The sequence below is a fragment of the uncultured Endozoicomonas sp. genome (assembly GCF_947495845.1).
GTDB lineage: Bacteria > Pseudomonadota > Gammaproteobacteria > Pseudomonadales > Endozoicomonadaceae > Endozoicomonas.
Window position 1 is genome coordinate 1 of sequence record NZ_CANMAO010000010.1, and the last position, 57,671, is coordinate 57,671.

47 protein-coding genes, 2 tRNA genes and 1 riboswitch (1 of these 50 running past the window's edge) are annotated in these 57,671 nt (G+C 47.6%); of the genes, 12 read left to right on the forward strand and 37 right to left on the reverse strand.

Annotated elements, in window-relative coordinates; translation table 11 throughout:
• The 4 genes from Q1B11_RS08905 to Q1B11_RS08920 all read left to right on the forward strand — a co-directional run bounded on the left by Q1B11_RS08905 (position 1) and on the right by Q1B11_RS08920 (position 2,570).
• Positions 1–77, forward strand: a tRNA-Met gene (locus Q1B11_RS08905).
• Between the two features lie 41 nt (positions 78–118).
• Positions 119–1,018 (forward strand): patatin family protein, encoded by a 900-nt coding sequence (locus tag Q1B11_RS08910; RefSeq protein ID WP_299730885.1) that lies wholly within the window; start codon positions 119–121, stop codon positions 1,016–1,018.
• A 234-nt stretch (positions 1,019–1,252) separates the two neighbouring features.
• Positions 1,253–1,843: a DJ-1 family glyoxalase III gene (locus Q1B11_RS08915; protein ID WP_299730888.1), complete on the forward strand. Its 591-nt coding sequence runs from the start codon at positions 1,253–1,255 to the stop codon at positions 1,841–1,843.
• Between the two features lie 328 nt (positions 1,844–2,171).
• Positions 2,172–2,570: a hypothetical protein gene (locus tag Q1B11_RS08920; protein WP_067518336.1), complete on the forward strand. Its 399-nt coding sequence runs from the start codon at positions 2,172–2,174 to the stop codon at positions 2,568–2,570.
• A gap of 65 nt (positions 2,571–2,635) precedes the next feature.
• Here the strand turns inward: Q1B11_RS08920 and Q1B11_RS08925 are convergent, their stop codons facing one another.
• Positions 2,636–4,336 (reverse strand): AMP-binding protein, encoded by a 1,701-nt coding sequence (locus tag Q1B11_RS08925; RefSeq protein WP_299730897.1) that lies wholly within the window; start codon positions 4,334–4,336, stop codon positions 2,636–2,638.
• Between the two features lie 313 nt (positions 4,337–4,649).
• On the opposite strand from Q1B11_RS08925, the gene sctD reads away from it, so the two are divergent.
• From sctD to Q1B11_RS08945, 4 genes are read left to right on the forward strand one after another with little or no spacing between them, the layout of a single operon-like run.
• The gene (sctD, locus tag Q1B11_RS08930; RefSeq protein ID WP_299730900.1) at positions 4,650–6,095 is read left to right on the forward strand and encodes a type III secretion system inner membrane ring subunit SctD; all 1,446 of its coding nucleotides are present in this window, start codon (positions 4,650–4,652) and stop codon (positions 6,093–6,095) included.
• Positions 6,073–6,324 (forward strand): hypothetical protein, encoded by a 252-nt coding sequence (locus Q1B11_RS08935; protein WP_299730903.1) that lies wholly within the window; start codon positions 6,073–6,075, stop codon positions 6,322–6,324. Before sctD ends, Q1B11_RS08935 begins: the two co-directional genes overlap by 23 nt.
• A gap of 20 nt (positions 6,325–6,344) precedes the next feature.
• Positions 6,345–6,605, forward strand: a complete 261-nt coding sequence (gene sctF / locus Q1B11_RS08940) for a type III secretion system needle filament subunit SctF (RefSeq protein ID WP_067518344.1) — start codon at positions 6,345–6,347, stop codon at positions 6,603–6,605.
• Between the two features lie 28 nt (positions 6,606–6,633).
• Entirely contained in the window at positions 6,634–7,008 is a 375-nt protein-coding gene (locus Q1B11_RS08945) for a hypothetical protein (protein ID WP_299730911.1), read from the forward strand.
• A 31-nt stretch (positions 7,009–7,039) separates the two neighbouring features.
• On the opposite strand, the gene Q1B11_RS08950 is transcribed toward Q1B11_RS08945, so the two are convergent.
• The 7 genes from Q1B11_RS08950 to guaB form a co-directional block, all read right to left on the reverse strand.
• A complete protein-coding gene (locus Q1B11_RS08950; RefSeq protein WP_299730914.1) occupies positions 7,040–10,438 on the reverse strand; it encodes a DUF4135 domain-containing protein in 3,399 nt (1,132 codons plus the stop codon).
• Between the two features lie 58 nt (positions 10,439–10,496).
• On the reverse strand, positions 10,497–10,925 hold the full coding sequence (locus Q1B11_RS08955; RefSeq protein WP_067585590.1) for a CesT family type III secretion system chaperone: 429 nt from the start codon (positions 10,923–10,925) through the stop codon (positions 10,497–10,499).
• 109 nt (positions 10,926–11,034) lie between these two features.
• Complete coding sequence (locus Q1B11_RS08960; RefSeq protein WP_299730920.1) at positions 11,035–12,627, reverse strand: Na+/H+ antiporter NhaC family protein; 1,593 nt, start codon at positions 12,625–12,627, stop codon at positions 11,035–11,037.
• Between the two features lie 132 nt (positions 12,628–12,759).
• Positions 12,760–12,930, reverse strand: a riboswitch (Lysine riboswitch).
• A gap of 305 nt (positions 12,931–13,235) precedes the next feature.
• Positions 13,236–14,045 carry a formyltransferase family protein gene (locus Q1B11_RS08965; protein WP_299730923.1) on the reverse strand — a complete coding sequence of 270 codons (810 nt, stop codon included), beginning with the start codon at positions 14,043–14,045 and terminating at the stop codon, positions 13,236–13,238.
• Entirely contained in the window at positions 14,042–14,821 is a 780-nt protein-coding gene (locus Q1B11_RS08970; RefSeq protein WP_299730926.1) for a polysaccharide deacetylase family protein, read from the reverse strand. Before Q1B11_RS08970 ends, Q1B11_RS08965 begins: the two co-directional genes overlap by 4 nt.
• A gap of 558 nt (positions 14,822–15,379) precedes the next feature.
• The gene (guaA, locus tag Q1B11_RS08975; protein WP_299730929.1) at positions 15,380–16,957 is read right to left on the reverse strand and encodes a glutamine-hydrolyzing GMP synthase; all 1,578 of its coding nucleotides are present in this window, start codon (positions 16,955–16,957) and stop codon (positions 15,380–15,382) included.
• 118 nt (positions 16,958–17,075) lie between these two features.
• Positions 17,076–18,545 (reverse strand): IMP dehydrogenase, encoded by a 1,470-nt coding sequence (gene guaB, locus Q1B11_RS08980; protein ID WP_299730932.1) that lies wholly within the window; start codon positions 18,543–18,545, stop codon positions 17,076–17,078.
• Between the two features lie 131 nt (positions 18,546–18,676).
• Here guaB and xseA point away from each other — a divergent pair, with 131 nt between their 5' ends.
• The gene (gene xseA, locus Q1B11_RS08985; protein WP_299730935.1) at positions 18,677–20,038 is read left to right on the forward strand and encodes an exodeoxyribonuclease VII large subunit; all 1,362 of its coding nucleotides are present in this window, start codon (positions 18,677–18,679) and stop codon (positions 20,036–20,038) included.
• Between the two features lie 285 nt (positions 20,039–20,323).
• Here the strand turns inward: xseA and der are convergent, their stop codons facing one another.
• From der to trmJ, 18 genes are all read right to left on the reverse strand, one after another.
• A complete protein-coding gene (gene der, locus Q1B11_RS08990) occupies positions 20,324–21,748 on the reverse strand; it encodes a ribosome biogenesis GTPase Der (protein ID WP_299730938.1) in 1,425 nt (474 codons plus the stop codon).
• A gap of 83 nt (positions 21,749–21,831) precedes the next feature.
• A complete protein-coding gene (gene bamB, locus Q1B11_RS08995; protein WP_299730940.1) occupies positions 21,832–23,001 on the reverse strand; it encodes an outer membrane protein assembly factor BamB in 1,170 nt (389 codons plus the stop codon).
• A gap of 4 nt (positions 23,002–23,005) precedes the next feature.
• Positions 23,006–23,737 (reverse strand): tetratricopeptide repeat protein, encoded by a 732-nt coding sequence (locus tag Q1B11_RS09000; protein WP_299730943.1) that lies wholly within the window; start codon positions 23,735–23,737, stop codon positions 23,006–23,008.
• Between the two features lie 49 nt (positions 23,738–23,786).
• Positions 23,787–25,067, reverse strand: coding sequence for a histidine--tRNA ligase (hisS, locus tag Q1B11_RS09005; protein WP_299730946.1), 1,281 nt, complete (start codon positions 25,065–25,067; stop codon positions 23,787–23,789).
• Positions 25,068–25,256: 189 nt separating this feature from the next.
• Complete coding sequence (locus tag Q1B11_RS09010) at positions 25,257–26,156, reverse strand: RodZ domain-containing protein (protein ID WP_299730948.1); 900 nt, start codon at positions 26,154–26,156, stop codon at positions 25,257–25,259.
• Complete coding sequence (gene pilW / locus Q1B11_RS09015) at positions 26,149–26,922, reverse strand: type IV pilus biogenesis/stability protein PilW (RefSeq protein WP_299730951.1); 774 nt, start codon at positions 26,920–26,922, stop codon at positions 26,149–26,151. The genes Q1B11_RS09010 and pilW overlap by 8 nt, the downstream gene beginning before the upstream one ends.
• 25 nt (positions 26,923–26,947) lie before the next feature.
• Positions 26,948–28,108: a 23S rRNA (adenine(2503)-C(2))-methyltransferase RlmN gene (gene rlmN / locus Q1B11_RS09020; protein WP_299730954.1), complete on the reverse strand. Its 1,161-nt coding sequence runs from the start codon at positions 28,106–28,108 to the stop codon at positions 26,948–26,950.
• Between the two features lie 92 nt (positions 28,109–28,200).
• Complete coding sequence (ndk, locus tag Q1B11_RS09025) at positions 28,201–28,632, reverse strand: nucleoside-diphosphate kinase (protein WP_299730957.1); 432 nt, start codon at positions 28,630–28,632, stop codon at positions 28,201–28,203.
• Positions 28,633–28,816: 184 nt separating this feature from the next.
• Positions 28,817–29,020, reverse strand: coding sequence for a Fe-S cluster assembly protein IscX (gene iscX, locus Q1B11_RS09030; protein ID WP_299730960.1), 204 nt, complete (start codon positions 29,018–29,020; stop codon positions 28,817–28,819).
• Positions 29,021–29,088: 68 nt separating this feature from the next.
• Positions 29,089–29,427 (reverse strand): ISC system 2Fe-2S type ferredoxin, encoded by a 339-nt coding sequence (gene fdx / locus Q1B11_RS09035; protein WP_067517785.1) that lies wholly within the window; start codon positions 29,425–29,427, stop codon positions 29,089–29,091.
• Positions 29,428–29,429: 2 nt separating this feature from the next.
• A complete protein-coding gene (hscA, locus tag Q1B11_RS09040) occupies positions 29,430–31,292 on the reverse strand; it encodes a Fe-S protein assembly chaperone HscA (protein ID WP_299730967.1) in 1,863 nt (620 codons plus the stop codon).
• 29 nt (positions 31,293–31,321) lie between these two features.
• Positions 31,322–31,897, reverse strand: a complete 576-nt coding sequence (hscB, locus tag Q1B11_RS09045; protein WP_299730970.1) for a Fe-S protein assembly co-chaperone HscB — start codon at positions 31,895–31,897, stop codon at positions 31,322–31,324.
• A 77-nt stretch (positions 31,898–31,974) separates the two neighbouring features.
• The gene (iscA, locus tag Q1B11_RS09050; protein WP_067517789.1) at positions 31,975–32,307 is read right to left on the reverse strand and encodes an iron-sulfur cluster assembly protein IscA; all 333 of its coding nucleotides are present in this window, start codon (positions 32,305–32,307) and stop codon (positions 31,975–31,977) included.
• 57 nt (positions 32,308–32,364) lie between these two features.
• Positions 32,365–32,805: a Fe-S cluster assembly scaffold IscU gene (gene iscU / locus Q1B11_RS09055; RefSeq protein WP_299730980.1), complete on the reverse strand. Its 441-nt coding sequence runs from the start codon at positions 32,803–32,805 to the stop codon at positions 32,365–32,367.
• 46 nt (positions 32,806–32,851) lie between these two features.
• On the reverse strand, positions 32,852–34,066 hold the full coding sequence (locus Q1B11_RS09060; RefSeq protein ID WP_299730983.1) for an IscS subfamily cysteine desulfurase: 1,215 nt from the start codon (positions 34,064–34,066) through the stop codon (positions 32,852–32,854).
• Between the two features lie 116 nt (positions 34,067–34,182).
• Entirely contained in the window at positions 34,183–34,653 is a 471-nt protein-coding gene (gene iscR / locus Q1B11_RS09065; RefSeq protein ID WP_067517794.1) for a Fe-S cluster assembly transcriptional regulator IscR, read from the reverse strand.
• A 445-nt stretch (positions 34,654–35,098) separates the two neighbouring features.
• Entirely contained in the window at positions 35,099–35,923 is an 825-nt protein-coding gene (cysE, locus tag Q1B11_RS09070; protein WP_299730994.1) for a serine O-acetyltransferase, read from the reverse strand.
• A 30-nt stretch (positions 35,924–35,953) separates the two neighbouring features.
• Entirely contained in the window at positions 35,954–36,709 is a 756-nt protein-coding gene (gene trmJ / locus Q1B11_RS09075) for a tRNA (cytosine(32)/uridine(32)-2'-O)-methyltransferase TrmJ (protein WP_299730997.1), read from the reverse strand.
• A 277-nt stretch (positions 36,710–36,986) separates the two neighbouring features.
• On the opposite strand from trmJ, the gene Q1B11_RS09080 reads away from it, so the two are divergent.
• Positions 36,987–37,805, forward strand: coding sequence for an inositol monophosphatase family protein (locus Q1B11_RS09080; protein WP_299731000.1), 819 nt, complete (start codon positions 36,987–36,989; stop codon positions 37,803–37,805).
• A gap of 25 nt (positions 37,806–37,830) precedes the next feature.
• Here the strand turns inward: Q1B11_RS09080 and Q1B11_RS09085 are convergent, their stop codons facing one another.
• From Q1B11_RS09085 to queA, 6 genes are all read right to left on the reverse strand, one after another.
• Positions 37,831–38,208 (reverse strand): VanZ family protein, encoded by a 378-nt coding sequence (locus Q1B11_RS09085; RefSeq protein WP_299731002.1) that lies wholly within the window; start codon positions 38,206–38,208, stop codon positions 37,831–37,833.
• 58 nt (positions 38,209–38,266) lie between these two features.
• On the reverse strand, positions 38,267–39,229 hold the full coding sequence (gene secF, locus Q1B11_RS09090) for a protein translocase subunit SecF (protein ID WP_366139448.1): 963 nt from the start codon (positions 39,227–39,229) through the stop codon (positions 38,267–38,269).
• Positions 39,195–41,063, reverse strand: a complete 1,869-nt coding sequence (gene secD, locus Q1B11_RS09095) for a protein translocase subunit SecD (RefSeq protein WP_299731008.1) — start codon at positions 41,061–41,063, stop codon at positions 39,195–39,197. Before secD ends, secF begins: the two co-directional genes overlap by 35 nt.
• A 289-nt stretch (positions 41,064–41,352) precedes the next feature.
• A complete protein-coding gene (yajC, locus tag Q1B11_RS09100) occupies positions 41,353–41,697 on the reverse strand; it encodes a preprotein translocase subunit YajC (protein WP_067521946.1) in 345 nt (114 codons plus the stop codon).
• A gap of 147 nt (positions 41,698–41,844) precedes the next feature.
• A complete protein-coding gene (gene tgt, locus Q1B11_RS09105; RefSeq protein WP_299731019.1) occupies positions 41,845–42,960 on the reverse strand; it encodes a tRNA guanosine(34) transglycosylase Tgt in 1,116 nt (371 codons plus the stop codon).
• Between the two features lie 168 nt (positions 42,961–43,128).
• On the reverse strand, positions 43,129–44,157 hold the full coding sequence (gene queA / locus Q1B11_RS09110) for a tRNA preQ1(34) S-adenosylmethionine ribosyltransferase-isomerase QueA (protein ID WP_299731022.1): 1,029 nt from the start codon (positions 44,155–44,157) through the stop codon (positions 43,129–43,131).
• Between the two features lie 422 nt (positions 44,158–44,579).
• Here queA and Q1B11_RS09115 point away from each other — a divergent pair.
• Positions 44,580–44,666, forward strand: a tRNA-Leu gene (locus tag Q1B11_RS09115).
• A gap of 429 nt (positions 44,667–45,095) precedes the next feature.
• Here Q1B11_RS09115 and fruA read toward each other — a convergent pair.
• Genes fruA through fruB form a run of 3 tightly spaced genes read right to left on the reverse strand, consistent with a single transcriptional unit; the run spans position 45,096 to position 48,934 of the window.
• Positions 45,096–46,838: a PTS fructose transporter subunit IIBC gene (gene fruA / locus Q1B11_RS09120; protein WP_299731025.1), complete on the reverse strand. Its 1,743-nt coding sequence runs from the start codon at positions 46,836–46,838 to the stop codon at positions 45,096–45,098.
• 18 nt (positions 46,839–46,856) lie between these two features.
• Positions 46,857–47,807: a 1-phosphofructokinase gene (gene pfkB, locus Q1B11_RS09125; RefSeq protein ID WP_299731028.1), complete on the reverse strand. Its 951-nt coding sequence runs from the start codon at positions 47,805–47,807 to the stop codon at positions 46,857–46,859.
• Positions 47,804–48,934 carry a fused PTS fructose transporter subunit IIA/HPr protein gene (gene fruB / locus Q1B11_RS09130; RefSeq protein ID WP_299731031.1) on the reverse strand — a complete coding sequence of 377 codons (1,131 nt, stop codon included), beginning with the start codon at positions 48,932–48,934 and terminating at the stop codon, positions 47,804–47,806. Before fruB ends, pfkB begins: the two co-directional genes overlap by 4 nt.
• 181 nt (positions 48,935–49,115) lie before the next feature.
• On the opposite strand from fruB, the gene cra reads away from it, so the two are divergent.
• Positions 49,116–50,102: a catabolite repressor/activator gene (gene cra / locus Q1B11_RS09135; RefSeq protein WP_299731034.1), complete on the forward strand. Its 987-nt coding sequence runs from the start codon at positions 49,116–49,118 to the stop codon at positions 50,100–50,102.
• A 317-nt stretch (positions 50,103–50,419) separates the two neighbouring features.
• Here the strand turns inward: cra and Q1B11_RS09140 are convergent, their stop codons facing one another.
• Positions 50,420–50,656, reverse strand: a complete 237-nt coding sequence (locus Q1B11_RS09140; protein ID WP_299731037.1) for a hypothetical protein — start codon at positions 50,654–50,656, stop codon at positions 50,420–50,422.
• A gap of 73 nt (positions 50,657–50,729) precedes the next feature.
• Positions 50,730–57,671, reverse strand: the 3' portion of a protein-coding gene (locus tag Q1B11_RS09145; protein WP_299731040.1) for an Ig-like domain-containing protein. Its footprint extends 6,558 nt past the window's final position; the window shows 6,942 of its 13,500 coding nt (coding positions 6,559–13,500); the start codon falls outside the window, past its right edge — the gene reads right to left on this strand; the stop codon is at positions 50,730–50,732.

Consider the following 57,671-nt stretch of genomic DNA (forward strand, 5'->3'; position numbering starts at 1 on the left):
CGCGGGATGGAGCAGTCTGGTAGCTCGTCGGGCTCATAACCCGAAGGTCGTTGGTTCGAATCCAGCTCCCGCAACCACTTTCAAACCCTAACTCATCATTATTTCCCCAATGCATTTGTTGAACAACACTTCTCCTGCCAAGCGGGCATTAATAGTTGAAGGTGGTGGCATGCGGGGTGTCTTTACTGCCGGCATTCTCGACGCCTTTATCGATAAACGAGTTCCCTTATTCGATGGCTACTTTGGTGTTTCTTCTGGAGCATTGAACCTAAGCGCTTACCTGTCAGGTCAAAAAGGATTAAGCCTGGACCTGTATACGGCACTTTGCAACGACCCTGATTTCATTAGTGTACGACGACACCTTAAGGGTGGTCACTTAATGGATCTTGATCTGTTTTTTCAGCGTCTTGCAAAGTCCAGCCGCTTTAATATTCCTGCTATTTTCAAAAAACTTCAAACCAGTCACTTTTGCGTTGTAACCACCGATGTAGAAACCGGAAAACCGGTCTATCACGGGATCAACCAAAACCATACAGCGGATGAATTTCTGGACATACTAAAAGCCAGTAGCGCACTACCGGTTCTGTATAACTCATCCGTTACAATCAATGATCTTGAAATGACAGACGGTAGCCTATCGGATCCTATCCCTTACCGGAAAGCGATTGCCGATGGGTTTGATCAGATTGTCATCCTACGGACTCGCCCTTTGAATTTCAGGAAAAGCAACTCCCTGAAGTCTCGTTTCTACGCGTGGAAAAGCCGTGAGAAACCGTCAATTGGCCAGCTAATAAAAGACCAGGATCAAATATATAACCTTTCCGCCGAGTGTATAGAACAACTAACCATTGAAGACAACGTAGAAATACTGCAAATCGCACCACCGAGCCCTCTACAGACTTCAAGAAAGACGACAGTACGCAACCATTTGGTTGCGGATTATCATCAAGGCTATTCCATGGGATTCGCATTGTCGGAACAACTGCGTACCGAACAATCACTCTCTTCAATTTTCTAATCAAACCTGCATCCTGTCTGCTAGATTCATAGGGTTCTTTTCTTAAAACCCTTTATACCAATGGCGTTTTTAAATTTTGGAGCGAGCAAGTTATTTTGAGCGACTGGGCAAGGCGAAGAGACGAGTCATAGCCAAAGCTATGGCGAGGAATTTCAACGCAGAGCCAGTCGGTCAAAATAGCTGCGCAGGCCATAATTTAAAAACAGAATTGGTATTAGTCAATGCGAGCACATCATGCCAAGACAGGTTCTCGTCCCCGTCGCCAATGGTTCAGAAGAAATTGAAGCAGTGACGGTCATTAATACACTGAGAAGATCCGGTGCTCAGGTGACAGTAGCCAGCTGCAATATAGACGGCAACCTTGAGATAGTTGCATCACAAAAAACCCGACTCACCAGTGATATTCATATCAAAGAATGCTTTGATGCCCACTACCATTTGATCGCTGTACCGGGGGGCATGCCTGGTGCAGACAACCTGAAAAACAACCCCGAACTGATAGAACTCCTCCAAAACCAACAACGTGCAGGCAAGTGGTATGCTGCTATCTGCGCCGCGCCTGCTGTTGTTCTGGCCAGCCATGGCTTGCTGGATAATACCCATGCGACATGCTATCCAACATTTATGGAGCAAATGGAAGGTGCTCTGGCTCATCCGGAAAAACCGATTGTCATTGATGAGAAAAAGCGCGTTATCACCGCTCAAGGTCCAGGCAATGCAATGGCCTTTTCTTTCAAATTAATTGATGCCCTCTACGGAAAAGATGCCTTTCGGCCGATAGCTAAACAGATGCTGGCTCACTGGGCGTTAAGAAGCTGTTCATGATCTTTTGCGAATAGCGAAAACGAGGAGAAAATGTTCCTGTTTTTCAGTTTTTTGAGGCGCATAGTGGCGCTACGTAACGAAGAAAACTGAAAAACAGGGGCGTTTTATCGTCGTTTTCAGCTCGCAGAAAGATTGTGAACAGCTTCTAAGTACCTGAGCATATGAAATCCTATTTTCGTTTCCATATGCCCGGATAGTTATAACCGCTTTAGCCTTCATATCCTTCGAAGTAATTTGGAACACATACCTAGAAATGCGTATAAAATAGACATAAGGGTTTTCCGAATACACAGGAACCCCCTTAGCGATCACCCGCGAGGTAAACAAAATGGAAAGTTTCATCCTGATTGTGGCTGGTACTGTCATTCTCTACTATCTGAGTCAGAAACAGGATCAAATGGCCGACTGGATGCTTGGTGTGGAGTTTAACCGGTTTGAGCGCATCTACCAGAACGTGACTTACTCTTGTCAGGATTCAACGGTAGTGCGTAAGCAGGTAACCAGCGCCATGCCTATTCCTTTTATCCCGTCTACCGGGTATTCGGTAAAGGCCCTTTGCCTGACAGAGGACAAGCACTGGTTCTGGTTTGACGCAGCAATCCGCCGCATGAAGCTGGACAAGATCAGCATTACTCCATCAAACTCGAAAGAAGCCTTCGATGCTCTGAAAGATGATCCTGAAATACTGCACCGCTACTTTTCTAATCATGATCAACAGTCTGCTTAACCAGCAGATCAGAAGCGTTTTTAGTAGCATTTAATAATTGCCCACTTCACAGTGGGCAATTTGCATCAGGCCGTTTCTACCATCCCACGCAGGTCTTTGCGTAAAATTTTACCTACAGGCGTCATGGGCAGATCTTCACGGAACTCGCAGGATTTCGGCACCTTATAAGCAGTAAGGTACCGTCTGGACCAACCGATCAACTCTTCTTCCGTTAAGCTCTCATCCGATTTCACAACGAACAACTTAACCTTCTCACCGGATACGTCATCAGGCACACCAATCGCCGCACAGTTTGCCACTTTCGGATGACCCGATACGACATCTTCAATTTCATTTGGATATACATTGAAGCCTGAAACGATGATCATATCCTTGATTCGATCGACAATCCGAATAAAGCCATCTTCCTGAATCAGCGCAACATCGCCAGTTTTGAACCAGCCTTCAGAATCAATAACTTCTCGGGTCGCCTCTTCCCGCTGCCAGTACCCAGGCATGACCTGAGGCCCTCTAACGCAGAGTTCCCCAGACTCACCAATGGACAGTTCTTTACCATCATCATTAATAACTTTGAGTTCGGTAGAAGGCACCGGCAGTCCTGATGTTCCCTGCTGAGCCAATTCGCCAGCAGGATTCATGGTCACGGCCGGTGAACATTCAGTCAAACCATAGGCTTCAGAAATAATACAGCCCGCCTCCTGATGCCAGCGCTTAGCTGTCGCCTCCTGAAGTGCCGTTCCTCCCGACAATGTCATTTTCAACCCAGTGAGATCACACTCTTTGAACTTAGGGTGATTCAACAAACTCACAAAGAGTGTATTTAAACCAATAAACATGGTGAAACGCCATGGTTTAATCGCCTTAATAAAAGTGGCCGTATCTCTTGGATTCGCAATCAGGATATTGTGATTACCATTGAGTGGCATGCACAGCAAATGCACAGTAAACGCATAAATATGATAGAGCGGCAAAGGCGCTATCACGATTTCATGGCCATCTTGAGCAATTTTTTGTCCGTCAGGCCCCTTCTGAGACAGAGCTGCTTTCGACTGAAGCATATTCGCAATCAAATTGCGGTGAGTCAGCATTGCACCTTTAGCGACACCTGTCGTTCCACCGGTATACTGCAAAACAATAGGATCGGACAGTTTTGCACCTGTTGGCGCCTGATACGTTCCCAAATCGCCCAAAGCCAAGGCACTACGAAATGGTGTTGCTGACGGTAAATCAAAGTCAGGCACCATTTTCTTCACACGTTTAACCAGGAAATTCAAAATCTGCTTTTTAGGTGAAGGCAACATATCCGCAAGCTGTGTCGAAATAAGGTGTTTTATTTCAGTCTGCCCTACGACCTCTTCAACTAAATGACCAAAGTTCTCAAGAAATACCAGCGCCTTGGCTCCAGAGTCCTTAAACTGGTGAAGCATTTCTCTAGCGGTATAAAGTGGATTCGTATTAACCACTACCAACCCTGCCCTCAAAGCACCATACACGGCAATGGGATATTGCAGAACATTAGGCATCTGAATCGCAATGCGATCACCTGGCTGTAGATCTGTGTGGGTTTGAAGATAAGTGGCAAACTGTCGACTGTATCGATCAAGGTCCGCAAAGGTCAGAGTCAGACCTAAACCAGTAAATGCGGGACGTGCTGCATTGTCAGTTAGAAAACCATTAATGACAGAAAGGACACTGGAGTATTGGTCTGGATCAATGGTGTTATCAACACCGGCAGGTCTCTTACCATTCCAGAAGGATGCATCCATAAGACTACGCCTCTTTTTCTTTTTATTGTTGTTTTTGATTTTTTATCAGGGCATTCCTGTATTTGACTGATGATACCGAACAATTTGCCGATCATCATCAATTAATTGAGGCCATTACAACACGAATATAAATCAACCTCTGGCAATGTTGATCTATTTTATTTACTCTATTTTTAAGCCATGGCCTTTCTGTGCGTCAGGCAGACAAAGGCTTAAGCGACAGCAATGGATATTACCGACAGGAAGTTGGGCATAGTGGAAATATATTCCTCAATCGCATTGCTTTCTGCCAACTTACGGCAGGAGATGCTAAATGACTGAATTTTATTTAAAAATTCTGTCGGGCAACCATATTGGAGCAGAAATTCCTCTTGAGCCCGGTCGCTATGCACTGGGTAAAGGCGAGACCTGCGATCTGGTACTCACCGATGACCAGCTGGATGACATACAACTGACTATCGAAATCTCAGACAGTGGTGAGGTAAAGTTACAGTCAAATAACAGCGGCATGCCACTGATAGTCAATGGTCAGCCCGCTGGCAACAGTATTCAATACAGCACTTTTGATGTCATTCAATGCAACAGTCTTTATATCGCCCTGGGTCCATCGAATACCGAGTGGCCCCAACTAAACCTACCCAGCACGAACACTACACCGCAAGCTCCAGCACAAGAAACAGTTTCTAATGAGACGTCAGGACAAGAGGACGATGTTCATCACGAGGAAGTTGAGCTATCCGCTAATGATTTTGCAGATAACTCTTTCAGTAAAGATGCTCTGGACAGTTTTTATGACGAGAGCACAGATGGAGATCACGAAAGCAGTTTCAATAAAAAATGGTTGCTTGCCATTCCCGCAGTTTTGTTTATCGGCATTATATCGTTGATGGTATTGGTAGCCAGTACTGGCAATGATACAAAGCAGACTGTTGAGCTACCAGATCCATTGGCGACCGTTAAGAGAGTAAAACAGTCACTTGGGCTTAAAGACATCACCTTCAAACTATTGCCTGATCAAACCATAATGATCATAGGGTACACCCAGACTCGGCAAGACAAAAATAAGCTGCAAAAAACGCTTAGAGAGCAGGATATCGCGTTTCGGTCACAAATTGCTGTAATGAATGAAATGCGCGATAACGCCGAATCTTTACTAAAAATCCGGGGATATAATAATCTGGAGTTAGAACTGGATATTACGCCTGGATCCCTGGTTCTTTCGGGTTATGTAGCCACCTCTGATGAGCTTGATAAGATTATTAATATTCTTAAACAAGAAGTACACGGACTTACTTCTGTCGTGGATCAGGTAGAAAATCAAGCAGGTAGAGTAAATACCTTAAAATCTATGCTCAGGGAAAAGGCCTTAATCCCGAGGCTCCAAGTCCTTGTTCGGGGTAAAACTGTTTTGCTAAAAGGACACCTTTTGGATGAAGGACAAGTTTATGACCTTCAAACCATCGTCACCAAGTTTCAGCAGCGGTACGACAATAAACCAGCAATACAGTTGGCGACCAAGTTCTCTAGCGGCTTAATCAATGACAATGCATCACCATTGGTCCTGAATATACGTGGAATCAGTATGGGCCGGGTGCCATATGTCATACTGATAGACGGAACCAAATATCTGATCGGGGCAAAACTCGCTAATGGGTTTACAATTGAAGATATAAACCTCGACTACCTTTTATTAACCAACGGTACTAGCAGATTTAAATATCGCCTTGGAGGGAACCGTGGCGGAAACAATGAAAAGTGATGACTACACAGGTCTATCGAATACCGAAGAACTCTTGATCAATGATCCTCAGGGTCACTATCGGGATCAATTATTAGCCAACCTTTTTAGCGAGGCATCGAGGCTAAAGCAGTTAAGAGATAGGGGAACCGACCCTGATAACTTTGTCAGAATCGACTCTCTACTCACCTCTATCGTCGCCGCCATGGAAGTGGTGGATAAAAACTGGAAGCAACATCATAAATCCTAAGTCTGAAAAGGAATTCAGCCATGGACACGTATAATTCAAATTACAATCAGCCCACCAGCAGCGATTTTAGCTTTGACCGGGTAACAGAGACATTTGGTAATCAAGCCGAAGCTCTGGACAAGGCACTTAAAGATCGCGTTGCGAATATGGACCCGAACAATACCAAGGACATGGTATCGTTTCAGGTTGAATTTAATAAATACATGATCGTTGAAGGCTTACGATCCAGTATTGTTAAATCCATTAAAGACACACTGCAAAGCATTATTCAAAAGCTTTGAGCATTTTCCAGGATGGAGATAACCGGTCATGATCGACGATAAACTCTTAAAGACTCTGGCAGATATCGGCTTCATGGCCAGCGCCACCGGCCTGCCAAAACACGCATTTGGTATTTTCAACGGTATTGAGGCCGCTCGCCCAGACAGCCCTTTGAGCACCATTGGTATCGCGATGGAGTTTATGAACCGCAAGCGTCATCAAGAAGCCATTGACCTGCTTCACAAAGAAGGTTTAAAAAAGTTCCCGGATGACCCTTCAGTACAAGCATTTCTAGGAATGGCTCTCATGTTTGAAGGCAGGAATAAAGAAAGCGAAGGCTTTCTGACCCCCCTGCTGAATTCTAGCGAGCTCGAACCAAACGTGATGGCTAAAGAACTTTTAAGCCATATTCATGGCAGATAAAGCTTAATCTCATTAAAACCAGAGCTGCCTGTTAATCAGGCAGCTGATTCTTCACTGCTTCAGGCATATTTCTTCCAGGAACCACTTCTTCCATCAACCATTGTTTTAAGACGACAGAGAGTAGATTCCTGTATTTCCTTGCCTCATCCGATCCCGATGTTATTTTCTTTGAGACCTCTAGCGCCAACTTGATTGAATCTTGGCTGAAATAATTGTCTGCAATCAATTTGTTATTTTTTCTACGCGACATGGGTGACAACACAGATGACTCACCAAGAATCCTGATAAACTGATTATGCTCTCCTGACACCACATTTCTGGCCATATGCTCAGCAAGCACCGTCACCGGCTCTCTTTGCTCGCTATCTAACCACCGCTGAACCGCTTCTCCTCCACGGCAAATCCGACCACACAGATGATAAAAATAATCATATACCTGTACGCTGCTTAATTTCTGGAAGCCCACAAATGTATGCAGTGAGTAGTGCTGCATCGCCAACATATCTCGATCCATTCTGGGCAAATAAACCGTTCTCACCCCATCAAAATATTTAATCAGCTTTGACCATTCCTTGCTTCGATCTTCAATCGCATGAAACAGCGTTAATAGACCTTTTTCAAAAGAGTCAGCATATTCTCCACAAAGAAACGGTTTATCCATACTCAGGGAATGACGATTTCCAACCTTTATATAATTATTTATGACCAGCTCATGCTCCATCAGATCAGCCTGCCGGATCTCACCGTTGTCAAGCTTGAAAGAGCAATGACGGTATCGGGCATTGTGAAACTGCTCTAACACACACATTAACTGAGTCTTACCCAGCGCATAATTACCAATCCCACGGGCGCTCCCACTTAATGGCCGGTCAATTTCAGCAAGAACGGCGTTCAATACTTCAGCACTGAAAGCCGCTTTGGCATCCACAATATAAGGCACACCTTCACTGGTGATGACATTACGATGATGCAGATCACCCAAACCAAGAAGCAACGATAAACCAGAGATCACGCCCAACTGTCGATAATATTTTTGAGTCTGAGTTTTATTGAGAATATTACCAACACCAGCCTGAACAAATTCGCAATAGCCATAATGAAAAGCATCGTGACAAGGCAACATTTTTAAAGTAGCAATCGCGGCATCACCCAGCAGCGGGTTCAGAAGAGCAGCGACATTAGTCCCCTGCTTTACCTTTCCCACAATCATCTGATCCATCGAAATATCTCGATTCTTATAGACCAACTTTAATCCACAACTAAAATGAAGAATTGCGATCAGTTCGGCGCCATCACGCTCCGGAATCACAATACGTTCTATGCGACCCATCTCACCACCATCAGAAACAAAACATTTTTTAATGGCAGGTACATCCTTTCCCAGCCGTTCAAAGAGTGTTTTCACCTCTCTTAAATAATGAATAATCTTAAGGCGATTTAATCGATACCATAGAGGAAATTCAGAACTGAGATAGCGAATGCCTCCACGTTCATCGATGTGATCCAGCACTTCCGCATATTGATAATTACCTTGAGCCTCCGCTGCCCAGCCAATCGCCTGCAGTAGATGTTTATCAAGATGGTGAAAAATGGGCTCCAGCAGTTCAGCTCGAAGCTTCCCATTCTCAGTCTCCCCATGATAGGCCGTCATTATGCCATCCAGCCAACAAAGCAATGGTTCAAGAAGGTGAAACCTATGGAGCTCAGCAACCTCTAAGTGACCAGCAACCCCAGAAAACAACTTGGACTCTTCCGGCCACCATCGATGCTGATTTAATGAAATTGTTACTGCCCTTTTATCCACCACCTCCAAAAGCTGGTATTTCAACATCCACGACAACACTAACGAAACATCTTTCTCGCCATTTGACTGATGTTGTAATTCAGCCAGCGTTTGTCCTTCAAGACAGGTTTGTGCGGCCCATTTCACGCTCTCTTTATTTAGATAAGCGCTTAGATCTTCATAGAAAAATAGCGATTCAGCACCCAGCAATACTCTGATTCCCCGCTCTGTGGTTTTGAGCAGGCTGTCATTAGAAAGCAGCTGATTTGGATAATGCTCAAAGACCCCGTGATAGGAAAACCCTACATTTCGGCGAGAAAGGTTTGAAACCGAAACGGCCTGTTTGCCTAATAGCTCAATCTGTACATGATATTGTTGAACAATGGACTCCCATGCGAATAATGCATTCACCCGTTGTCGTCCAGCCTCACCAATGTCGGACAGAATGCCTGGGTGTTCTATCAATTGATGAATAATGCTGGCGCACTGAACAGTATCAACGGCTGTGCTTTGTGCTTGAATCAAATGCGCCTGATCCATCGAAAAAACACCTGCCGGTCGTGATATATGATCCAGATTGGCCGACCGAGCATCCACCAGAAAACCACTTACGCCATCTTCCACTAGCTCGCTGTACCCGTTCCAGTTTGACAGTACAGTTACACGTCCATAGGCCATGGCTTCCAACGGAGCCAGACCAAAACTCTCTTGAACATTGTCTGATAGGGAAAGAAACACGTCACAAGCCAAAAACAGTTTTTGCTTTCTCTGGTCATCGATAGAGAGTTCGAATTGTAAACAATCCTCGATATTTAATTCATAGGCTTTACTGAGAATGCTTTGAATGGCGACACTGGCCGCATCCCCTGAACCCGCAACCACCCAACGAACATTCCTATGGCCATAGGACTCAACCAGTTCGCTAATCACCAATAACATGGGGTGTAAATCCATCTTATCCGATGGCGATATTCTTCCCAGACTCAGGATAACAAACTGATCTTCCTGATAACCCAACTCTTCTCTGACATCATCTCGCCCTTCCAGGCTGCAGCCATTGTTTTCAACACCTAACGGCAGATCCAACAATGTGCCTTTATAAGGCAATGCCACACCAAGACTGTCAGAAATTCTCGAACTGGCTGAAGAGAGCAATCGTCGCATCACCGTTTTCTGCGACTTGCTGCTGCAGAGAATTGCATCGGATGGCTTAAGAGGTGACAGTATTAAATCCCTGCTTTTCGACAGATCTGAATCCGTGCTTAGGGTGTGAGCACGACCCGTAATAGGAAAAGGCTCAATACAATAGGCATCACGCAAGGCACAAAGCTGACCTATCCAAGGGTCCCCATGGTGGAACACCTGATACTTAACCTTGGAGAAGTAATTATGAAGATCATGAACCGGAAGAAAACGAACCGTTTTGTCACTGCCATAACGACTCAGGTAATCAGCCCAACTGGCCTTAACCGTTTGCACTTGCTGCAAATGGGTGAATAGATGAATTTCCGTAAAGCGACTGTAGCGAATGATCGCCTTCAGAAACTCATCATTTGCTCGACACAGCCCATTAAAATATGCATTTTCTGCACTACCAACCATACTGCCGAAAATAGCAGAGCGAGCTGGCGTTTTTTTTGAAGGCATATCACTGGAACCTGCAAGGATAGATATACCTTCTTTATCGAACTTCAGGGAAGTTCTATTAGGGCATAAGCATCATTGCTGTGGACGGTGGAGGTTGACGGTTACCACCAATAACGTTTTTGTATAGCTCAAAATTATTTGTAAATTCAGAGAATTGATCCTCGAGCAAACCAAGACTCAATCCATTGACAGGTGCCGAGCTATATAGAGCCAGGACATTTATTTCGTCATCAATACAAAGAGAAACACGCTCAGACGCCATCAGCATTAAGTTGCGTTCTAACAACTTTTTTATGAGTTCTTCACGCTTTTGAGTGTCCAGAGGAAGTTCCTGCAGAGCGCCATAAAGATAAACCCGACCATTCGCCTGAAAGCAAGAAACTTCCATATTCTTGTCAATGGTCAGAGTGTAACGATTATTCTGCGGCTCCAACTCTTCTAACTGCTGCCGGGCAGCAAAGTCTTTCATTAATTGATCAAAACCCATAGCGTCCCTGCTCCTGTGGTTTGATGATCCGGAAGGCTGGATTGCCTGCTGTCCGGATCATTTTTTACGGTTTGAATGACCATCCTTAAATAAGAATAGTTGACCAATATCACTCCACCAGCTGCCTTGGCTGTGCTTTCACCTCACAGGATTTCAGCGCCATGCGCTTAAAAACAGCAATAAGCACCAGAAAAGCAATCAGCGCCGCAAAAAAACCAACGGTTAAGGACTCAGTCATCCCCATGGCCAGATAGCCAATCATGGCGACCACGGCGATGCTCAGCGCGTACGGCAACTGAGTGTTTACATGATCCATATGGTGACATGATGCGCCGGTGGATGACAGAATCGTGGTATCCGAAATCGGCGAACAATGGTCACCAAAGACTGCGCCAGCGAGAACAGATGCCAGCATTGGCAACATCATGGCGATATCTGCAGCAGCAGCCATATCTCCGGCAATGGGCAGCATAATGCCAAAGGTTCCCCAGCTTGTGCCTGTTGCAAATGCCATAATCCCAGACACAATGAACAAAATCACTGGCAGATAACTGGGTGAAATATTGCCACTGACGAGGCTGGCTAAATACTTTCCGGTTTCCAGCTGCCCGATAATCCCCGTCAACACCCAGGCAAAGATCAGAATATAAATGGCAGGCAACATCGACTTACTGCCTTCAACGATGGCTTTCTGCCAAATAGCCCCGTCAATCTTCCGTCTTAGTAACCGTACTACCGCATACACAAGGCCAATCAGACCGCCAGAAATCAACGATAGAGTCACATCGGTGTTTTCAAAAGCACCTAACACAGAGAAAGCCAGCTTGTTTTCAGTAAGCGCAGATGCTCCCGTCCAGATCATAGCTGTCAGTGTTGAAATAACCAGTACAACGATAGGAGAAACCAGATCCGAAACCCGGCCATGCTCATCTTCCTCAAGCTGGGGCGCACCAGGCGGGTTTCCTTTACTGGTATCGAAAAGCTTACCAGCCAGAGCCGCGTTCTCATGCTTAGCCATTGGCCCTACATTCAAGTCCATCGCCGCTGTGCACATAACCATGGCCAGAGCGAAAACCGCATACAGGTTCATTGGCACCATACTGAGGAAGGAAAACACCGGACTACCATCAGAAAGCCCATGCGTGGCCATAATGGTACCAATCAAAGCAATGATATAGGCTCCCCAGCTGGAGATCGGCATAATCACACAGATGGGTGCCGCCGTAGAATCAATGAGATATGCCAGCTTGGCTCTGGACACGCGATGACGATCCGTCAGAGGCTTACTAATGCTACCTACCGCCAGACTGTTAAAATAATCATCAATAAAGATAATAATGCCCAGAAAGACGGTCAGTACCTGCGAGCCCTGACGGGTTTTCACACGCTTTCTAGCCCACTCACCAAACGCTCTGGCACCACCGGAAATACTGATTAAACTGGTAATGACGCCCAGCACCACCAGAAACAACAGAATATAAATATTGCTTAGGTTTAGGCCACCATCCCAGAACACATCCACAAAGCCATCAAAGATACGATGAAGGGTGATGAGAGGGTTCAACCCGGTCAACAGCAATGCGCCGGTGACAATACCCGCTCCCAGTGACAAGAGCACTTTTCGGGTAATAACCGCAAGAATAATCGCAACAGCAGGCGCTAATAACGATAACGACGAATCACTGAAACTGGTCAATTCCATACAACTGATCTCGTTTTCTGATCCCATCAGCCAGTGTATTCCATTATTGGAAAAAATGACGGGACAATTATCATTTGATCAGGAGGCAAGTGTACATCAAGGACGTGCAGACTAACGCTGCACTCTTCGACAGTACCCGTTAGCTCTCCACAGTAAAAACTGTGACAGTAATACACTTATTCAATGCACTACCAGCAAGCCGGCGCGACACACCGACTCACTTCGGCACTGTTCCCTTTCGATTGGGCTAAGGATGTCGTCCTGACCCAATGTACTGATAAACAGCGCGCCTCTAAACAGGAAGAAGAGGATCACAGGTTCAAGCGCAGTAAAGAATATCTGCGTAAACCCTGAAAGATGCATTATGCACCAGAGACAAAAAATCACAAACCGAAAGCCTGACTGACGGTATAAAGATACTCATGAGCTTTAGTCATACCGACATCACTTACATTCAACAACAGCAGTAATAATAACTTTTCTTATTTATTATCAGGAAATTATCGATGCCTAAAAGGCGGGGCTGCACAAGTGACGTACGCTGAAGTAATACAATAAGTGCAAATGGAATCGACCACTTCATTGTTAGTTCTACTACAGCCCCACGTTTATTTCACTTTACTCTGCTTAAGCCAGTAGCGAATTTGTTGACTTAAGGTTGGAACAAAATACTCGCTATTTTCAGGAATGAATTTGTGCGCCGTCGAATTTATTTTTCCTTTGACAGCAAACATTCTTATTGCATTAACTTGACTTAATGCAATTTCTTTTACGCCTCTCCAACTCAAAGAAAAATAGGTTTCTTCATGATTCGGTATAAGAAGCCCCTGCTCCAAGACTGGCCCAGTATCCACACCTTGATCAAGTAAAAAACACGTCCAACCAACTTTCATTTCATCGCCATTAAATATTGCCCAAAAAGGAGAATGGGCGCCTCGGTAAAATGGCGTTATACCAGGATGACCTCCGATAACATATTTAACGGTATTGATTCCTCTTACATCTCTACCCACCCAAGAACCTGTATGTACAACTAAAATCTCTGGTTCAAGCCTTGAGATAAATTCTTTCTGCAACGAAAAACTTTTATCAATGACTATCAATGGGCTGAAGTCTGTTATGATTTTACAATTTTCTTTGTCATTAAAAATTTCAGCTTCCAGCTTTCTATCAAGCCTTTGATTAACCGCTAAATATACAATTCGCGCAAGCATTTGAGATACGGTCGTCAAAAAGCCACGTCGTGAAAATGACCTAATGATATAATCCAGTGGCAACCCTCTTTTTTTTGATTCTGCAATGCAAACACCAACCACATTTACATCATTTTTAATTAAAGTTGCCAGTGTGTTTCTATGTTGTGAGTCATTACCCAAAAGGGCGACAACACGAACATCTCTGATTTCACGTAAACTCATAACGTGCTCTTACCTTTTTTCACAAAAACACTGTACAAAGGCTTTAGACTAATTCGCATGAAGTTCTTTGCTTTTCTGATTAGCAGAGACTTCAAAAACCCCTTCCCCTGTGCCCATTGGTTTATTTGACTAGCGGCTGTCGTATTTTTTGGACAAACACGCCCAAATACCAGAACACCAAACTTCTCGTACGGTCTATAACTTGGTTCTGATGTAAAAAGGAATTCAATGCCAACATCTCCGGCAGCACGTATCGTATCGTCATCCATATCACCGCCTGGAATTGACGCTGTTGATATTTTCTCACCTAGTATATCTTCGAGTATTTTTTTACTTTTTCCCCACTCATCAATCTTCTGATCGTAGGATAAATCTCTGAATATGGATGGGTGCGTATGACTGTGGGTACCAATTACATGCCCCATTTTTCGAATATTTTTGATTTGATCTGTATTGAGAAAGGTATCTGCCCCGATCATTGAAGTGGTGATAAAAAAGTGTCCTACCAACCCCTTATCACTGAGAATTTTTGCAATGCTAACTGCAGAAGATCCGCCATCATCAAAGGTTAAAATCAAGTTCAACATATCCTTTAATGAGGATAAATTTATTACAGATTCAGACTTCTTAAAATGTTTCAATATTAAATCTAAATCACTTAGAAAATGCGAAACCTTGTGTATATATGGGAGCGCACCAACGACCTGAAAACCACTTATTTTGGGGTTATCAGTTACCTCATGATACAAAAATGATATAACATGACGCGTCATCATCCATTTCTCCCCGCCACAAGCCAACCTTCCATCGTATTTGTTCTTTTATTATTTATAGCTTTAATAATTTTCTATTGAGTCATTTCCAATTCAGCTTGCCATAAGTACCCAACCATATGAAATCATATTTTCTGACTCATTGATTAGCCACTCTGCGGCGTTACATCTACGATCACATAGCTACGGCTATGCTCACTCCGATGTGCCTTGCATAGTAACCAATCACTAAGCCAGAAATATTCGATTTCATATGATCGGGTACTTATAGTTTTTATTCCATCAAAAATACTGATTTAAGCAACATCAATTTTATACTACATATTTGTCAAAGGGATGAATAGCACGTTTTGAACTCATGATCGTCGCACAATCAGGGATATAAGCCTGCCTGAGTAACAGATAGGGCTTAAGAATAAGCGGTAGAAGTAAGATCTTATGATCGGGAGATTATCCACGCCTTCCTTCAGTGTGAAGTTACAGCATGGGTAACCCATCACGGCAGTCCGAACCAATCATTAATGCCCACGCCCATAAGGGCGTGGGTTTATAAGCTAAAAACTACTCCCACTCAATGGTCGCAGGCGGCTTACTGGAAACATCGTAGGTCACTCGGGAGACACGATCGATCTCATTAATGATCCGGTTGGACACTTTCTCCAACAGCTCATAAGGCAGATGAGCCCAGCGAGCAGTCATAAAATCAATGGTTTCAACAGCACGCAGTGCAATCACATACTCATAACGACGACCATCGCCCACAACACCAACAGACTTCACTGGCAGAAATACTGCAAACGCCTGACTGGTTTTGTGGTACCAACCCGCTTCACGAAGCTCATGAATGAAAATGGCATCCGCACGACGCAGGATTTCCGCGTATTCTTTTTTCACTTCGCCAAGAATGCGCACACCAAGACCCGGACCCGGGAATGGATGGCGATAGACCATATCGTAAGGCAGACCAAGCTCAAGACCGATCTTCCGAACTTCGTCCTTAAACAGTTCGCGAAGCGGCTCCACCAGCTCCATCTTCATATCTTCTGGCAAACCACCCACATTGTGGTGAGATTTGATCACATGGGCCTTACCCGTTTTCGATCCAGCAGACTCAATGACGTCCGGATAAATCGTTCCCTGGGCCAGAAACGCAATGTTATCCAGCTGACTGGAGTGCTCATCAAACACTTCGATAAATGAATTACCAATGATCTTGCGCTTTTCTTCCGGATCCTGAACACCTTTCAGGCGACCAAGAAACAGCTCTTCGGAATCCGCACGAATCACGCGCACACCCATGTTTTCTGCAAACATGGACATCACCTGATCACCTTCGTTCAGACGCAGCAGGCCGTTATCGACAAACACGCAGACCAGCTGATCACCAATAGCCTTATGCAGCAGTGCGGCAACTACGCTGGAATCAACACCACCAGAAAGACCAAGCAGCACTTTCTGATCGCCCACCTGTTCACGGACTCGTGCAATCGCGTCATCAATAATCTGACCCGGCGTCCACAGCTTTTGACAGCCCGCAATGTCCACCACAAAACGCTCGAGGATTCGTAAACCCTGGGCAGTGTGGGTCACTTCCGGGTGGAACTGAACACCGTAAAACTGCTTCTCTTCGCAAGCCATCGCTGCAATAGGACATGAAGGCGTCGAGGCCGCTACCACAAACCCTTCAGGAAGCGCACTGACTTTATCGCCATGGCTCATCCAAACATCCAGGCTTAGTTTTCCGCCTTCACCGACATGGTCTTCAATGCCATTAAACAGGCTGGTTTTGCCTTCCAGATCCACCCGGGCATAACCAAATTCGCGCAAATCAGAAGTGCTAACCTTTCCACCCAGCTGCTCAGCCATGGTTTGCATGCCGTAACAGATGCCCAGCACCGGAATCCCAAGATTCAATACCAGTTCAGAAGCTCTCGGAGAATCCTCGCCAGTCACAGATTCCGGGCCACCGGAGAGAATCACCGCCTTTGGTGCAAAAGCCTGAATATCCTCATCGGACATATCCCAAGGGTGCAATTCACAGTAAACCCCGATTTCACGAACCCGACGGGCAATCAACTGAGTATATTGGGAACCAAAATCAAGAATAAGAATACGGTCGGAATGGATGTCCTGGGACATGATAAATCGTCATCCTTTGTTCAGAGGCTCACATGAGCATTCTGAATATGAGCTTTTTAGATACAAACAACCGGGTCAACTGCCCGGCTGAAAGTATCAACAATAATTACGGTGCGACTCAGCGAACGCGATAGTTCGGTGCTTCTTTAGTAATTGTCACATCGTGCACATGGGATTCCGCCATGCCCGCATTGGTTACGCGGACAAACTCAGGCTTGGTTCGCATGGCATCCATATCCGCAGAACCGGTGTAACCCATAGCAGCACGCAAGCCACCCACCATCTGATGGATAATGGCGTGCAGAGGCCCTTTGTAAGGTACACGACCTTCAATACCCTCAGGAACCAGCTTCTCAGTGCCCTCTTCTGCGCTCTGAAAATAACGATCACTGGAACCGGACGCCTGAGACATGGCGCCTAAAGAACCCATTCCGCGATAAGCCTTGTAACTACGACCCTGATAAAGCTCCACTTCACCCGGCGCTTCTTCAGTACCGGCCAGCATGCTGCCCAACATCACTGTGCTGGCACCGGCCACAATGGCTTTCGCCAAATCACCGGAGAAACGAATGCCACCGTCCGCAATGACAGGCACGCCGGTTCCCTTCAGCGCTTCAACCACATTGGCCACCGCACTGATTTGCGGCACACCAATACCGGTCACGATACGGGTAGTACAAATCGAACCCGGGCCGATGCCCACTTTAACCCCGTCAGCACCGGCTTCCACCAGTGCTTTACCAGCAGCACCAGTGGCAATATTGCCGCCAATAACCTGAACTTGCGGATAGGTTTCTTTCACCCACTTAACCCGCTCAATTACGCCGCGGGAATGACCATGAGCCGTATCGACAATAATCACATCAACGCCCGCAGCCACCAACGCTGCAACACGCTCCGGTGTTTCAGGGCCGGTACCAACCGCTGCACCGACAAGAAGCTGCCCCTGGGCATCTTTTGCTGCATCAGGGTACTTCTGGGCTTTTTTGATGTCTTTAACCGTCATCATGCCCGTCAGGCTGAACTGATCATCCACCACCAGCACCTTTTCAATACGGTGCTTGTGCAACAGCTTTCTCACTTCTTCCGCATCAGTGCCTTCTTTCACCGTCACCAGACGATCTTTCTGGGTCATGATGTCAGAAACGGGCTTATCCAGATTTAAAACAAACCGAACATCCCTGCTCGTTACGATACCGACCAGATCAGTACCTGAAAGCACCGGAACACCGGAAATATTATGATGGGTCGTCAGCTCTAACAGTTCGCGAACCGTCGCGCTGGCATCAATCGTGATTGGGTCTTTCACCACACCACTTTCATGCTTTTTAACTTTACGGACTTCCACGGCCTGCTGTTCAGCCGTCATGTTTTTATGGATAATGCCAATACCGCCTTCCTGCGCCATGGCGATTGCCAGTGACGCCTCGGTTACCGTATCCATCGCCGCAGAGATCAGCGGAATATTCAGCTCAATATCTCGAGTCAGTTTTGTTTTCAGCTGGACATCTTTCGGGAGGACTTCGGAGTAGCCGGGCAGAAGGAGGACATCGTCGAAGGTGAGTGCATCTTGTGCAATTCTCAGCATTGCCTGTTTCCAAGAGTTGGTGGTAAAAGCGGGTAAAAAATTCGGACAAGTATATCTCACAACTTCCCTTCAGCTAAACCACTATTTCAGGCAAAATGGTAAAAATCTGATCCGCTTGCCGAGCATTATTCATGCATCACTTTACCGACGCCCCATCCTCTCACGTTGAAACACCCGCCAAACCGTTATCCGTTTCGGAATTGAACGGTAAAGCCCGGCGACTGCTGGAAATGAGTTTCAACAATGTGCGGGTAGAAGGGGAAATATCGGGTTTGGCTCGCCCGAGCTCCGGGCACTGGTATTTCACCTTAAAAGACAAACAGTCCCAAATTCGCTGCGCCATGTTCAAAAACCGGAACCAGGCTCTGAAATTCACCCCCACCGAAGGCATGCGGCTTCTGATCAGAGGTCGGGTTAGCCTGTACGAAGGCCGTGGTGATTATCAGCTGCTGGTCGAACACATGGATCACGCCGGCACCGGTGACCTGCAAAAAGACTTTGAAGTGATGAAGGCCAAACTGGCCGCTGAAGGCTTATTTGATATTGATCGTAAAAAACCACTGCCCGAACACCCAAAGCATATTGGCGTCATTACCTCTCCTACGGGCGCCGCCATTCGGGATATTCTCACAGTTCTGAAACGACGTTTTCCATCCATTCCGGTCACCGTGATCCCAAGCTCAGTACAGGGGGATTACGCGAAACAGGAACTGGTGAATGCCATCAAACTGGCCGAAGCTGCCAATCAATTTGATGTCCTGATCGTAGGTCGTGGCGGCGGTTCATTGGAAGATTTATGGCCATTTAACGAAGAAATCGTCGCCCGCGCCATCGCTGAATGCAGTATTCCAATCGTCAGCGCCGTGGGCCATGAAATCGACTTTACCATTGCCGATTTCGTTGCCGACCTCCGGGCAGCCACACCCTCCGCGGCTGCTGAAATCCTGAGCCCTGATCGACAGGCCATACTGAACCAGCTGTTTCTATTTCAGCGCAAGCTAAACACAATGATTCAGCACAAATTGATTCTGAGCAGCAAAGAGCTCGGTAGCATTAAAGGTCGGCTTCGCCACCCTGGCGAACGTTTAAGAGACAGCGCCCAGCGACTGGACGATTTGGAAATACGGCTCAAGCAAGCAATGACACTTCAGCTGGAAAGATCGAATTCACGATTAAGCCGCCTTCAGGAACGCACGGAACGATGCAACCCCATTTTTCAGCTGGAATCTCTGAAAGGTAAAAATGAACGACTGGAACAGAAACTGATTCAGTTGACATTGAACCAGCTTGAAAAACGCAGTTTCAAACTGGAAAAAGCATCCGGTGAATTAAATGCAGTGAGCCCCCTGGCCACTCTTTCCCGAGGTTACTCAATCACGTCACGGGACAGTATTATTATTAGAAGCAGCCAACAGTTGAAGGAGGGAGACCTCATCACTACGCGTTTTCATAAAGGAGAAGCTCTTTGTAAAATCGAAAAACTCGTTAGTTGATTCGAACACTAAATTCTGCAGACTGAAGTTTAAAATGAATCGCGAGCCAAATACTGCCAGCATCTGGCTCAGTCGAGAATACCTGAAGCTTTAGATCTACAGGAAAGAAGAAATGGTCACCAAGCCTGATCATACCTCCCCTCCTTCGGAGGGGCATGACCGATAAGCAAGCAACCCGATTGCAACAACTCCAGACTTCTGAAGTATTTTAATCAGCACTTCCAGCTCACCAGGCAATACATCCGATATGTCATCCAACAACTGCCTTTAAGAAACAGCTCAACCTTAACGCTTGGTTTTTCTCTTCTCCTTGGCAAACTGCGCTGTTTTTTCAACGCGACGCTTGCGATGGGCTTGACGCTGATCCGCTTCTTTTACTTCAGCATACGGGTTATCGCCGGAACGGAATTCAATCCGGATCGGAGTTCCCATAATCTTCAGCACTTTGCGGAAGGTGTTTTCAAGGTATCGACGATAAGCGGAAGGCACTTTCTCCGTCTGATTACCGTGAATAATAATGGTCGGCGGGTTCATCGCACCGGCATGGCAGTAACGCAGCTTTATACGACGATTGTTCACCATTGGCGGCTGGTGTTCTTTTACCGCATCTTCCAGAATACGGGTCAGACGGTTAGTAGACAGCTTGCTAGTCGCCGCTTCATAAGCCTCCTCAATGGAATCATAAAGATTGCCTACACCCGTACCATGCATCGCAGAAATGGTATGAATACGAGCATAATTAATAAACCCAAGGCGACGATTCAGCTCTTTTTTAACATCCGCTCTCTGCTGTTCCTGCATTCCGTCCCATTTGTTCAGCGCGATAACCACGGCTCGACCGGCATCCAAAACAAAGCCAAGCAGATGAAGATCCTGTTCAACAATGCCTTCCCGGGCATCCAGCACCAGAACCACCACATTAGCATCTTCAATGGCCTGGAGGGTTTTGATCACAGAGAATTTTTCAATGGATTCAGACACCTTGCCACGACGGCGCACACCCGCCGTATCGATCAGTGTGTAATCCTGACCAAAGCGCTCGTAAGGAATGTAAACACTGTCGCGAGTGGTTCCCGCTTCGTCGTAAACAACGACTCGGTCTTCGCCCAGCAGACGATTAACCAATGTTGATTTACCCACATTCGGGCGACCAACAATACCAATCTTGATGCCTCTGGCCTTGGTGGGTTCATTCTCATCCGCTACATATTCTTCCACACCCGTGCAATCAAACAGCACATCCTCAATCATATTGCTGACGCCGCGACCATGAACCGCTGCAATATGAAAAGCAGAACCAATACCCAGAGAAGCGAAATCGGTTTCTGCCTGCTCGGCATCCACACGATCCACCTTGTTAAGAACCAGGTGATACTTTTTGCCCTGCTTACGAAGATGCAGAGCAATCATTTCATCCGCAGCGGTCAGCCCTGCCTTGGCATCCACCAGAAACAAGACGACATCAGCCTCAGTGATTGCCGTCAGGGACTGCTCTGCCATCGCGGAGTCAATACCTTCCTCATCACCGGAAATACCACCAGTATCAATGACGATATAGGGATGAGAGCCAACTTTGCCCTCACCATACTTCCGATCCCGGGTCAGCCCAGCCACGTTGGCAACAAGAGCATCCCTGGATCGGGTGAGACGGTTAAAGAGGGTGGATTTGCCAACGTTAGGGCGACCCACCAGGGCAATTACAGGAACCATATTATTTACCACAACAATGTAAAACGGGCTGAACCCGTTAAAGGTTCAGCCCGACAGCGCATTTTTCCAGCTAGAAGACCGAATCAGTCTGAAGACTTTTCCTTCAGAGCCATCAGCTCACCTTCTGCAGTCAAAACAAACATCAGATCATTATCCACCAGTGGCTGAGCCTTGATGGCGGATGAACCTGTTTTAAAACGTCCAGCCTGACTACCGTCCAGCTGAGACATCAGGTGCAGATAACCTTCACTGTCACCAACCACCACATAACTACCAAAAGCAGCCGGGGCGGATAAGCGACGATATTCAAAATCTTCCTGGCGCCAGTTTACAGCACCACTTTTTTGATCAATGGAACTAAGATAGCTTTCTTCACTGGTCAGGTACACGGCACCATAACCATCAGCCATACCTTTATAGCTGGACAGCTCTTTAGACCAGCGCACACGGCCACTGTAAAGATCCATCGCCGCTACATTACCCTGATAGCTATCAAAGAAAATCACATTATCCAAAATCAGAGGTGCGCCTTTAATATCTACCATGCGCTCCAGCTCGGTACTGCCTCTTGGGACAGAAACCCGGGAACTCCACAATGGCGCACCGTTTTCCAGACGGAAGGCCTTCGCCTCACCACTGGCAAATCCGGCAAACACCGCTTCACGGAACATCACCGGCTCAGAAGAACCTCTCAGCGTTAAAGCAGGCTGCAAAGCTTCCTGACGCCACAGATATTTACCGGTATCCGCATCCAGAACGGTTAAGCGATCATCAATACTCTGAACAGCCACATAAATACCATCGGTGACCGGTGCACTGAGAATTTCACTGCTTACCCGTGAACGCCAAAGCTCAGCACCATTTTCCTGATCCAGGGCAATGACTTCACCATCCAGCGTTCCCAACAATACCTTGCCGTAATAAGCACTGACACCACCGCCGACGTGAATATCGTCAAGCTCGGTTTTCCAAAGCTGCTTACCGGTATCACGCTCAAAGGCATAAACGGAACCTTTGGAACCCGCAGCAAATACCTTGTCATCATCAACGGCAGGCTTCAGATTTTCAAAACGATTTCCAACCCCTTTACCGGCTCCTCGGGACCAGACTTCCGTGAGCTCGACCCTTTCATCACTGATCGACTGGAGAGGTTTAGGAGCTCTGATCTCCTCTTCATCCGATGAAAAAATACTGCATGCAGAGAGACTCAGCACAACCAGAAGTGCAACACTGCCCCTAAACAACTTCTCCATTACATTATCCCTCTTGTTCTGAAGACTTCTGTTCATTTGACGGGATCGGCGCCATTGCTGCCAGATCGTCCAGCTTCAGCTGCAGCAGCGGTCGGTTCTGACCATTTTCGCGAGCTGCATCCACCGCGGTCTGATAAGCCTGTTCCGCCTTGACCCGGTCGCCCTGCGCCAACCAGGCATCACCTTTGACCGATTCAATCGTCGCCTGATAAGTTTTTTCAGATGTTAGACCCGCCAACAAATCCAGTGCTTTCTGGCCATTTTCACCGGACTCTGCCAGCAGAACCCGCGCAAGACGAAGTGTTGCCATGGTGTTCACTTCCGGAGCAGGCTTCTGGGCAAGCACCCATTCCAGAGACCTTCTTGCTGCCTCAAGCTGACCATCCTGAACCTGCTGCTGTGCAAGGAACAGTGTGGCAAAGACTGCATACTGACTGTCTTCAAAGTCACTCTGCAGAGTCGTCACCAAGTGGTTAACGGTGGCTTTCTGCTCTTCAGTCAATGACTGAAGAGACAATGCCGCCAATTGGTTTTGCTGATCCACCTGAACCGTATCCAGCAGGCTCTGATAAAGCGATGACGCTTCAGCAATCTGCTGGCTCTGGGTTTTCTGCCAGTATTTGTAACCAGACACAGAGGCCAGCGTAATAGCAACACCCAGAATCACGGGCTGGCCATAATCCTTCCATAGGTTTTTAAGCAGTTGTACCTGCTCGTCATCAGATTGGTAACTCACCCTTTACTCCTGATCTTTTTCTCAAAACAGCCAAGGTACTCAGAGCACCTTACTGCAAAATACTTTTTAGAAATCCTGAAACTTCAGACAGTGGCAGTTGCTGCTGAGCTTCATCCGCTCTCAAGGACTTAATCGTTGCAGTGCCGGCCTGCAACTCATCTTCCCCTATAATCAGCGCATACTTTGCACCACTGCGATCGGCGCGCTTCATTTGAGCCTTGAATCCACCGCCGCCACAATTCATAAGGATTTTAAACTGTGGAAGTGCGTCACGTAAACGTTCGACCACTGGCAAAGCTTTATTACCAATGCCATCACCAACAGCAACAACGGTAACATCCACCTGATTATTCACAGTTTCTGGCAGCAACTGGAGTGTTTCCAGCATCAGGATAAGCCGTTCCATACCCATGGCAAAACCAACACCTGCGGTCGGTTTACCACCCAGCATTTCAACCAATGCATCGTACCGGCCACCGGCACACACCGTACCTTGTGAGCCAAGACTTTCTGTTATCCACTCAAAAACCGTGCGTCCATAATAGTCCAACCCACGCACCAACTTGGTATTGACCCGATAGGAAACCCCAGCTTCATCCAGAACTTTCTTTAAATCTTCAAAATGGTTCCGGGATTCTTCATCAAGATAGTCAAACAATTCAGGGGCATCAGCCACAATTTTCTGTGTACCGGCATCTTTACTATCAAGGATTCTTAATGGGTTGATGGTTAAACGACGACGACTGTCTTCGTCCAAATCCGCTTCATACTGAGACAAATAGGCAACCAGCGCCTCACGGTAACGCAGACGGGATTCCTGGGTACCCAGCGTATTTAGTTCCAGAGTAACGTGCTCACTTAATCCCAACTGCTGCCAAAGGCGAGCGGTCATCAGAATCAACTCAGCATCAATATCCGGACCAACCATTCCGTAGGCTTCAACACTGATCTGATGAAATTGGCGGTAGCGCCCTTTTTGTGGACGCTCATAACGGAACATTGGACCAGACGTCCAAAGACGTTGAATCTGATTATAGAGAAGACCATTCTGGATGCCCGCACGAACGATGGATGCTGTTGCTTCAGGGCGAAGAGAGAGCTTTTCACCGTTACGGTCTTCAAAGGTGTACATTTCTTTTTCGACGATATCGGTGCCCGTGCCAATACCGCGGCTGAACAATGCAGAACTTTCAGCAATAGGAACCCGGATTTCCTGGTAACCGTAGGTTCCAAGCACGGATCTCACTTGTTGCTCAAGATATTGCCAGGCTGGTGTCTGATCGGGAAGAATGTCATTCATTCCCCGGATGGCTTGAAGCTGTTTGCCCAAACTGAAGATCCTTTAACTGAAACAGTCAGGGTAGCCATTCATGGTATCGAGGTGATATCAAGGTCAACGATAGGGCTACCCAGACTGACAAATCGCAAAAATTGAGCAACTATACCCGCTGACACCTTACAATGACAATCCCGAAAGGAGCAAGCTCCGGCAATCTTCTAATAAAAGAGCTTCAGACACTCAGCCCTGCTCATTCACCTTAAGTTGAATACTGGCCACTCGGGAACGAGATTGAGGGTTTGATACTGTGTCACCAGCAAAAACAATTTGATCAACCGCTGGCGAGTTACCAAAACGCACATTCACCGGGGGAAGAACCTGAAGATCAATGGCAGTACCTGATTGCTGAACACTGGAAACGATAATTTTGCCTGTTGCATCTGTCACCTCGACCCAGCACTCTCCTTTGAAACTGATCATCAGACTTTTCATCAGCCCATCAGGTTCAACTGCTTTCGACGCTTCCGCAGCTGGCGTTATATGGTCTGTTTCAGGGAGAATATTTGTCGTTTCTTCAGAAGACTCAACCAACTCAGGCTTTTCAGTCACTATCGTTTCCGAAGGTAAGGCCTGCGCGTTTTCAGGCTCAGAGATGGCTAAAGAAGCATCCTCTGCATTTATGCTTTGTTCTAAAACAACCGCACTGGAAACTTCAGGCTTTAACCAGTTATTCCAGAGAAAATAACTCAAGCCTCCCAGGGATACCACAAGCACCAAAATCAAGGCATTCGCTGGCGAAGGTGTTGAATGAGCCCTGAGGGGCTTGATGGTTTTTTCAACGTCCAACTTCAACACTTTTTCGCTTTGACCAGAGATATGCTGGTCATAAACTGCAGCAAGCTCATCACCATTCAAACCCAAAATTTTGGCATAATTACGAAGATAACCACGAACAAAAGTAGACTGAGGAAGCTCAGTATAATCGTCATTTTCCAAAGCCCGTACATAGGTTTCGGTAATTTTTAACGCCAGGGCAGCATCAATAACGCTCATCCCCTGGCTTTCTCGAGCCTGTAGCAGTTGAGTACCGGGCAACAATGCCCGGTTTAATTCTTCTTGCAGAGAATCCTGATCACTCATATCCCAATTGACTCCGATATTGCTGTAGCTCCTTCGAGCCGGGATACAATCGTTCTAAACGCAACGCATAGCTGGCCGCCTTGCCGTGAACTCCATTCACTGTCGCCAGCTGAATGCCCAGCAATAACGAACTGGCATTTTGCCCTGCTGACTCATCAAAGGCCTGATAATATTGCCAGGCCTTATAATTATCCCCTTCTTCCTTGTAGATTTCGGCCAATTCAAGATTTGCCCGGGAAGAACCATTATTCAGCCTGAGCGCTCGCAGAAAGTGCTTCTTAGCCAATGAGGTTTTACCCAGCTGCAAGGCCACCACACCCGCGCTCTCGAAAATCCGGCTTCTCTCAGAATAACCTACATCTCGTGACGCCAGTTCAAACTGCTCATAAGCGTCTTCCAAACGATTTTTCGAAAAGAGAAATACACCGTAATTGTTGCGTATATCTGATGCACCCGAATCAATTGCCAATGCCCTTTTAAAGGACTCTTCAGCCAGTTGGTCTTCACCCTGTCGCTGGTATGTCACGCCGAGCACACCATAAACACTGGCCGAATTCGGCTCTATTTCCAACGCTCTTTCTAAAGGTTTCACTGCTTTTTCAGTGAAACCCTCCTGAAGATAACCTTTGGCAAGATTCATATAATCCACCACTGCCCGATCCCCATCAAGAGGGCGGGCACTGGTCGACACGCAGCCTGTCAATATCTGTGATGAAGCGCACAACAGTACAACAAGCTTTAAACGGAGTCTTAATCGGCTCCCCATTGTCTTCCCCAAAAAAATCGGATTTTTATAGCTGTCTGGCAGCAATGTGTCGTTCACTTCGGCGGGTTTTATCCATGACGTTGCCTACCAGCTGACCACAAGCGGCATCAATATCATCGCCACGGGTTTTTCTCACTGTCACGTTGTACCCGGCCAGCTGAACACGCTCCTGAAAACGTCTGATGGCATTATTACTTGGTCTTTCATACCCGGAATGTGGAAATGGATTGAAAGGAATCAAGTTTATCTTACAAGGAACATCTTTTAATAATGCGACCAACTGATCGGCATGTTCAGGCTGATCATTCACACCGGCAAGCAGTGTATATTCGATCGTAACCACACGCTTGCTGTCCGTCAAACTGTTCATGTAATGATGAATAGCATCCAGCAACTGATCGAGGGGATATTTACGGTTAATCGGCACCAATGAGTTACGCAGTTCGTCGTTAGGCGCGTGCAGGGAAACCGCCAAAGATACATTGGAAACTTCAGACAGCTTTCTCAATGCGGGAACGACACCAGAGGTACTCAACGTCACACGTCGCTTGGATAAGCCATAACCCAGATCGTCCATCATCAGGTCCATGGAATCCACGACGTTATCAAAATTCATCAATGGTTCACCCATGCCCATCATCACCACATTGGTGATAGAACGATCCATTTTTGCGGGTACATTGTTAAAGTGGCGGGCAGCGATCCAGACCTGACCGATAATCTCTGCCACCGTCAAATCAGAGTTAAAGCCCTGCTTACCGGTAGAGCAAAAGCTGCAGTCCAGAGAACAACCGGCCTGAGAGGAAACACAAAGTGTACCGCGGCCATTTTCAGGGATAAAAACGGTTTCAACACAACTTCCACTGGCAACCCGAACCACCCATTTGCAGGTGCCGTCTTCCGAAAAATGGCTGCTGACCACTTCCGGGCCACGGATTTCAGCCGTTTCTTTCAAACGCTCACGAAGGGATTTGCTGATGTTGCTCATATCATCGAAGTTATCTACCCGATGATGATGAACCCACTTCAACACCTGCTCTGCGCGAAATTTTTTCTCGCCAATGCTCAGAAAGAAGGCTTCCATTTTTGCTCTGGAAAGCCCCAACAAATTCACTTTTTCTGCATTCGCAGTAGATTCAGCCAGTTCAACGGCTTGATCGATAGAAGACTCGATCAATTCAGACATTTTAATACCTCAAAGCCACCAGTAAGTCTCCCCACTGATGGCTAATATTTAACACCCGGTTTTAAAACCCGTAAACTGACTGCTCAGTTCGATTAGCGGGTTCTTGGGCAAATTTCATCACTTTCAAAAAAGTAAGCAACTTCACGTTCTGCCGACGCAACGGAGTCAGAGCCGTGAACCGCATTCTCATCAATCGTTTCAGCGAAGTCCGCGCGAATAGTACCTACCGCCGCTTCTTTAGGGTTGGTTGCACCCATCAGGTCACGATTCAGGACAACGGCATTATCGCCTTCCAGCACAGACACTACCACAGGGCCCGACGTCATAAACGCCACCAGATCTTTATAAAATGGGCGCTCTTTGTGCTCAGCGTAAAAACCACCAGCCTGCTCATCAGAAAGATGAACCATTTTGGTAGCAACAATATTCAGGCCTGCATCTTCAAAACGTGCAATGATTTTACCGATGACACTCTTGGCTACTGCATCAGGTTTTATAATGGATAACGTGCGTTCTACCGCCATTATGATCTCCAGATTGTCATTTTCGTGCCCTTTCGGGATTATTATTACTTATAAAAAACGTACGACTCTCTCAGCGTCCCTTGCTGGAGTTGAGCAGCATTCTATACAATCGTGCCGCAAGTGTCAGTTTTTTCTGCCATTTGTTATCAGCAAACACCATTTAACAACAAGCAGAAAACGCCGCTTACCCTTCCGCCTCTTCCATCCAGGCCATTTGAATAGCCTCCAGGATTTTTTCTCCACAACGATCCGGATCATCCTCAAAACCATCAAGAGAAATAACCCAGTTCCTCAAGTCCACAAAATTCACAAACTTTGGATCAACCTCAGGATGCGCTTCGTGTAAGTCTATGGCTATATCATAAACATCTGTCCACGTTAGAGACATAACACCTGCTCCTGGCTTCTACCTAATATTGCGCTGCCTGAACACCCTATTCAGACAGCGCACAAAAATCAATGGCGTTCAGAAACTTGGTTAATGGTGTAGCGTGGAATTTCAACCACAAGGTCTTCATCCGCGACCACCGCCTGACAACTCAGACGGGATTCATGCTCCAACCCCCAAGCCTTGTCGAGCATATCATCTTCCAACTCATCGGCCTCCTCCATGCTCTCATACCCCTCACGAACGATCACGTGACAGGTCGTGCAGGCACAGGATTTTTCACAGGCATGCTCAATTTCGATGCCATTCTGCAGAGCGGCATCGCAAACAGTGATACCCGGTTCAACTTCAACCACCGCACCTTCCGGGCACAGCTCTTCATGGGGAAGGAACACAATACGAGTCATAATCAGAACTCCTCCAAATCATCTAACTTTTGTCCGGAAAGAGCCTTGCGAATTCCTTCATTCATTCGACGGGCAGCAAATTCTTCACTGGACTTACCAATACGTTCGATTTCACGGGTGATGGATTTCGCATCACCGATTTCACGCTGCTCTCTAAGAGCAACAAGATCCGCCTGCAACACTTCAAACTCAGAAGCACTCAACAGCAGTTTACCGTCTTTTGCCAACGCGACATCCAAGGCATCAATGACACGATCCGCTTCTACCTGCTGCTCGCGAAGCGCCCGGGCATCACGATCATCGCCTGCAAATTCGAAAGAATCCTTCAACATGCGGGAAATATCACCATCACTGAGACCGTAAGATGGCTTCACCTGAATACTGCTTTGCACCCCAGTGGAAAGCTCTTCTGCACTAACATTGAGCAAACCATCCGCATCCACCTGAAAGGTCACACAAATCTTTGCTCCGCCAGCAGGCATGGGTGGAATGCCTCGCAATTCAAACTGGGCCAGGGAGCGATTATCACGACTCAATTCCCGCTCACCCTGAAAAACATGGACCGCCATGGCCGTTTGACCATCTTTGTAGGTGGTAAATTCCTGGGCTCTACTGACGGGAATGGTCGTATTGCGATGAATGACTTTTTCCATCAAGCCACCCATGGTTTCCAAACCAAGGGACAATGGAATCACATCCAGCAGCAACATATCATCTGCTGACTTGTTACCTGCCAGCACATTCGCTTGCAGGGCTGCGCCCACCGCAACCACCCGATCAGGATCAATAGAGGTTAACGGCGGACGTCCGGTATATTCTTCCACCTTCTCACGAACCATTGGTACCCGGGTAGAACCACCCACCATTACCACTTCTTCAATATCTTTTGCTTTCAGACCCGCATCCCGCAACGCACGCTTAAATGCTCGCAACGTTTGCTCGACCAGAGGGGCAATCAAATCATCAAACTGCTGGCGAGATAATGCACCCGCCCAATCACCAAAGCGAACGCCAACTTCGGACTGCCCACTCAACGCCTCTTTAACCCGGCAGGCTTCACCAATAGACTCGCGCATCTGGCGGGCTGTCATCGATGTTTCATCAACACCTGCCTGCTCAAGGATCCAACGAGCCACGGCACGATCGAAGTCATCGCCACCTAATGCCGTATCGCCACCGGTAGCCATCACTTCAAACACCCCTTTCTCCAAACGGAGAATCGAGATATCAAAAGTACCACCACCCAGATCATAGACAGCAATGACACCTTCGCCACCCTGATCAAGACCATAGGCGACAGCTGCCGCAGTGGGTTCATTCAATAGACGATAGACGTTTAACCCGGCAATTTTAGCCGCATCTTTTGTAGCCTGACGCTGCGCATCATCAAAGTAGGCAGGAACAGTGATGACGGCTCCATCCAGAGAGCCGCCAAGGGTTTCTTCTGCCCGGCTGCTCAGAACGCGAAGAATTTCAGCAGACACCTCAACCGGACTGATATCACCACGGCGGGTCTGAATAAAGGGCATACCCTTATTATCGTTATCAGCGAACTGATAAGACGAACCAAGAGAATCCAGATCGTCAAGACCACGACCCATCATACGCTTAACAGAAATAATGGTATTTTCCGGATCTTCCGATGCCATTGCACGAGCATCGTAACCTACCTGAACGGCAGACTCTGCATACCGGACGACCGATGGCAACAGATGCCGATTTTCAATATCAGCCAGCGTTTCAGCGGAACCTGAGCGGACCGTGGCCACCAGGGAGTTAGTGGTACCCAAGTCAATACCCACGGCACGTTTTTGCTGATGAGGTTCAGGAGCCTGTCCCGGCTCGGAAATCTGCAGTAACGCCATATCTGCCTCTTATATTCCTAGTTCGCTGCTTAATCCAGTAAGTCAGATTCCAGCGCTTCCAATTCAGCCGCCAGCTTTACCATGAACTGCATCTTCTTGACAACCGCTTCTGCCTGATCAAGATCTTCTTTTCCAGCGGATTGCCAGCACTGTTCAAAATGCAGTAGATAGTCATCAATATCGCCATCCACTCGAGCCACCAGTAACTCAAGCGCTTTTTCCGGATGGGCATCGGAACGAACCTCATCAACAGACTCACGAAGTTCCATCTGCTCCATAAGAAAGGCCGTATCCATGACCGTATTGCGTTCCATATCCACATCGCGACCAGCGAGCTTGAGAAGATAAATCGCTCGATTTAACGGCTGCTTCAAAGTATGAAACGCATCATTAACATGGGATGCATATTGCACAGCAAGCAACTGCTGTCGCTCATCATCACTGGCAAAACGATCCGGGTGCACTGCCCGTTGCAACACACGATACTGACCTGATAGCGCTTTCAGATCCACCTGACAGGAGACCGGCAGCCCAAAGAGCTCAAAATAATTCTTGGTCAAATCAAACACAGCAACACCACCAGACCGGTTAAAAATATGGCTCAACCTGCGTCAGCGGGATGAGCCATCATTCGAACCATCAATTTTCACATTTACCAATGCCAACAACAATGCGTCACGCATCAGCCAGCATCGACATTAAAACTTTCACCACACCCACATTCACTGGCAGCATTAGGATTGTTGAATTGCAATCCTTCATTCAAGCCTTCTTTTACGAAATCCAGTTCTGTGCCATTCAGATAAACCAGGCTTTTCGGGTCAATAAATACTTTGACCTCATGATCTTCAAATACAAGATCACCGTCGTCAACTACATCGACAAACTCGAGAACATAGGCCATGCCAGAGCATCCAGATGTACGCACACCCAGACGAATACCGAGCCCTTTACCACGACGGGTAAGCTGGCCTTGAATGTGACGGGCAGCCGTTTCAGTTACGGTAATTGCCATCAAATACTCCGCTACTAACTGGAACACGTCCCCGACCTGCTATCGGGGAAATTCCGGTTATTCCTCTTCCTGCGATTCTTCCTGAGACGGCTGCTGCCGCCCCTCCTGCTCTTCCTGATCATCATGCTTAGCGCGATAATCATCAATCGCTGCCTTGATAGCATCTTCAGCCAGGACGGAACAATGAATTTTTACCGGCGGCAGTGCCAGCTCTTCGGCAATATCGGTGTTCTTAATTGTGACCGCTTCATCAAGTGTCTTGCCTTTCATCCACTCTGTCGCCAGAGAGCTGGAAGCAATAGCCGAACCACAGCCGTAGGTTTTGAAGCGGGCATCTTCAATGACACCATCGTCGTTCACCTGAATCTGCAGACGCATTACGTCACCACAGGCAGGCGCACCCACCATCCCTGTGCCGACATTTCCGGCTTCTTGATCCAGCTTGCCCACATTACGGGGGTTTTCGTAGTGATCAATGACCTTTTCGCTGTATGCCATTTTTCTCTCCTCCGAAGCCCTGCTATGCACAGCGCTTCATAATTCCTCAGTGTGCAACCCACTCAACCTTGCTAAGGTCAACGCCGTCTTTGAACATATCCCACAGTGGCGACAACTCACGCAGCTTTTCTACCGCCACATGAATCTCTTTCACCGCATGATCTACTTCTTCTTCGGTAGTAAAGCGACCAAGACTGATTCTGAGAGAACTGTGCGCCAATTCATCACTTAACCCAAGAGCTCGCAGTACATAGGAAGGCTCAAGGCTTGCCGACGTACAGGCAGAACCGGAAGAAATAGCCAGATCCTTCAAGGACATCATCAACGACTCGCCTTCAACAAAAGCAAAGCTGATATTCAGAATCCCTGGCACCCGCTGCTCCGCAGAACCATTAAGGTGTACTTCTTCCAAATCGGAAAACTGGGATAAAACACGTTCTTTCAACGCTGTCAGACGAACCGTTTCCGCATCCATCTCTTCTGCAGCAAGACGACAGGCTTCGCCCATGCCAACAATCTGATGAGTTGCCAGGGTGCCCGAACGCATACCACGCTCATGACCACCGCCGTGCATTTGAGCCTCAAGGCGAATACGCGGCTTACGACGTACAAACAAGGCGCCAATGCCTTTAGGGCCATAAAGTTTGTGGGCAGAAATCGAAAGCAGATCAACCTTCATGGTTTCCATATTCAATGGAATTTTGCCAACACTTTGTGCCGCGTCCACATGAAAGATAATTTTACGAGCACGGGTAAGCTCGCCAATCGCTTCAATATCATTGATCACGCCAATCTCATTATTGACGTGCATCAAGCTGACCAGAATGGTGTCGTCGCGCAGCGCCTTTTCCACCATGACCGGTGTAATCAAGCCATCACTGCCCGGCTCAAGATAGGTAATTTCAAAACCTTCTCTTTCCAGCTGACGACACGTGTCCAAAACCGCCTTATGCTCAATTTTGGAAGTAATAATATGCTTACCCTTTTTGCTATAAAAGCGGGCAACACCTTTGATAGCCAGGTTATCGGATTCTGTCGCGCCAGAAGTCCAGACTATTTCTCTCGGGTCTGCATGAATCAGGTCAGCCACCTGACGACGAGCGTCTTCGACAGCTTCCTCAGCACGCCAACCAAATAAATGGGAGCGGGATGCCGGATTGCCAAAATTACCTTCAAGCGAGAGGCACTGAATCATTTTATCAGCCACACGCGGGTCTACCGGCGTTGTTGCAGAATAATCGAGATAAATCGGTAATTTCATCTGGTACATCTCCAGGCGGTCAGTACGCTCAAAACCCTTGATTCGCATAGGGTGAAAATCATCATGCCGCCACACTGTTTCTCTTTGACTTTGCTTTTAGCGCGCCACAAGAGGTCTTATAAAATCGTGTCTACAGCAATTTTGTTATCTTGTTGCCCATCCTGACGATCAGCAACATTTTGCACTTCCCTGCGAGCAACCAGATCAGCGAGGCTAATCCCGTCAAGGAAGGTATGAATCTGTTCGCTCAAATCCTGCCAGAGATGATGAGTAAGACAGGTAACCCCCTGCTGACACCCACCAGCGCCCTTGCACTTGGTCGCATCTACCGACTCATTGACAGCATCAATCACTTGGGCGACATAGATGTCTTGCCCTTCGCGACTAAGCCGGTATCCGCCACCGGGACCGCGCACACTGCATACCAGATCAGCCCTGCGAAGCTTCGCAAACAACTGCTCAAGATAAGACAATGATATTCCCTGACGCTCTGAGATATCCGCCAGTGAAACCGGACCCTGATCAATATGCAGAGCAAGATCCAACATGGCAGTGACTGCGTAACGCCCTTTGGTCGTTAATCTCATACAGCATCTCACTTGCTATTCAGACAGCGCTTCCACGTGTCGTAAACCCCCAAACACTTTAAGCAGAGTATTGAGCCGCGACTCTCCAAGCAGCAAATTCAATATCTTAAAGCTCAAACTATAAGATGAAGTATGCAATACCCGAGTATTTTAGTCAACTATTAAGCGGATGGGATTATTGCTAAGCGGATGGGATTATTGCGGAAGAAAGCAGAATGAGGATGGAATATCTTTGTTAGTTTAAATTCACAAAAAGCCTAAAGCCTGGCGGCATTCTATAGAATGTTGCCAGGGTTTTCAAAATCTGATGAAACATCACCATAAAAACCCAACGTTATGGCTACATAAAGCCCCCCTGCGAAGACAGTCAGAAAAGCAGATATAAGGAGAGATACATTATGGAAAGGAGAGCAACTCCGATTAACAGAATCACTCTACTCAATGATCAAACTGGCGTTTCTCGCTCTTCAGAAGCGCCTTTTATCACAGATTCAAAATCTTCTTCCTTCAACTCCGGGGCTGGACCGACACAGCAATTCATTCCATTATCTTCCAGAAGTTTGCATAGCCGTTCGAAGCGGGAATCCACCTCATGAAGATGATCCAACATGGCTGAGATAGCATGAGCAGTAGGGTCTGGCATTTCCGACGTAACCGCATAAGAATCGAACCCTATCTTTTCGGCCATTTTTCCAGCATTAGCGTGACGGTTTTTTTCCTGTTCTGAAACTTCAGGCTTTTTGACAATACGTCCTGGGATACCCACCACCGTTGCACCTGCTGGCACCTCGCGTACAACCACCGCATTGGAGCCTATTCTTGCACCTTCTCCAACCACAAATGGACCGAGAACTTTTGCGCCAGCACCCACCACAACACCCTTAGCGAGGGTTGGGTGACGCTTTCCTTGATTAGATGGATGCCCTTTACCTTTATTAGGAGAGGTTCCCCCAAGTGTTACCCCGTGATAAATAGTCACATCATCCTGAATCACTGCCGTTTCACCAACCACCACACCCATGCCGTGATCAATAAAAAAGCGGCGACCGATGGTTGCGCCAGGATGAATCTCGATCCCCGTCAGCCACCGGCTGAAGGTAGATAGCATTCGCCCCAACCAGAGGAACCCCGACTTCCAGAGTCGATGAGCACCACGATGCAACAATAATGCATGCAGTCCCGGATACGTTGTGATCACCTCAAAGGTTCCCCGAGCCGCCGGGTCCCGCTCCATGACGGTTTTTATGTCTTCCTTCAATCTCTCAAACATGGTCAGCGCCTGAATTGTCCTTTAAATAGATTATTCTGTTGTTTTTTGAGTCCCGCCGCCCGACGCCAGACATCGTTGAGTTTCAGAAAGAATACCGCGCAAAATACCCAGCTCTACCTGATCGGGTCGAACACGGCCATACAAACGACGCATTTTGGCCATAATTTTTTCATGGCTACTGTGATCAAGAAAACCAATTTCCATCAGTACGCTATAAAGATGATCGTAATAACGCTCCATATCATCCATGGAGGCCAACTCATTACTTTTGGGTATCGGTAGATCCAACGCATCTTTATTTAACAGTTCAGCCATCCGTATTTCATAAGATAAAACCTGCACGGCCGCCCCCAAATTTAATGAACTGAAGTCTTCATTGGTGGGAATATGCACCTGCAAATGACAACGACGCAGTTGTTCGTTAGAAAGCCCACTGTCTTCCCGACCAAAAATCAAGGCCACCTTATTGTTTGCAGCTTCTTGCACAATGCTTTGAGCACAGCTTCTCGGGTCAACCAACGGCAGAGAAACACCACGAACCCGGGCGCTGGTTCCCACCACAAACTGGCAATCGGCCAACGCTTCATCCAGGGTTTCACACACTTTGGCATTTCTCAAAATGTCATCCGCCCCCGAAGCCAGTGCGGTTGCCGTGCCAGAAGGAAAATCATCGGGAGCCACAAGACACAACTGACTTAACCCCATGGTTTTCATAGCCCGGGCTGTGGAACCGATATTGCCCGGATGAGAGGGGTTTACTAATACTATGGAGATGTTGTCGAGCACCGCTGAAATCTCTTGCGTGGGTGTGTTTTTCAGAAGAACCAAAAGGTTCAAAAGCAACCAATAATTCGAGCCAAGCTTATATCCCGTCAGTGTACCCAAAATACCAGCGATTCCAAGCACTCGGTAAAATTACTGACAAACCCTGCGTAGCACTCCATTGCAACTTCGCGGTCATCCTGTCAGAATGCGCGACCAACTTTGAGGATTAACGAGAAACAACTTTTTCTCATTAATCCAGCTCTATTCGATCTTTTACAGTTCAGATGTAATCAAGCCTATGCAACCTATGGTGAGTATGGCGCTGCGAGCAGCACGCCAGGCCGGTGATATTATTGCCCGTGCCTACAAGGATCTCGACCACGTAGACGTCGAAATCAAAAGTCGTAACGATTTTGTCACCGAAGTGGACAGGGCTGCTGAAAAAGCCATTATCGCTGCGTTGAGCAAAACCTATCCAAACCATGGCTTCTATGGTGAAGAAAGTGGCCTTCGTGAAGGCAAAGACGACGGCAAAGATTACCTCTGGATCATCGACCCTCTCGACGGCACTACCAACTTCATCAAAGGTATTCCTCACTTCGCAGTGTCTATCGCTGTGCAGTATCGTGGTCGCCTGGAACACGCCGTTATTCTCGACCCAATGAATGAAGAAGAATACTGCGCCAGCCGTGGTCATGGTGCCACCCTGAACAGTAAACGCATTCGTGTGGGTAACCGCAGAACGCTTGAAGGCGCTCTTATTGGTACCGGTATTCCATTTATGGCACCAGGTATCAACCACGTCGACAATTACCTGAACATGATGCGCGCCATGCTGGGCGATACCTTAGGTATTCGTCGCGCCGGCGCTGCCTCTCTGGATCTCGCTTATGTTGCTGCTGGTCGCCTGGATGCTTTCTGGGAAATTGGCCTGCAGGATTACGATATGGCAGCGGGCGTTCTGATGATTCAGGAAGCCGGTGGTCTGGTTGGTGATTTTAAAGGTGGTCACACCTACATGCAGAACAATCAGGTAGTTGCTGGCAACAGTGGCTGCTTCAAAGACATGCTTAAGCGAATTCGTCCTTTCGTGACTGAAGGCATGTTCCGCTCCTGAATACGGGTTAAGTGAGGCAACCGCCTCACTTTGCTTCTATTTTCCTCACGATACTCGCAATCCCATAAAACATCGCAATTCCAACACCATCAGCAATAAAATCCGCAATGGAAGGATCACGATATCCCGTCTGCCCCTGCAATACCTCCATCAGCGCACCATACAATAACAGTAGAGCTGGCTTTAGATACCTCAACTCACCGCCCGGATGAGCCAACACTTCCATCACAAACGCCAGCATTAGAAACACCAGTCCATGCATTACCTTGTCATTCACTAATGTCGCTGGCCCCTCCTCTTCAACAGGAAGCAATGCCATCACTAACACAGCCAACAGCAACAAATAAAAACCGGTTTTCAACAATGGCGAAGGTAAAGATTTCATCCATTTAAAAATAAACATAGGCACACTCCCTACAAAAAAGCCGGCACAAATGCCGGCTTTTTTATGTTAGAGCGAATCAGGGTATCTGATCCAGCTCTTCGTTTTCCTTAACAGGCACTATCAGGTCTTCTCGGCTGATCTTCATATACACCAACATATTGGATGCAATATAGATGGACGAGTAGGTACCAATACCCACACCCACAATTAATGCCATCGCAAAATTGTGGATCATCTCACCACCAAACAAGAACAAAGACAGCAGAACCATCAAGGTGGTTCCGGAGGTTGCCAACGTACGACCCAACGTTTGAGTCAGGGAAACGTTGATCACCTCAATAGCATCGCCTTTACGGAGTTTGCGGAAATTTTCCCGGATTCGGTCATAAACGATAATGGTATCGTTCAAGGAGTAACCGATTACCGCCAGCAATGCCGCTAACACCGTCAGATCAAATTGCAACTGAAGGAAAGAGAACAGCCCCAGAGTAAAAATCACGTCGTGGGCCAAAGAAAGTATGGCACCCACAGAGAATTTAAACTGAAAGCGGAAAGCGATGTAAAGCGTAATCAGCACCATGGCAAACAACATGCCTAAGCCGCCCTGATCTCTCAGTCGATCCCCCACCTGCGGGCCAACAAACTCGACCCTAACCGCCTCTACCTTACCTTCATAGTTCTGCCCCAGAAGATTACTGACCGTAGCACCCAGTTTCGGATCATCACCGGGAATACGCACCAGAATATCTTCTGCGGAACCAAACTCCTGAACGACAACGTTATCGTATCCTTCAGCAGCCAGCTGCTCACGAATATCGGCCGTTTTCACCGGCTTATCGTACACCAGCTCAATCAGGGTTCCGCCGGTAAAATCCAGCCCCCAATTGATGCCCTTAGTCAACAATGTTGCTAAAGAACCCACCATCAGTATCAGCGACAGCACCGACGCGAGGCTGCGCAGTCGCATGAAGTTAATGACTTTTAAATCACCCATCACTGCCACCTCAAATATGTAGTTTCTTAAGATTGCGGCCGCCATGGGTGACATTCACCAATGAGCGAGTCAGCACAATCGCCGTAAACATAGACGTCAGAATACCGATACACAGGGTCACTGCAAAACCTTTGATAGGTCCGGTACCCACCGCAAACAGAATGATACCCACCAGCAACGTGGTAATGTTACCGTCAAAAATGGAAACAAACGCGCGGTCAAAACCATCATGAATAGCACGTTGAATCGGTCGTCCATTACGAATTTCTTCCCGGATACGGGAGAAAATCAGAACGTTCGCATCCACCGCCATACCCAACGTCAGAACGATACCCGCAATACCCGGCATGGTCAGCGTCGCGCCAAACAGACTCATGACCGCCATCAACAACACCAGGTTGATTGACAGCGCAATGTTCGCCAGCAAACCAAACACACGGTACACCACCACCATAAAGATAAGCAGCAGAATCAGGCCAATCACCGTGGAATGAACACCCATCTGAATGTTTTCAGCACCCAGGCTTGGGCCAACAGTACGCTCTTCAGCAAAGTACATAGGCGCAGCGAGAGAACCGGCACGAAGCAGCAATGCTAATTCAGAGGCCTCTCCAGAAGAGTCCAGGCCAGTAATACGGAACTGATTACCCAACGCACTTTGAATGGTTGCGAGGCTGATGACACTCTCTTCCTGCTGGAAACTTTGAATCGTTTCCTTAACCTTTACACCATCAACGGTTTTGGCCACTACCTTGGTAACAGGCTTCTGCTCAATAAAAATCACCGCCATGGCACGCCCCACGTTATTACGTGTTGCACGATTCATCACCGTACCGCCATGACTGTCCAAATTGATATTGACCTGAGGCTGTCCACTTTGGGTATCAAAGTTGGACTGCGCACTGGACACCTGGTCACCAGTAATAATGATGTCTCTTTCCAGGGCTACCGCAGGGCGTGCGGAGTTTCTGAAACTGAAGGTTTCGGTACTCACACGGGAAGCATCAGGCAATGCCTCTAAGCGGAACTGCAGGTTGGCCGTCTTACCGAGAATACGTTTGGCTTCTGCGGTATCCTGAACACCTGGCAACTCGACAACAATGCCGTTACGACCCTGACGCTGAACCAATGGCTCAGAAACACCCAGTTCATTCACACGATTACGAACGGTTGTCAGGTTCTGCCGTACTGCATAATCTTCAACTTCACGAATCGCCGTTTCTGAATAACCGAAAGACACCACCGGGCGACTATTCACTTCTGTGTTTTCAACGGTCAGATCTGGGAAATCTCTGCTGATGAGTCTCGCCGCTTTATCGCGGGAAGCCACATCATTAAATGCCATCTGTCGTGCACCGTCGGCACGCTCTGGCATAGTGCGGTAACGGAGTTTTTCCTTACGCAGTGCGGTACGGATTTCCGAATTAGCAATATCTAACTTCAACTGCACCGCTTTTGCTGTATCCACTTCTAAAAGGAAGTGCACACCACCAGAAAGATCCAAACCCAATTTCATTGGGTAAGCGCCGATGGACGTCAGCCATTCCGGTGTCGTCTGAGCAAGGTTAATAGCCACCACATAATCATCACCCAGCGCTTCTTTTACCAATGACTTGGAAAGCTGTTGCTGGTCGGCATGATTAAGACGAACTAACAAAGAACCGTCGTCCAGTTCTACAGATTTAATGTCAACATCCGCGGCAGACAATGCCTGCTCAACACGACGCTGAACCCGTTCATCCATCACTTTGGATGAACTGGCACCAGAGACCTGAACAGCAGGGTCTGCGGGATAAAGATTGGGAAGGGCATAAATAAACCCGAGACCTACCACGACCAGAATCAGCAGGTACTTCCACAATGGATAGCGATTGAGCATGGCTCACCGGTTCCTGATTTAATAAGTATTATACCAATTTTGCTTTAAAATTATGGCTGCGCAGTTATTTTTACCAACTGGATCTGCGTTGAAGTTCCTCGCCATAGTTTGGCTATGACTCGTCTCTTCGCCTTGCCCAGTCGCCCAAAATAACTTGCTCGCTGCATAATTTAAAAGCGCTATTGGTATTATGCGACTTTAAACGTTTATTGCATGGGCAAATCGAATTGCGCGGGCAGTCCATTCAGTCGTAAAAAAGGCAGTCTGATGACTGCCTTTTTCAAAGCTTTTATTTAATAGCCTTGATCGTGCCTTTTGGCAAGGTCGCTGCTACTGAGCCTTTCTGGAAATTCATTTCCATATTGTCAGCTACCTGAAGAGTGACAAACTCATCAGTCACATTGTTCACCTTACCCAGGATGCCGCCAGTGGTGACCACTTCGTCACCCTTAGCAAGGCCACCAATCAGGTTTTTATGCTCTTTGGCACGCTTGCTTTGTGGACGCCAGATCAGCAGCCAGAAAATCAGCACAAAACCGCCCAGCATCACCAGCTGGCCAATCATTCCCGGTCCGCCAACTGCTGGCGCCGCGCCTTCGGCGGCAGCTTGAGCCTGACTGATAAAAGGAATCATTCCAATACTCCTAAAACATTCTTACTGTTGATGCAGCAATTTACCTGAAAAATAAACAGTCCGGAAGACAGCGCCGTCAATACTGCGTAACAAAGCGTTACCGGAAGTCTTATAACCTAACGTTTTATTGGGACTGACTGAAAAATATCAACCCCAGTCCGGCACTTCCTGACCACGTTTGCGATAGAATTCCACCACAAACGCTTCCAGCTCGCCTTTTTCTATGGCGCCACGCAACCCTTCCATCACTCGCTGATAATAGCGAAGGTTATGAATGGTGTTCAGCATGGAACCGAGAATCTCGCCACACTTATCCAGATGGTGCAAATAAGCACGGCTAAAATTCTGGCACGTGTAACAGTCGCAATGTTCTTCCAGTGGACGCTCATCCTTTTTGTGGGCGGAGTTGCGAATTTTAATAACACCCTCGTCCACAAACAGATGACCATTACGGGCATTGCGCGTCGGCATCACGCAATCAAACATGTCCACGCCACGACGCACCGCTTCCACAATATCTTCTGGCTTACCAACGCCCATCAGGTAACGAGGATGATCTTCCGGAATCTTGTGCGAAATATGAGACAGAATACGCATCATGTCTTCTTTACTTTCACCAACCGACAAGCCACCAATAGCGTAACCGTCAAAGCCAATCTCAGTCAGCCCCTGTAAAGACACATCACGCAACTCTTCGAACATGCCGCCCTGAATAATGCCGAACAGCGCTGAAGGACTTTCACCATGAGCAGCTTTGGAACGTGCCGCCCAACGCAGAGAAAGCTCCATAGACACACGAGCCTGCTCTTCACTGGCGTCTCCCGGTGTGCACTCGTCAAAGATCATAACGATGTCAGAACCCAGTTCTTTTTGAACCTGCATGGAGACTTCCGGATTCAAAAACACCTTGGAACCATCCACCGGTGACTGAAAAGAAACGCCCTCTTCGGTAATCTTGCGCAACTTGCCAAGACTGAACACCTGGAAGCCGCCGGAGTCCGTGAGAATCGGCCCCTGCCACTGATTGAAATCGTGCAAATCACCATGCTTCTGAATAATTTCCGTGCCCGGGCGCAACATCAGGTGAAAGGTGTTACCGAGAATGATTTCAGCACCAATCTCTTTAATATCCCGCGGCAACATACCTTTAACGGTGCCATAGGTGCCCACCGGCATAAAACACGGCGTTTCTACTGTACCGCGAGGAAACGTCAGCCGACCACGACGGGCTTTACCGTCGGTAGCCAGCTGATCGAACTGCATAAAACACTCTTCTCTTTTCATGACCGTTTAATCACTTTCAAAAATCAAAAACTACAACTCTCGTTCTCATGCTTACGAGACTGTCGCAAAACTTCAAACATCTCGTTCCCTCGCTCCGCGTGGGAATGCATAACGAACCCAGACACAGCGCATAGAAATGAAACATCATCAAACCGTCTTACGTTCCAACAACATCGCATCGCCATAACTAAAGAAGCGATACCCCTGCGCCACCGCTTCATCATATGCGCGCAAAACATGATCACGGCCAGCAAACGCGCTAACCAGCATCAACAAGGTAGACTGAGGCAGATGAAAATTAGTCACCATCAAATCCACACTCTTAAACGCATAACCGGGGTAAATAAAAATCGTCGAATCCCCCTGAAACGGCTGAATTTCGCCAGAAGCAGACGCTGATTCCAAACTCCGCACAGAGGTTGTCCCCACAGCAACTACTCGACAGCCTCTCGCCCGGGTTTCCCGAACCGCCTGACAAACTTGTTCGGACACTTCAATATACTCCGCATGCATCACATGATCTTCGATCTTATCCACCCGCACCGGCTGATAAGTACCCGACCCCACATGCAGCGTCACAAACACCTTATTAACGCCTTTTGCCTCCAGCCGCGCCAGCAACGCTTCATCAAAATGCAGCCCTGCCGTTGGCGCTGCAACGGCACCGTCTTTCTCGGCGAATACCGTTTGATAACGCAGGCGATCACTGTCACCGTCTTCCCGATCAATATACGGCGGAAGTGGCATATGGCCATGTTCCAGCAATATCGGAAAAATTGAGGTTTCAAACCGAAGAATAAACAGAAAATCCTGTCGCCCTTCCACCACAACACGAACAGAACCGTTACCCAACAGCAAAACCGAACCAGGCTTAGGCGATTTACTGGCTCGAACCTGCGCAAGCGCCAGGTTATCTTCCACCACGCGCTCAATCAGCACTTCAATCTTGCCGCCAGTTTCTTTCTGACCGTACATTCGTGCCGGAATAACACGGGTATTGTTCAACACCAGCAAATCGCCGGGCTCCAGCATGCTTTCGATATCTGCAAACTGTCGATGGTTGATGATGCCGCTATTACCATTCAGGCACAGCATACGGCTGCCGGTACGATCTTCCGCAGGAAACCGGGCAATCTGCTCATCGGGCAGATCAAAATCAAAATCACTGACTTGCATGGACAATCCGGTAGGTACTCACTACAACACTCACGCCATTATCTATAAATGCTGCTTATACCCTTCGCCTTTCAAGCTGCTACTTTGTTGGCTGCGCTCGCTCACCCCAATCACCTACTACTTGTAGGCTTATGGGGATTCACTCGCTTGCCGCCGCGTAGCAACTTGAAATTCTTTGGGTATATAAGTTGTGCATTAAACAAAGCGTAGAAAAGCTGCGAAGGATACTGCAAAACGGCAACGGTGTCAGGCGAGCTTACCCATAGTCAGCAAACCTTAACCAATAAAATATGCAATAACTGCTTGATCTGAATAAAGTCTTTGATATACTTCGCCGCACTTGAGAGACACCTCTTCTGGAAAGATTGAAGACTAAAAGAAAGTTTGAAATCAATCAGAAGATATCATAATCTCAACCCAATGCCGGTGTGATGGAATTGGTAGACATAGGGGATTCAAAATCCCCCGCCTTAACGGGCGTGGCGGTTCGAGTCCGCCCACCGGTACCAAATATAAGTTAAACTTTCTTCTAGAAAAATAATACGACAACTGTCTTTTTTAATCTTTTCCATATTCTTCATTCATACTAATACCTACTACTGGTTTTGGTGTCTGTGACTCCCAGCAAAAAAACCCCACATTTTTTCTTCATTGTGCCCCCTTCCAGTCATCTTGAACTTTCGGCAAGTTTTTGCTGGTAAACTTTCACTATCAACAGCTATTTTCTGAACTTTACCAAACCTTATGCTGGGGACTTTTACGATATTTATGCTGATATTTTTAGTGTGAATACCATCAAAAAAACTGTGATAGTAAGAAAAGTTACAAGCTTTGGCATGGGTCAAAATAAAATGGCCAAAACGATTAAAAAAGCCCCGTACTCATGAAATACAGGGCTTTTTTCACCTACAGCCAGATTTAATGTAAGCCAGCCTGAATCATGCTGCAGTGGCGTTCAGCAGCCTTCTACCCTCCATCACTTTTAGACCCGCATAGACAACACCCGTCACAAACGTACCCGCCACAATGGCAAACAGATAAGGCAACACCGGACTGATTGCACCAGGGATCAACAAGACAAACAAACCACCATGGGGTGCCATCAACTCAACGCTAAACAACATCGAAATCGCACCAGCCAGAGCACCACCGGCAACACAGGACGGGATAACCCGCATTGGGTCGCGCGCAGCAAACGGAATTGCGCCTTCGGAAATAAAGCATAATCCCAATACCATGGCTGCCTTACCCGCTTCCTGTTCCGGTGCAGTGAAGTAACGACGGGCAATAAGCGTCGCCAGTCCCATACCCAGTGGCGGAATCATACCCGCTGCCATCACCGCAGCCATCGGTCCATAGGTTTCGGAACCCAGCAGACCAACACCAAAGGTATAAGCCACTTTATTGACCGGACCACCCATATCAAAACACATCATGGCGCCAAGTAACGCACCCAGCAGAACCGCATTTGCAGCACCCATGTTATTCAGAAAGTCCGTCAATGCCGACATTAGTGCAGAGACCGGGCCGCCCACTACATAAATCATGACTAAGCCAGTAAACAAGCTTGCCAGTAATGGAATAATCAGAATGGGTTTCAATGCTGCCATTGAGGTAGGCACCGGCACTTTTTCTGCGATCAGTTTTGCAGAATAACCCGCCAGAAAGCCGGCAATGATACCACCAAGAAAACCGGCACCCGTCGAGCTGGCCAGCATGCCACCAATCAGACCCGGCGCCAGACCCGGACGATCTGCAATCGAAAAAGCAATAAAACCGGCCAGCACGGGTACCATCAGAGCAAAGGCACTGCCACCACCTATATTCATCAGTGCAGCGGCCAACGATCCTTCTACCTTGAATGCCTCGATACCAAAAATAAACGACAAAGCAACGGCAAGGCCACCCGCCACAACCAGAGGCAGCATGTGTGAAACACCGGTCATCAGGTGCTTATAAACACCCATGCGCTCTTCTGTGTTTGAGGAAGTAGACGCCGCTTTAGCAGTATGGTGATAGATCTCCGCTTCTGCGAAAGCACGATCCAACTCCTGGGCGGTTTTTTTCAGAGCCGCTCCGGTACTGGTTTTATAGAGTTTCTTGCCATCAAAGCGGGCAAGATCTACATCAATATCCGCAGCAATCATCACCAGATCAGCACTGGCGATCTCTTCTGCAGTTAACTGGTTTTTAGCACCAACGGAGCCCCGGGTTTCAATTTTGATCCACTCACCACGGCGACGGGCTTCTTCCTCTAACGCTTCTGCCGCCATGAAAGTATGGGCGACACCCGTTGGACAGGCGGTAATACCCACTATACGACGACACTCAGATACAACACCTTCCGGAAGCTCAGTGATCTCTTCCAGGCTGGAAACGACGACTGCCTCCTCTTGAGCCTTTTCAAGAAAAGCTACGGGATTCTCATAACATTGACCAACACCAGCCTGATAAACACGCTTATTGTTGAAACGCGCCTTATCCATGACAGGCCCGACCAGAATCACCAGTTCAGCGGCTGAAATATCGTTTCCGCCCAGTGTGTCAAATTGGCTGAAGGTGCTTTGCACTTCAAAGTTCACTGCCCACTGCAGCGTTTCAGCTGCCCTTGCCAGTACACCTTGTGCCAGCACTGCATTGGCTATCCCGGAGGGACAGGCAGTTACAATTACGGTTTTCATTGCTGTCATATCCTGTAATTACAATGTCTGAGATTTCAAGGTGCTAACAGACACCTGTTGCACTATTTTCTGTAATTGGTCTTGATCCGGCACACCAACGCCCACTTGGCTGACAGCCAGTGCAGATAACGCCGTCGCCTGTCGAAGTACAGCTTCACGATCGCTACGTTGATTCAGTCCATGACACAGGCCCGCAACCAATGTGTCGCCAGCACCCACAGTACTGACAACCGCCATCTTTGGTGGCGTTGACTTCAACCACTGACCTTCATGAAGCCACAGTACGCCTTCTGCTCCCCGGGAAATCACCACATGAGCAATACCCGTTGCTGCAAGCTGTTCCCCTGCGGCCATCAAGGCTTCTTCCGTCACCAGAGCTTCACCCAGCCATTCAGCCAATTCATCTTCATTCGGTTTAACTAGCCAGGGAATGGCTCCAAGCGCTGCTTTAAGCGCATCACGACTGGTATCTACGACGACTTTTTTACCCTGCCCGTTTAGAAGCGTAATCCAGCGATTCAACTGCTCCGGCATGACACCGGAAGGCAAGCTGCCGGCGATCACGATAAGTTCGTGTTCTTTCGCCAGTGTTATCAGCCGCTGTTCAAACTGATCAACGTCTGACGGAGACACTGCCATACCCGGAAAGTTCAGGTCTGTCACATTGCTACCACTGTCCACCAACTTTATATTGGTACGACTGGCACCCGGTACTCGGATAAACTGATCGTCTGCTCCAATAGTCTGGAACAACTCTCTAAAACCATTGTCGTTTTCAGCGCCAAGAAATCCGGCAACCCTAACTGGTTCTCCCAGATCCGCTAACACTCGAGCAACGTTGATGCCTTTTCCAGCAGGATGCACACCCGCCTGTTCGATCACATTCACCTTGCCAACGTTCAGTGCTGGCAGGCTAGCCGTCATATCCAGCGCGGGATTCAGGGTCACGGTTAAAATGGATTGATTCATGCCACTGCCTCACCCAGCCCAGAAGCAATGGCCTCTTTGATTGCTGCCAGTGCTTTACCCCCGTCAGGCCCATCTACGACCACAGCGAGCTGATGACCTTTCGCCAATCCCAGCCCCATGACATTCGACATTACACGACCATCAACAAATTCGCCGTTCCCCTCTGTTGCATTCGCAACCTTCACTGTCGCATTCAATCCTTTAATGGCATGAACGAACATGGCACTGGGTCGAGCATGAAGACCATGGCTATTCAAAATGGTGTAGTGATGCGCATTAGCCAGAGCTTTGTTCTGCTTTGCGGTGAACGTTGCCACAATGCCGTCACTGTCCATACTCAACAGAGCTGCCAAATCTTTCTCGACAATCAATGTTGAGAGGTTTTCCATTGCTGCGGTACAACTGTCATCACCCACTGCAATGGTTAGTAGCGCTTTGACTGGTAATCCGTTGAAGCTGATCTCATCGGCGACGGTCAGAAACGTCATCGCGGACGACCGGGCATGGGAAATAGGCGACAACAGCCAAAAACCTTCACCAAGGTACACAGGATCCTCAGCAATCATCAGGCTCACAAACTGACTATCCACCAGCTTCTGATAACTGAGTAAGCCCGCTGATGCGGCTTTAACCTCAATCATGGAGCGAGCAGGGAAACGCCGATCAATAAGGTTTGCATTAAAGTGTAACGTTTTTTCCTGACCGTTCAGCATCAGTGCAATGGCTTCTGCTGTACTAGCCGCCTTCAACTGATTCTCAAGGTCAGCAACCGATAGGATACGGGTCAACTGCTTTAAGATGCCGAGATGCTCATCGGAACCTGCCGCGATTCCAATGACCACATAAGCCTTCTGCCCATTATCGCCCCAGACGACACCGTCTGGAAATTGCATCACCTGAACACCGGTTTTCAATACTTGATCACGAGTTTCCACCGTGCCATGGGGGATAGCGATACCATTTCCAAGATAGGTCGCCGCCTGCAGCTCACGCTGCTGCATCCCCTGACCATAACCACCGGCCACCAATCCACGGCTCACCAGCCCTTCGGCCACCATGGTGATCGCCTGTTGTTTATCCGGCGCTTTTTGCCCGGTCACAATGTCCCGCTCAGTGATTGTTAACATAGCTCTTCCGCTTATCAGTTACGGCCATTGTCGTACGACGATGAAGCTGTAAAAATTGGCTGAAACGATTCAGCTTCAAATGCTGAATCGTTTCAGCTTATAATGCAAACACTATTTAACACCTGACATCATTATTTTGATCAATATCAGTAAACCCATGTCAGGCTAAAGAGCAGAATCAATGAAACTGGATGAACTTGCTCAACTGGCTGGTGTTTCAAAAACCACTGCCAGCTACGTGATTAATGGCAAAGCGGATCAATACCGGATCAGCCAGCGCACCCGTGACAAAGTAATGGCGATAGTGAATGAACACGGATTCCACCCCGATCACGGCGCCTCCTCACTTCGTAGAGGAAAAAGTCGCTCCATTGGACTGGTCATACCCGATCTTGAGAACAAAAGTTATGCCCGGCTCGCCAAACTGCTTGAAGGGAATGCCAGAAAGCACGGATTCCAGCTACTAATCAGCTGTACTGATGACAATCCTGACACAGAAAAAGACGTGGTTCGTTTACTGCTCAGTCGCAAACTGGATGCACTGATTACTGCATCGTGCCTCACTGAAAGTTTTGACTTTTATCAAACCATTCAAAACAAAGGCACCCCGGTCATTGCTGTTGACCGTACATTACCTGCAGAACACTTTACCTCTATCACCAGCGAAGATGAGCAGGGAGCAGAGTTGCTTACTTCAAAAATGCTGGAAAACAAACCAGCATCCATTGCACTCATCAGCGCCTGCCCAGAACTGAGTGTGTCACAGTCAAGGGAAGCCGGATTCAGGCAAGCCATCGAAAAGCAAACAACATCCATTGATTTCGAAGTCTGCTATGGTCGGCAGTTTTCACCGGACACCAGTCGTGAAATGATGGAGCAATGGATTTCTGCCGGAACCATCCCCGAAACCATCATTACAGCATCGTTCACACTTTGCGAAGGGGTTCTGGATAGCATATGCAGCCACCCTGAATTAGGCGAGAAAGTGCAATTGGCTACCTTTGGTGATCACCGTTTTTTGGACTTCCTGCCCTTCAAAGTGCAATCGCTGTCCCAACAATTTGAGTTGATTGCGGAGCATGTGTTGGCAAAGACGCTTAAGGCGATTGGTGGAGACTATGAAGCAGGGCTGACGCTGGTGAAACGACAACCGGTCTGGCGGTTTTGAAGTAGTGGGCTGAATGATAACTTCTGCTTTTTCGTCCAAATTGCGCCTTGACTGCCTGATTGTGTTTTTGCTGTTTAATACTCAAAAAAACATATTATTGAACTGCTTCAGTTGGAGTAAAGAAAACTCATCGGTCACGCTTTCACAAAGTGATGATTAAGGAATGTCAGCAATGACAGAGCCGACTTAGTCATCTTGCTCAGGTTATTTCTGAGATAGCTGGATGGTGGGAACACTGTGCTTTGCAATATTCGATAGTCTAGATGGAGAGTGTGACAGACCTGATAGTTACCTATTCAGCACACTCGGCTTCAGGCTTACTCTTTCTCATCAGCCTGCTTCTTTTGCATACGCTCCTTCAGGTCAGCTGCAGCTTTACCGGCTTGTTCTGCCAATGGCATCAAAACATCTAGGGGCATGGCGATACGGTAGGAGCTGGAGAGTTTCATTTTGTTTTCATCGGTATCGACTTCTTCAACCCGGGCAAAATCCAATCTTGCCACACCGCGCATCACGGTGATTCCTAACAATTGATCCACGTAAAGATCTCTCATTTCCTGCTCCTGCTTTATTATATAGTGAACGCGTAAGGAAATATCTGCACCCCTGCCTATTCCTTTAACTCACTTATATAATCGTAAAATCGGAGAGATTGCTTTGATCAATAAGGGATAAGGTGCCCAACCCCACAAAGGTTGACATAAATTGAACGGTGGCAGTTGCATTGTTGTTGTAGGTGATCTCGGCCAGTTTTGCATCGGTGCCGTCGGAGGCCAGGAAGTAAATCACATCGCCACCCGCTTCGCCTTCCAACCCTAAAGCGGCTGTTTCAAAGGTGGCGGATTCCAGATTATCGAGAGCATCACTGATAATCACTATGCCAGTGTCGTTGCCAAGAGCGCTGCCACTTGTCAATAGTTCAGCCTGGTTACCATTACCCCGGAGTGTTGCGTTGTCCAAATTATCGAATGAGATCGTGTCGTTTTCTGCTTCGGTTAAACCCATAGCAAAGCCGTATATTTCGTCTTCGCCATTATCTGCAGGATCAGCTTCAAAGATCACTGTGTCTGCACCGCCACTGCCTATGTTAGTGGCAATGGTGAGATCATCCTTGCTGATATTATCCAGAGAGATACCAGTCAGGTTAAAGTCGATGGGCAATGTTGTATCAGCGGGTATTACCTGAAAAGTGACCAGCGCCGTATCGTAGGTCTCAAATCCAGGGGCTGTAAAGCCCGAGAACGTAATAGTGCCAGGGGCATCATCATTGATGGTCATATTATCAAATCCGCCAGCCTTGGTAGCGGAGCTTGCAACATAGTCAATAGTCGTATCATCAAACGTTAATGTGAAATCTACAGCGTTGAGTCCGACTCTTGTACTCTGATCCACCTGATCTTCTTTGACATAGATTCCATAGGTTTGAGTGCTGCCAGACGTACCCTCAAGCACAATAGAGAAAGCATCACTCCCTGCATTCCGATACTCAGATAGATATACTTTGTCGTTTCCTCCACCGAGATCAAATGCCTGATAGGTGTCGTTTGCCACTTCGCTATCCGCTCCGGTGGTTCCCGTCACCAGACTCTGATAGGTAAAGGTGATGCTTTCTGATGTAGCGCTGACTTTCTCGGATTTATCTTTGACGAATACATCTAACGTGAAGTCGCCGGTTCTGGATAACTCAGGCAGAGTTACATCTGCATAGCCGCTGGCAATATCGTCAGCTGTCAGAATATAGGTATGGAAACCGGCACCATTTTCTTCAATTGTCACCTCATCACCTACCACGGCTGCCTGACCATCGACGCTGGTGACATTTAACGTAACTCGCAGTGTTGGCGTACTGTCGTATTCGTCAGATTCCAAGGTCACTTCGGTGGGTTTATCAGGAGTTACTGTATCAAGGTATTGCGATTGCAGCGTCTGAATGTCTTCTATTGAATCCACATCCTGCAGCGCATCCATCAACGTATTAATGGTAGCGATAGTGTCTGTGCCCAGCCCCATACCAGATAGGAAAACGCTAACAAATGTATCGTTTGCAAAATTAAAGCTTTGGGCGAACGGGGTTGGTTCAAAATCTTTCATCGCTGAAGCAATATTTGAAATAATGTCATTTTGTAAAGACTCAATGCTATTGACATCCCTGCCCTGCAAGGCAATCGCCAATAATGACACTATTTGCACGGCAACTTTTTGCACGCTTATAGCCGTTGCATCGTTGCCTTCTGCCAAAGGATCATAGGTGGTCAAATCAATATTTGTGAACGTTCCAAGGGCACTGGCAATCAGCGTATTAGCGGCTGCCTCATCGGCGACAGAACCGCCTTCAATCAGAGCTTGAATAATGGTAGTTAACGGATTCACTACCGTTGAACCTGACGTTGCCTTGTACGTAAGGGTATTCACAATCCCGGTGTCGGTGTTAATACCGCCCTTGGCGATAATGCCATAATTGTTCGGATTATCCGCGGCTTCGAGCACGTAGCTGCCAAATGCATCGGTGACAACGCCTTCCAGCAGTTCATCATTATCGGCTATGCCGTCGCCATCGGCGTCCAGATAAATCTGTGCGCCCCGAATATAACCGTCAATTACTTTCACGGTAGAGAAATCACTGGCATCGTTACCGGCGATATCTTGGATAGATGCGATATCATCATTATCGCTGGGGTCTTCATAGGCGACAGTGACTGATGATCCTGAGGAAAATGATCCATCAGCCAGTTCTAATACGACAGTCTGCCCAGATACGGCGACAGAATTAACCGTTGCAATATCATTACCAACACTCACCGTAAATGCGCTGATTGAAGGAGTATTCGTCTCATCCAAATCCACATCATAAGTGATGGTCACTTGCTGAATGTCCGCATCCAGCACGACGGAATCCACCGATGGCGCCGTATTATCTGTACTGACGGCATTACTGATACTGCCAACGCTAGAAACATTACCGGCAGTATCAGTCTGGCGAACCTGAATAGCATTCGCTGCATAATCAGTATTTTCGGTCAGATCAAAGCTGGTACCCTCTCCCTCTTCCCAGGTTGTGCCACCATCGACGCTGTATTCCCAACTGGCGTTATCGCTGGACAGATCCACATCGACAGTCAGGTTGCTGGTTATGCCGTCGTTGTCGGCGGCACCTGTGTCGTCTGCTAATGTCACGCCGGGAGTCGGTACACTGACATCGTAAGTAAAGGTGCCTTCAAAATCTTCTGCCTCGTTGCCTGCAACGTCACTGACCGTGATTGTATAGTTCACGGGGCCTTCCGAGAGCGCCGTGAGATTAGCTGACGTTAATGTGATGATGGCAGAATTACCGCTTACCTCTGCCGTGAAATCATCTTCCCCAATAGTCAAGGTAACTTCTCTTCCGTCTTCTACACCGGTTGTGGTAACCGTCAACGTCTGGCTTTCGTTATCTTCCGTGGCATTCAATTCTGTACCAAAATCGAAGATTGCACTTTCAATGGTGGGCACTGTGGCGTCATAGGTAAAGTTGCCTTCAAATTCTTCAGCGGCATTGCCAGATGCATCACTCACATTCACGGTATACGTCACTGCACCTTCCGTCAGCGCTTGTAAGTCAGCCGCAGGAATGGTGATAGACGCTGAATTATCAGAAACATCTCCCGTGTAATTATTAACACCAATGGAGAATGTGATTTCCTGACCGCTTTCTACGCCGGTGGTGTTGATGGTGACTACCGCGTTGTTGTCGTCTTCCTCGGCGGTCAATACATCCCCGAAACTAAAAGAGACAGAATCAATGATAGGAGCCACCGTATCATTGAGAGTAAATTCATAAATATTGCTTTGATCAAACCCGGAAAGCTCACCCAACCCAATAAACTCGGCCATAAACTCAACGGTGGCGCTGTCATTTTCATAGGTGATGCGCGCCAATTTAGAATCGGTGCCATTGGTAGAAAGCAGATAAATCACATCACCATCCGCTTCTCCCCCAAAGGCGAGAGCTGCCGTTTGAACGGTGGCAGACTCCAGATCATCCAAGGCATCTTTGAGTACTACAAAGCCTGTATTAGCGCCCATGGTCGCACCGGACGTCAGGTTTTCCGCCTGATCGCCATTGCCTCGCAGGGAGTCCATATCCACATGATGTATTTCGATAGTGTCGTTTTCCGCTTCGCCTCTATCAACGGTAAAGCCGTAAATCGTATCCACACCGTTTTCTGAAGGATCCCCTTCAAAAATCACTTTATTAGCACCCCCGGTACCGATATTGGTGACGGTGGTGAAGGTTTCTTTCTCTGCATTATCAAGAGTGATTTTGTTGAATGTAAACTCAATTGGAGCATCAGCATTCGCTGGAGTCACATTAAATGTTGCGAAAGCCGTATCGTAATCGGTATAGCCAGGAGATGAGAAGCCAGAAAATGTCACGACCCCGTCGGTAATATCATCAGCACTATCACTGGCAGTGATCTGGGTAAAATCACTTGCCTTGTTCGCAGAATCAGCCTCATAGGTCACAGCACTGGTGGAGAAACTCAACTCAATATCCACAGAGCCTAACCCCTCATCCGCATCGGCCACTTGGGAGGCAACCACAAAGATACCGTAGGTCTGAACCCCGCTATTTTCACTAACCAATTCAATTCTCAATGCATCGCTGGCCACATTACGGAACTCCGACAGATAGACCGTATCGTTGTTTTCTTTTATATGAAATGTCTGATCCGTGTCGTTAGCGGTAAATGTGTCAGCACCGCTGGTACCTTCAACTAACCCCTCCTCAACTTCCAGCACATCTTCAAAGTTTTGCGAGGTGGGATTGCCGGCAGCATCGCTCACCACCACTTCTACATCGTAGTGACCATAATCCAATGCATCACTCGCTGGAATCACCAGCGTCCAGCTTGAACCATCTACGCTAAGAGCGCCATTAGAAAGTTCATAGGTGACCGAGTTCACGGTGACAGAAGTCAGTGTCGTTTCAGTATTATCAAAGGTACCGCTGATGGAAGGTGAGGTATTTGCTGTCAGCACTTCGGTGACAGTGGCTTCAGCCGCTGGTGCTACGCTGTCGTAGGAAAAACTGCCATCGGAGTTGGTGGTTTCGTTGCCTGCATTGTCCTTCACTTTCAATGTGTAGGTATTATTGCCTTCAGCCAGACTTTGCAGGTCGGTAGCGTTGACGTTAATGGTGGCTGAATTATCGTTTACTGTCCCGGTGTAGGTTTTATCGTTCAACGTTAATGTAACATCATTACCGTCCTGAACACCGCTGGTGGTCACTGTCAGCACTCTATCGGTATCGTCGTCTATGCCATTGAGTACAGCGCCAAAGTCGAAGGTAGATTCAGTGATTTCCGGTGGTGTTTTGTCATAAGTAAAACTGCCAGTGAATTCATCAGCAGGATTAGCATTCGCATCGGAAACATTAACAGTGTAATTATTAACTCCTTCAGTCAGGGTTTGAAGAACACTATTTGCTACGGTAAACGTTGCAGTTCCACCAGATACCTGAGCTGTATCTATATATTCATCTGCATTTATATTCAATGTGACCGTCTGACCATCTTCAACATTGGTATTAATGGTCAACGTTGCCGGGCTGTCATCTTCCGTTGCATTCAATTCTGAACCGAAATTAAAGCCATCAGAAGTCAACGTCGGGGTAGTCGTATTAAATTCAAAGCTTCCGGTGTTTACTCCTGCCCCATTTCCTGCGACATCACTTACATTTACTGTATAGTCAACTGATCCGTCTGCCAGATTATCCCATGCGCTGGCTGGCAGCGTGATTGTTGTCACATTGTTTTCAACCGAACCGGTATAGCCGTTGCCGTTAACATTGAGCGTTACGCTCTCGCCGTTTTCGACACCACTCGTGGTCACCTGAGCACTTGACTCTGCGGCCGCCTCAGCTGCGTTTAATGTGGTGCCGAATGAGAACGTTACGTCGGTGATGGTTGGCGCAGTATTATCGGTTTTGAAGACACTCTCATTGGTTTCTTCTTCGGATACATTACCAGCGGCGTCTATCTGGCGAACCCGAATTTCGTTTGCTTCGTATGTGGTATTGTCTGCCAGTTCAAAGCTGGTATTTGTACCGTCCACCCACGCGGCATCCTTCAGTTTGTACTGCCATTTCACCTGATCGGCAGCGAGACTAACGGTCACGGTCGTGTTTTGAGAGATGTTATCGCTGTTGCTTGAGCCTGTATCACTGGCTTCTGCGATTCTAAAAGTCGGTGCATCCGGAGCAGTATTGTCTGTGGTAATTGCATTGTTGTTCGTACCAGCATCAGAAACGTTACCCGCAACATCATATTGCCTGACCTGAATCTGATTCTCCCCGTAGACAGTATCCGCTGCCAGATCAAAACTGTTACTACTGCCTTCTGTCCAGCTGGCACCAGAATCCAGGCTGTATTCCCATTTGTCCTGCTCCGCGTCCAGCGTAACATTCACCGTTGAAGCGCTGGTGACATTATCAGTATTCGTGCCATCGTCACTGGTATCTTCCGCTAGCGCGAAAGTCGGTGCAGCAAACGCCGTTGTATCAATGGTAATTGCTTCAGCGTTAGTAGCAGCAGCGGAATCATTACCTGCAGAGTCCTGTTGAGTGACTTGGATAGCATCTACAGCATACGTCCCTTCAAGCAACTCAAAGCTGTTTCCATTGCCAGTGTCCCAGGTTGTGCCACCATCTACACTGAACTTCCAACTAACACGATCCTCTGCACCACCGCTGAACGTAACATAAACCGTCTGCTCATTTGTGATGTTATCCTCGCCATCTGAACCTGTGTCGTCCGCAAGCTCGAATGTGGGGGCATCGGGTAGCTGATTATCGGTGGTGATTCTCTGGGTGTTGCTGCGCTCGTCAGAAATATTCCCGGCAGCGTCGATTTGTCGAACGCTTATTTCACCAATGGCATAGACCGTATTTGCAGCCAGTTCAAAGCTGGTTCCATCGTCGTTAGTCCAGCTACCATCCTTTAATTTGTACTCCCATTTTGCCTGATCGCCAGCTCCAGCCGTACCTGATAATACGACATTAATCATTCGATTATTGGTAACGTTGTCATCGTTCTCAGAGCCTGTATCCGCAGCAAGACTGAAAGTGGGTGCATCCGGTGCCTGGATGTCCGTGACTATCTGGGCTTCATTCTGAGCTTCTGCTGATACATTACCTGCCGCATCAATCTGACGAACTTTGATCTCACCAATGGCGTAGGTCGTGTTCTCTTCTAATGTGAAACTGGTACCTGTGTGATTTATCCAGCTGCCACCTTTAAGCTGGTATTGCCAGTTATTATCAGCGGCAGTGCCTGTCACAGACACTCTCATTGTCAGCGAGCTGGTAACACCATCGGTATTATCCACGCCATCAACTCCGGTATCCTGAATTAATTCAAGCCCCGGAGCCACCGTCGCTGTGGTATCGGTTGTGATTTCTTCACTGTTTGAAGTGATACTTTCATTACCCGCGGTGTCAGTCTGGCGAACTTCTATCTCACCCTCGGCGTAGGTTTCGTTGGCTGCCAGTTCAAAGCTATTACTCGCCGTACCTGTGATCCAGCTGCCGTC

Excerpts from the sequence above, each read along its gene's own strand:
- iscR (WP_067517794.1), bottom strand. The coding sequence starts at position 34,653 with ATGAGATTAACGACCAAAGGGCGTTACGCAGTCACTGCCATGTTGGAT.
- pilW (WP_299730951.1), bottom strand. The coding sequence starts at position 26,922 with ATGGGGAGCCGATTAAGACTCCGTTTAAAGCTTGTTGTACTGTTGTGC.
- guaB (WP_299730932.1), bottom strand. The coding sequence starts at position 18,545 with ATGCTGAGAATTGCACAAGATGCACTCACCTTCGACGATGTCCTCCTT.
- fruB (WP_299731031.1), bottom strand. The coding sequence starts at position 48,934 with ATGTTAACAATCACTGAGCGGGACATTGTGACCGGGCAAAAAGCGCCG.
- secD (WP_299731008.1), bottom strand. The coding sequence starts at position 41,063 with ATGCTCAATCGCTATCCATTGTGGAAGTACCTGCTGATTCTGGTCGTG.
- Q1B11_RS08920 (WP_067518336.1), top strand. The coding sequence starts at position 2,172 with ATGGAAAGTTTCATCCTGATTGTGGCTGGTACTGTCATTCTCTACTAT.
- Q1B11_RS09060 (WP_299730983.1), bottom strand. The coding sequence starts at position 34,066 with ATGAAATTACCGATTTATCTCGATTATTCTGCAACAACGCCGGTAGAC.
- yajC (WP_067521946.1), bottom strand. The coding sequence starts at position 41,697 with ATGATTCCTTTTATCAGTCAGGCTCAAGCTGCCGCCGAAGGCGCGGCG.
- cysE (WP_299730994.1), bottom strand. The coding sequence starts at position 35,923 with ATGTTTGAGAGATTGAAGGAAGACATAAAAACCGTCATGGAGCGGGAC.
- Q1B11_RS08955 (WP_067585590.1), bottom strand. The coding sequence starts at position 10,925 with ATGGGTTTTGATCAATTAATGAAAGACTTTGCTGCCCGGCAGCAGTTA.
- bamB (WP_299730940.1), bottom strand. The coding sequence starts at position 23,001 with ATGGAGAAGTTGTTTAGGGGCAGTGTTGCACTTCTGGTTGTGCTGAGT.
- iscA (WP_067517789.1), bottom strand. The coding sequence starts at position 32,307 with ATGGCAATTACCGTAACTGAAACGGCTGCCCGTCACATTCAAGGCCAG.
- Q1B11_RS08925 (WP_299730897.1), bottom strand. The coding sequence starts at position 4,336 with ATGGATGCATCCTTCTGGAATGGTAAGAGACCTGCCGGTGTTGATAAC.
- Q1B11_RS08915 (WP_299730888.1), top strand. The coding sequence starts at position 1,253 with ATGCCAAGACAGGTTCTCGTCCCCGTCGCCAATGGTTCAGAAGAAATT.
- sctF (WP_067518344.1), top strand. The coding sequence starts at position 6,345 with ATGGACACGTATAATTCAAATTACAATCAGCCCACCAGCAGCGATTTT.
- Q1B11_RS08965 (WP_299730923.1), bottom strand. The coding sequence starts at position 14,045 with ATGAGTTTACGTGAAATCAGAGATGTTCGTGTTGTCGCCCTTTTGGGT.
- Q1B11_RS08970 (WP_299730926.1), bottom strand. The coding sequence starts at position 14,821 with ATGATGACGCGTCATGTTATATCATTTTTGTATCATGAGGTAACTGAT.
- tgt (WP_299731019.1), bottom strand. The coding sequence starts at position 42,960 with ATGCAGTTCGATCAGCTGGCTACCGACGGTAAAGCCCGTCGTGGTCGG.
- iscX (WP_299730960.1), bottom strand. The coding sequence starts at position 29,020 with ATGTCTCTAACGTGGACAGATGTTTATGATATAGCCATAGACTTACAC.
- Q1B11_RS09080 (WP_299731000.1), top strand. The coding sequence starts at position 36,987 with ATGCAACCTATGGTGAGTATGGCGCTGCGAGCAGCACGCCAGGCCGGT.
- guaA (WP_299730929.1), bottom strand. The coding sequence starts at position 16,957 with ATGTCCCAGGACATCCATTCCGACCGTATTCTTATTCTTGATTTTGGT.
- Q1B11_RS08945 (WP_299730911.1), top strand. The coding sequence starts at position 6,634 with ATGATCGACGATAAACTCTTAAAGACTCTGGCAGATATCGGCTTCATG.
- cra (WP_299731034.1), top strand. The coding sequence starts at position 49,116 with ATGAAACTGGATGAACTTGCTCAACTGGCTGGTGTTTCAAAAACCACT.
- ndk (WP_299730957.1), bottom strand. The coding sequence starts at position 28,632 with ATGGCGGTAGAACGCACGTTATCCATTATAAAACCTGATGCAGTAGCC.
- queA (WP_299731022.1), bottom strand. The coding sequence starts at position 44,157 with ATGCAAGTCAGTGATTTTGATTTTGATCTGCCCGATGAGCAGATTGCC.
- iscU (WP_299730980.1), bottom strand. The coding sequence starts at position 32,805 with ATGGCATACAGCGAAAAGGTCATTGATCACTACGAAAACCCCCGTAAT.
- Q1B11_RS09085 (WP_299731002.1), bottom strand. The coding sequence starts at position 38,208 with ATGTTTATTTTTAAATGGATGAAATCTTTACCTTCGCCATTGTTGAAA.
- secF (WP_366139448.1), bottom strand. The coding sequence starts at position 39,229 with ATGGCGGCCGCAATCTTAAGAAACTACATATTTGAGGTGGCAGTGATG.
- der (WP_299730938.1), bottom strand. The coding sequence starts at position 21,748 with ATGGTTCCTGTAATTGCCCTGGTGGGTCGCCCTAACGTTGGCAAATCC.
- Q1B11_RS09010 (WP_299730948.1), bottom strand. The coding sequence starts at position 26,156 with ATGAGTGATCAGGATTCTCTGCAAGAAGAATTAAACCGGGCATTGTTG.
- Q1B11_RS08960 (WP_299730920.1), bottom strand. The coding sequence starts at position 12,627 with ATGGAATTGACCAGTTTCAGTGATTCGTCGTTATCGTTATTAGCGCCT.
- fruA (WP_299731025.1), bottom strand. The coding sequence starts at position 46,838 with ATGAAAACCGTAATTGTAACTGCCTGTCCCTCCGGGATAGCCAATGCA.
- hscA (WP_299730967.1), bottom strand. The coding sequence starts at position 31,292 with ATGGCGTTACTGCAGATTTCCGAGCCGGGACAGGCTCCTGAACCTCAT.
- sctD (WP_299730900.1), top strand. The coding sequence starts at position 4,650 with ATGACTGAATTTTATTTAAAAATTCTGTCGGGCAACCATATTGGAGCA.
- xseA (WP_299730935.1), top strand. The coding sequence starts at position 18,677 with ATGCATCACTTTACCGACGCCCCATCCTCTCACGTTGAAACACCCGCC.
- pfkB (WP_299731028.1), bottom strand. The coding sequence starts at position 47,807 with ATGAATCAATCCATTTTAACCGTGACCCTGAATCCCGCGCTGGATATG.
- Q1B11_RS08950 (WP_299730914.1), bottom strand. The coding sequence starts at position 10,438 with ATGCCTTCAAAAAAAACGCCAGCTCGCTCTGCTATTTTCGGCAGTATG.
- Q1B11_RS09140 (WP_299731037.1), bottom strand. The coding sequence starts at position 50,656 with ATGAGAGATCTTTACGTGGATCAATTGTTAGGAATCACCGTGATGCGC.
- fdx (WP_067517785.1), bottom strand. The coding sequence starts at position 29,427 with ATGACTCGTATTGTGTTCCTTCCCCATGAAGAGCTGTGCCCGGAAGGT.
- rlmN (WP_299730954.1), bottom strand. The coding sequence starts at position 28,108 with ATGTCTGAATTGATCGAGTCTTCTATCGATCAAGCCGTTGAACTGGCT.